Genomic DNA, 57,671 nt, shown 5'->3' with positions numbered 1-57,671 from the left:
GAAGCGGCTGCCCCACTCGGAGCGCTCGTCAACCATGCGCCCGATACGCCAGTACATGCAGATGAGCTCGCGGTTTACCGCAAGCACCGACCGCGCGCGGGCCTGCGAGACCTCCCGCTTGACCCCCTCCAGAACCTCCGCATACCCCGCATCGTTGCACAGCAGCTCGTCCATAGCGCCCCCTCGCTCCCGGCATCCCCGTGCGAAGAGACTACCTCACCGACCGGACAACAATTACCGCCCGCCTCACAACCAAACGCCCTAGGGGTCGAGGACCTTCAAGGTCTGAAAACGAGAAGGCGCCCCGACCTTCCGTAGAGAAGTTCCGCGAAGCGCACTTCTCGAAGGAAGGTCGGGGCGCCGTCAAGCGCGTGTTAGGCCTTGAGCCTAGTACATTCCGCCCTGGCCGCCCTGGGCAGCCGCCGCGGAGATGGCCTCCTCAATGGTGGTGTTCTTGGGCTCGTCGGAGACGGTGGCCTCGGTGATGAGGATGAGCGACGCCACGGAGGCGGCGTTCTGCAGCGTGACGCGGCAGACCTTGACCGGGTCGAGCACGCCCATCTCGATCATGTCGCCGTACTCGCCGGTGGCGGAGTCGAGGCCCTGGCCAGCGGGCAGGCCCTTGATCTTCTCGGCCACGACGGAGCCCTCGAAGCCAGCGTTGTTGGCGATGGTCTTCACGGGCGCCTCGAGGGCCTTGCGGACGATCTCCACGCCGATCTTCTCGTCGGAGTCGACGGTCTCGACGGTATCGAGGACCTTGGAGGCCTCGAGGAACGCCACGCCGCCGCCGGCGACGATGCCCTCCTCAACGGCCGCGCGGGTCGCCTGCAGGGCGTCCTCGATGCGGTGCTTGATCTCCTTGAGCTCGACCTCGGTGGCAGCGCCGACCTTGATGACGGCAACGCCGCCGGCGAGCTTGGCGAGACGCTCCTGGAGCTTCTCCTTGTCGAAGTCGGAGGTGGTTACGTCGTACTCGGCCTTGATCTGGGCGATGCGCTCGTCGATGGCCTCCTTGGAGCCGGCGCCGCCGACGATGGTGGTGTCGTCCTTGGAGATCTTGACGGACTTGGCGCGGCCGAGCATCTCGGCGGTGACGTCGGTGAGCTGGACGCCGAGCTCCTTCATGGCGACCTGGCCGCCGGTCAGGATGGCGATGTCCTCGAGCATGCGCTTGCGGCGGTCGCCGTAGCCGGGGGCCTTGACGGCGCAGACGTTGAGGACGCCGCGGAGCTTGTTGAGGATCAGCGTGGCCAGGGCCTCGCCGTCGACGTCCTCGGCGATGATGAGCAGCGGCGCGCCCTGCTTCTGGACGGCCTCGAGGATCGGCAGGATGTCCTGGATGTTGGAGACCTTCTGGTCGGTCATGAGGATGTACGGGGAGTCGAGCTCGGCCGTCATGGTCTCGTTGTTGGTGGAGAAGTACGGGGAGATGTAGCCCTTGTCGAACTGCATGCCCTCGACGGTGTCGATGTCGATGCCGAAGGTCTGGGACTCCTCGACGGTGATGACGCCGTCCTTGCCCACGACCTCCATGGCGTCAGAGATCTTGGCGCCGATCTCGGGGTCGGAGGCGGAGATGGTGCCGACGGAGGCAATCTGCTTCTTGGTGGAGACCTCCTGCGCGGTGCTGCGCATCTGGTCGACGACGGCGTTCACGGCCTTGTCGACGCCGCGGCGGATGGCGATCGGGTTGGCGCCGGCGGCCACGTTGCGCAGGCCCTCGTTGACGATGACCTGGGCGAGGAGCGTGGCGGTGGTGGTGCCGTCACCCACGGCGTCGTTGGTCTTGGTGGCGACCTCCTTCACGAGCTGCGCGCCCATGTTCTCGATGGGGTCCTTGAGCTCGATCTCCTTGGCCACGGAGACGCCGTCGTTGGTGATGGTGGGGGCGCCGTAGGAGCGCTGCAGGGCCACGTAGCGGCCCTTGGGACCCATGGTGGTGGTCACGGCGTCAGCGAGGGTGTTCACGCCCTTGGCGAGCTTGGCACGAGCGTCGGTGCCGAAAAGAATGTCCTTAGCCATTTCTTCTGATCCTTTCCGAAAGTGCAAAAGTGACAGTCACTTTTGCACGCTTTTGCACGGTTTCTAGTCCTCGATGACGGCGTAGATGTCGTCGGCGCGCAGGAGCAGGAAGTCCTCGCCGTCGATCTTCACCTCGTTGCCGCCGAACTTGCCGTAGTAGACCTCGTCGCCGACTTTGACGTCGATGGCGATGCGCTCGCCCTTGTCGTTCATCTTGCCGGCGCCCACGGCGACGACCTGCCCGCGCTGCGGCTTCTCCTGCGCGCCGCTGGAGATGTAGAGGCCGGTAGAGGTCTTCTCCTCCTTGGGGGCGGGCTTCACGAGAACGCGGTCACCAAGCGGCTTGAGAGTCATAGTAAGGAACCTCCTTCTTGCGCCCGAGCGGGCGTGCTTCTGCGGTGCGGGTGACGTCGTGCACCGCCCTGTCCAACGTTCAGAATAATACCCAGCCGCGCGGACTTATACCACCTCGCGTAAAAAAATCTTCCAACTCGCACTTAGATTTTCTGAGGCGTCAGCGCGCACGGCGAGAAGGGCGTGGTCACGCGGCGTAAGCGGCCAAATGGGTATGATGACCTTACGACACCGAGCCACGGAGGGCAGACCCATGACGAGTCGTTCCGCTCGATTTTCACGCCGCCTCCCCCACGTCCTTCTCGTCTGCGCATGCGTCCTTGCATGCGCCTCGGTGATGGTCGGCTGCTCAAAGAGCGAGCCGCCCGCAGGCACCGTGCGCTACGAGACCGAGGGCGCCGTCGTGAACATGGGGCTTCTGCTTCACGGCTACACCTGGGACGGTACTGCCGCGGACCCCGTGGCCCCGGCGGAGCTCGACGATGACGACGTGCCCGACCTCGAGGTCTCGGGGGCAGTCGAGGTGCGTGCGTCCTTCTCGCAGCCCGCGACCGAGGTCGAGGTCGTGCGCTACGCCGAAGACGGGAGCCTCGAGGGCGTCGGATGCTCGCTCGAGGACGGCACCGCGACCTTTGGCGTCGAGCCCGGCTGGCGCTACTACGTGGGCGCCTGGTTCGAGGGCGGCGACGCGGGATATCTCTTTGACGTCAAGGCCGTCGAAGGCGGGGAGGCCAAAATGGACGAGTTCGTGAGCACCGCGATGGTCGTCACGTTTGGCGACGGGGAGGTCCTCTTCGTGGACCAGGAGACCGGGACCCCCTACTACCCCACCAACCTGCCATCAGACGCGCCCGAGCTCGCGGCTGGCAACATCGTGCGCGTGACCGGCAACGGCATCATGCTGGAGAGCTACCCCGCTCAGTACCCGGGAATCACGGACGTTGAGGTGATCGAGGAGGGAACGCCCGCGGACGCCGAGAAGTACGACGAGCTGGTGGCGCAGATCTGGCAGCCCAAGGACCCGTCCGAGCCGCCGTACGCGTCCGTCGAGTACACGACCGAGCTTGCGGCAGTCTCGCTCATGCCCACGACCTGCGGTTACACCTGGACCTATGAGGAGAACGGCGAGGAGCAGACCGTGACCGTGGACGCCCCGCACCCCACCCAGCTGGAGGCGGCCGATCTGCCCGACGCGCGCGTCGACGGCCCCACCGAGGTCACCGTGAGCTTTGACGTGAAGATGACGGGGCTTGTGGTCTCACGCTGGAGCGAGGGCGCGCTTGATGTCGAGGGTGAGCCGGTCGAGGTGGAGGGCGGCACGTTCATCGTCGAGCCGGGGTATCGCTACGCTTTTTTCGCCACCTTCGACGCCGGCCACGCCACCTACGCCTTCACCGTCCGATAGACCCGGCGCGCAAGGGGGCCGTGCAAAGGGGACAGTCACTTTTGCACGGTATTTGCGTGCAAAAGTGACTGTCCCCTTTGCACGGCATTTTTGGCGGAGATCGAGGCGCGTATGAAACCCAAGACATCTCGCGGCATCGCAGTCGCAGCGATCGTGGTCATCCTTGCCGTCACCTTTGTGTCATGCGTGACGCTCCCGCGCAATGACGCGCACGGCCCCGTGGCAGACGTCCCCGGGGCGCAGGCCCTGGTATCCGGTGAGGACGATGCCGTCGCGCTGACGCTGGGCAACTACACTTGGAGCTTCATGAACGGCAGCGAGCGGCGCATCGAGGAGCTGCGCCAGATAGACCCCCAGAAGTGGCACGTCGACGAGCTGGCCCAGGTGTCGGCAGCGGCAGGGTCAACCATCGCCGTGTGCTTTGACGAGGAGCCGCTCTGGGCGTACGCGCGGAGCTGGGACGAGGAGGAGCTCGCCGACGGCTCGATAGCTGACTCACCCCTCTTCTGGCGCGTGCGAACGCTTATCGACACGGCCGAATCGGTGGGAGATGAGGTCATCTCGACCTTTGAGGACGGTGTCCTCACGTTTGAGGTCGAGCCCGGACGCCGCTACGCAATCAGCGCGACCTACGAGAAGGGCTTCTCGGGCAACGACCACATCGAGTACGTCTTCACCGTGCGATAACCCAAAGGGGCCGTGCAAAGGGGACAGTCACTTTTGCACGGTGTTCGCGTGCAAAAGTGACTGTCCCCTTTGCACGGTCCCCTCGCGCGCTACAGGCTCTCGAGCTCGGCGAGCCAGAGCGCGGAGCAGGCGTCGGACGGCATGCGCAGGTCGCCGCGCGGGCTCACGGCCGCCGAGCCCACCTTGGGGCCGTCGGGCAGGCAGCTGCGCTTGAACTGCTGCGCAAAGTAGCGGCGGTAGAAGACCTTGAGCCAGGAGAGGATCGTGGCGTCGTCGTACTTCTCGCCCAGGGCGTAGCGGGCGAGGCGGTAGACCTTGGACGGGTTGGTCCCGCGGCGCAGGACCTCGTAGAGGAAGAAGTCGTGCAGCTCGTAGGGACCAACGAGGTCCTCCGTCTTCTGCGCGATCTTGCCGTCACCCGTGGCAGGCAGGAGCTCCGGCGAGACCGGCGTGTCCAAGACGTCGAGAAGAACCTCGGACTCGGCGGCGTCTCCGCAGGTGTCGGCCACGTAGCGCACGAGGTGACGCACCAGCGTCTTGGGCACGCTCGCGTTGACGGCGTACATGGACATGTGGTCGCCGTTGTAGGTGGCCCAGCCGAGCGCCAGCTCGGAGAGGTCACCGGTACCGATGACAAGGCCGCCCTCCTGGTTTGCCACGTCCATGAGGATCTGCGTGCGCTCGCGCGCCTGGGCGTTCTCGTAGGTGACGTCGTGGACGGACTCATCGTGCCCGATGTCCGAGAAGTGCTGTCGCACGGAGGCGGCGATGCCGATCTCGCGCAGCTCGGCACCCACGGTGCGGGCGAGCTCGCAGGCGTTGTTGTAGGTGCGGTCCGTGGTGCCGAAGCCGGGCATGGTCACCGCGATGACGCCGTCGCGCGGAAGTCCCAGCAGGTCGAAGGCGCGCACGGTCACGAGCAGGGCGAGCGTGGAGTCCAGGCCGCCCGAGAGGCCGATCACCGCGCGGCGCGAATGCGTGTGCGCGAGGCGCTTGGCAAGCCCGTGCGCCTGGATGGCAAAGACGTCCTCGCAGCGCTCGGCGCGGCGGGCGGCGTCGGAGGGAACGAAGGGGTGCGGGTCCACCCAGCGCGTGAGCGGGGTCTCGCGGGAGGCGGCTTCCGCACCCAGCGAGAAGGGCACGGTCACGTAGCCGTACTCCTCGGCCGCGGCCGCGCACTCGAAGGTGGACATGCGCGTGCGCTCGGCCGCGAGGAAGCGGACGTCCACCTCGGAGACCGCGCGACCGTCGCCGAAGGGTCTTCCCTCCGCGAGCAGGCGGCCATTCTCGGCCACGAGGTCGTGCCCGGAGAAGACGAGGTCCTGCGTGGACTCGCCGGTGCCGGCGCTCGCGTAGACGTAGCCGCAGACGAGGCGCGCGCTCTGGCCAGTGACGAGGGTGCGGCGGTAGTCCGCCTTGCCGACGACGGCGTTGGAGGCGCTGAGGTTGCAAATGAGCGTGGCACCGGCCTGGGCGTGCGCGATCGAGGGCGGCGCGGCCACCCAGAGGTCCTCGCAAATCTCGGCAGCCACCACGAGCTCGGGGAGCTCCAGGCACGAGAAGAGCAGGTTGGTGCCAAAGAGCACGTCCTTCTCGCCACCCACGGAAACGGTGACGGGGTCTGCCGGGCCGGGGACGAAGTGACGCCCCTCGTAGAACTCGTTGTAGGTGGGGATGTGGGTCTTGGGAACGACGCCGAGGACCATGCCGCGCGAGACGGCCGCCGCGCAGTTGTAGAGCTTGCCGTTGGCGCGCACGGGCACGCCCACGAGCAGAAGGGCGTCGAGATCCGCCGTAGCCGCGGCAAAGCCGGCGAGACCGGCGTCGGCGGCGCGGACGAGCGCGTCCTGCCAGAAGAGGTCCTCGCAGGTGTAGCCCGTGAGCGCGAGCTCAGGCAGCACGATGACGGCGGCGCCGTCCTGGGCGGCCGCCTCGCGCGCCGCGGCCACGCAGGCCTCCACGTTGAAGGCCACGTCCGCAACGCGAACCCCCGGCGTCACCGCCGCGACCTTGACGAACCCGTCCCTCATCCCAACCTCCTCCGTGCAAAAGGGACAGTCACTTTTGCACGCTACGTCGTTGCCCTCGTGATGGTGCCGCGGCCAATGCCCGTGAGCCTCTCGATCTGCCTCACGGACAACCCCGCCTCCCGCAACTCACAGAGTAGCGCATTGCGCCGAGCCTTCTCCTTGCTCTTAAGCTCCGATGCCGTCAGCGGTCCCAAAACCTCGCGCGCAACCTCCTCCGCTGCGGCGTCAGCGAGCCTTGGCCGCGCTGGCGGACGGTAGCGAACGCGCTCGGAAGAGCTCGAGAACCTGACGAACGCCTCGCGGCTGCCGAGCATCTCAAGCAGCAGCCCGGTGTCGGCGTACTCGGGAGCTCCAACGTACTCATGGTAGCTACTCCACGGATAGTCCTCCGCCGCGCACACGCCAGCCTTCGCCGGGTTGTTGTGGATGTAGCGCATGGCCTCAAGAAGATAGGACTCGCCCTCGATGGGGCTGCTGTAGAACCGCCCCTGAAACACGTGCCCCACGTGACCCCCTCGCCTGTTGAAGCGCTGGGCGTAGCGCGTGGCAAGGGAGCGCATAAGCTCGCTGAGGCAATCGCCTGGATCTTCGAGCAGCAGGTGAACGTGGTTTGCCATGAGGCACCATGCCAGGATGCTGACGCGATGCTTGCGCGCAGCTGCCACGAACATGTCAAGAAACGCCAAACGGTCGGCGTCGTCCTCAAAGAGGTTCTGCCGACCGTTTGCATAGAGAACTACGTGGTAAAAGCCAGATTCTGCGACACGTCTCGGTAATCTGGGCATAGCCCCTCCCCTCACCTTGTTGGTGAGAGATGTTATACCCCTTCAGCCCTCTGGGAAGCGTGCAAAAGTGCCTGTCCCTTTTGCACGCTACCCCTCGAGGTAGCGGGCGAGGAACTCGCGGGTGCGCGGATGCTCGGGAGACGAGAAGAGCTTAGAGGGCGCGCCCTTCTCGGCAATGACGCCCTTGTCCATGAAGACGACCTCGTCGGAGACGTTCTTGGCAAAGGCCATCTCGTGCGTGACCACGACCATCGTCATGCCATCGGCGGCGAGGCGACGCATGACCTCGAGGACCTCGCCCACGATCTCCGGATCGAGCGCCGAGGTGGGCTCGTCGAAGAGCATGAGGTCGGGCTGCATGCAGAGGGCGCGCGCGATGGCGACGCGCTGCTTCTGGCCGCCGGAGAGGTTGTTGACGTCCGCACGCGCAAAGTCAGCGAGGCCCACCGACTCGAGGTGGCGCATCGCGACCTCCTGCGCCTCGGCCTTGTCCATCTTCTTGAGGGTCACGGGCGCGAGGGTGCAGTTGTCGAGCACGTTCATGTTGTTGAACAGGTTGAAGCCCTGGAAGACCATGCCGATCTTCTCGCGCAGGCGGTTCACGTCCACGTGCTCGGCCGCGAGGTCGGCTCCGTGGAACCAGACATGCCCGGCGTCGGGCGTCTCGAGCAGGTTGATGCAGCGCAGAAGCGTCGACTTGCCGGAGCCGGAGGCGCCGATGATCGTGACTACCTGGCCGGGCATGACGTCGAGGTTGATGTCACGCAGGACCTCGAGGTCGCCGAAGCTCTTGCGCAGGCCCTCGATGCGGACCATCGGCTCGCTGACGGCTGAGCCGGTTCCGGTGGCGCCAGCGGCACGCACGTTCTTCTCGCTCATTGCTTACCCCTCCACCTTCACGGGCGTGTCGGACGTGCTGCCCACGGCCTCGGTCTTCACGTTGAAACGACGCGCAAAGCGGCCGAGCAGCCAGGTTGCCACCATCGTGAGCACGAGGTAGATGGCCGCGGCGATCAGGAACGCTGGGAAGTACTCGTAGTAGTTTCCTCCGATGGTGCGCGCCGCGAAGGTCAGGTCAAAGACGCTGATGATCGAGAGGACCGACGAGTCCTTGATGTTGATGACGAGCTCGTTGGAGAGGCCGGGGATGGAGTTCTTGATGCCCTGGGGGAAGACCACCTTGAGCATCGCCTGCCACTGGGAGAGGCCGAGCGAGCGCGCGGCCTCCATCTGCCCCTTGTCCACGGCCGCGATGCCGCCGCGCAGGACCTCCATCATGTAGGCGGTGGAGTTGAGCGACACGGTCACCAGGCCCGCGTTGAAGGGGGACCAGATCTGGTTGAGCTCCGCCCCGCTGAAGTCGCCCGTCGCGCGAATGATGCCCAGGATGCCGTAGTAGACGATCATCGCCTGGACCATCATCGGCGTGCCGCGCACCACGGTGGAGTAGACCTTGGCAAAGCCGGCGCCCACGACCTTCCAGAAGCGGACGAAGTCGTTGTCGGGCCGGTCGACCGCCTGGATGCGGCAGAAGACGAGCAGCAGAGCCAGGAAGAAAGCGATGACGGTGCCAAAGACGGCGAGCGCGATCGTGGTGCCGATGCCGGTGGCATAAGTGCTGCGGCTCACCCAGAACATCCAGATGATGTTCTGGAGGAAGTCGTCCGCCGGACGGTCGGGCGTGGCGGTGGCGACCGCCCAGGCGGAGGCAAAGCCCATGACCAGGCGGTCGACGACGAGCACGAGCGCCATCGCCCAGATGACGTATGACGCGTAGCGCAGCGCGCGACGGGCGGCCGGGCGCGCGAACGGCGAGGTCTCCGCGTAGTTCTTCCAGTGCGTGAGCTTGAACACGAGCGCGACGGCGCTCACGACGAGCCAGGCGGCGAGCACGTAGTACATCACCAGCTCGACGGTGAACGCCTGCGCGAGAAAGCTCATCGGCGGGCGCGGGGAGCTCGAGAGCAGCATGCCGACAAGCGCCACGGCGCTCGTGCCGAGAAGGACGTAGCGGTGATCGTCAAGGAAGAAGGATGCCACGCGGCCGCGCGGCCTTCTTGCCGTCTGGTCTCCGGAGGGGGCGGAGCTCATCTTTCTTCTCCTTCGCATTTCATGCGTGCGGGCGCGCGCCGAATCTCGCGGCGCGCGCCCCTATCTTACGCGATGTGCAAAAGTGACTGTCCCTTTTGCACGCTACGCCGGCTGACGATCCATGCAGGCGTTCCACATCTCCTGGCGCTCGTCCTCGGGGATGCCGGCGATGATCTCGTTGATCTTCTCGAGCGCGGCGTCCTGGCCCTTGGCGATGGCGGCGTTGTCGGGCATGAGGGAGCCCTCGAACTTCTCGTCCATCTCGAGCTCGACGAACTCGGGGTGGGTCTCCAGCAGCTTGGGCACGGAGAGCATCGAGTAGGTGATGATGTCCGCGGCGCCGCTGTTGAGGTTCTCGACGACCATGGGGACGGTCTCGGCGGGCGTGAGGTGCGTGACGCTCGGCTCGGCCTCGACGATCTGCTCGATGACGTCGTCGTACATCGTGGCGGCCTGGCCCATGATGGCCGCGTCCGCCAGGTCGGCGAAGGTCTTGGCGCCGGCCCACTGGGAGTCGGACTTGGTGATCATGACGATGTCGTCGTCAATGTAGGAGTCAGAGAAGGACGCGGAGTCCTCGCGCTCGGGCGTGACGGACATGCCGGCGCAGACGATGTCGATCTGCCCGTTGTTGAGGGCGTCGATCAGGCCGTCGAAGGAGAGCTTCACCGCGACGGCGTCCATGCCCAGGCCCTCGGCGATGATCTTGGCGGCCTGGACGTCATAGCCGTCGGCAAAGGCGCCGTCGACGTTGTCGATGGGGATGGTGAACTCGGACTCCTCCTGGACCTGCCAGTTGTACGGAGGGTAGGCGGCCTCCATGCCAACGCGGAGGGTCTTGCCGTCGCCGAGGGTCGCCTCGGCGGTGTCGGCGGCGTCATCGGCCGCGTCTGCTTCATCGGTGGTGGCGTCCTGCGCGGCGGGACCGCAGCCGGAAAGGACCATCACGCCTCCCATGCCCGCCACGAGGCTCGAGAGCTTGAGGAAGTCGCGGCGAGAGACTCTGTCAGATACGTACACGTGCGGGGTGGCCTTCATGGTGGTTCCCTTCCTTTTGTGGTAATCCCCTTCCGCGCGACGCAACCGGAGGGGACCCATTCCCCTCCCCCTTGCAAGCGGGCGCACCCGATGCGAGAAAGTTACGCGCACGTCGGCAGGATACCGCGAGGCGAGAAGAACCCCGAGCTGATAGACTTCTGGGAAACATCGCCGTAACGGGCAGCCGCGCGGGGGGCGTGCAAAGGGGACAGTCGTGCAAAGGGGACAGTCACTTTTGCACGCGAACACCGTGCAAAAGTGACTGTCCCCTTTGCACGACTGTCCCCTTTGCACGCCTTGCACGGGAGGAACGCCATGGACCAGGAGACCTACGACGCCTACGTCGCCATCCTCGAGGAGGAGCTCGTCTGCGCGATGGGCTGCACCGAGCCCATCGCCGTAGCCTACTGCGCCGCGCTCGCGCGCCAGACGCTCGGCGCCCTTCCGGAGCGCGTGGACGTGACGGCGTCCGCCAACATCATCAAGAACGTGAAGAGCGTCGTCGTGCCCAACACGGGCGGAGCTCGCGGCATCGAGGCCGCCGCCGCGGCGGGCGTGGTCGCGGGAGACGCGGAGGCCAAGCTCGAGGTCCTGGCCGGCGTGACCGGCGAGCAGATCGCCGAGATGCGCGACTTTCTCGCCACGCGCGAGGTCACCGTGGCGCCGAGCGAGCGCCCGTGGATCTTTGACATCCAGGCGCGCGTCTCGGGCGACGGCCACGAGGCGTTCTGCGAGATTGCCGGCTCGCACACCAACGTCATCCGCGTGGAGCGCGACGGCGAGGTTCTTCTCAGCGAGCCCTTCGAGGAGGCCGCGGGCGAGAAGGACGCCGGGACGGACCGCAGCTGCCTCTCCATCGAGAAGATCGTCGAGTTTGCCGGCGCGGTGGAGCTGGACGACGTCAAGCAGCTGCTCGGCCGCCAGATTGCCTGCAACATGGCCATCGCTCGCGAGGGGCTAGAAAGCGAGTGGGGCGCCAACATCGGCAGCGTGCTGCTCTCCGCCTACGGCGACGGCGTGGCCAACCGCGCCAAGGCGTGGGCGGCCGCCGGCTCCGACGCCCGCATGGGCGGCTGCGAGCTGCCCGTGGTCATCAACTCCGGCAGCGGCAACCAGGGCCTCACGGCGAGCGTCCCCGTGATCGTCTACGCACAGGAGCTGGGCGTCTCCCACGAGGAGCTGCTTCGCGCGCTCGTGGTGTCCAACCTCGTGACCATCCACCTCAAGACCGGCATCGGCCGGCTCTCCGCCTACTGCGGCGCCACGAGCGCCGGCGCGGGCGCGGCGGCCGGCATCACCTACCTCTACGGCGGACGCGCGCACGAGATCTCCCACACCGTGGTCAACGCCATCGCCATCGACTCCGGCATGGTCTGCGACGGTGCCAAGGCGAGCTGCGCGGCCAAGATCGCGAGCGCGGTGGAGGCCGGCCTGCTGGGCATGCAGATGCAGCAACAGGGCAAGCAGTTCTACGGCGGCGACGGCATCGTGGTCAAGGGCGTGGAGAACACGATCCGCAACGTGGGCGTGCTCGCGGCGCAAGGCATGCGCGAGACCGACCGCACAATCATCGAGCTCATGTGCGGGTCCGGCTCGTGCTAGGCGTGCAAAAGGGACAGGCACTTTTGCACGGTTTAGGGAACGCGCGCTCTCGGATTTTCGGAAATCGCGAGTTACGCGTGACTTGGTTTGAGGTTTTTCATGCGCAAACTGGGATCTCCGGTCAAACCGCACCGTTTTTCTCGTTTACGCATCCAAATCCGCGGCTCCAAGGACGCGTAAATCCGCTTTTCTTGAAATGCGAGTTTACGCATGCGCACGCTCAAGCGCGAGAAGCGCCCGCTTGCGCTCGAGGCCGCCAGCGTAGCCGGTGAGGGAGCCGTCGGTGCCCAGCACGCGGTGGCATGGGATAATCACGCTGATGGGGTTCCCGCCCACGGCGGCGCCGACGGCGCGGGGCGACGACCCCAGCTCGGCTGCGAGCTCGCCATACGTGCGCGTCTCCCCGTACGGGATGGCGATGAGCGCGTCCCACACGCGGCGCTGGAACGCTGTGCCGCGCGGCGCCAGCGGGAGGCCGGCCGCGCCCGGGCGCTCCCCCGCGAAGTACGCATCCAGCCAGCAACGGGCGGCGAGAAGAACCGGCGAGTCGGCAGACGCCCCATGCCCCACGTTCTTCTCGGCATCCTCCAGCCCGCGGGCAAAGTAGCGCTGCCCGTAGAACCACGCGCCGACGAGACCGTTATCTGAAGCCGCGAGCAGCATCCTCCCGAGCGGGGACTCGTAGTCGCGTGCAAAAGTGCCTGTCACTTTTGCACGGTCCAGGTGGGAGGGACGGGGGCGTCGGGGGTAGCCCAGGTGCCCAGGGCGGCGTTGGGGTCGGCGTCCAACGTGAGGGGCGAGAAGGACCCGGCGTTGTAGCTCCTCAGGGCCGCGATACCGATCATCGCCGCGTTGTCGCCGCAGGCGCGCATGGGAGGCACGGTCACGCGCACGCCGCGCTGGGTCAGCGCCGCCTTGTACGCCGCACGCAGGCCCGGGTTGGCCGCCACGCCGCCCCCGACGCAGAAGTCGGCAACGCCGGTCTCCTCCACGGCCGTCACGGCCTTGGCCACCTGCACGTCAATCACCGCGGCCTCGAAGCTCGCCGCCAGGTCGGGCAGGTTGATTGCGCGGCCGGCGCGGTTCTCGCCCTCGATGTAGGTGATGACGGCGGTCTTGAGGCCGGAGAGGCTGAAGCTGTAGTCCCCGCTGTGCATCATCGCGCGCGGGAAGTGGATGGCCTTGGGGTTGCCCTGAGCGGAGAGCTTGGAGATCACGGGGCCGCCGGGGTATCCCAGGCCCAGAGCCTTGGCCACCTTGTCGAAGGCCTCGCCCACCGCGTCGTCGATCGTGGCGCCCAGAAGCACATAGTCGCCCCAGGCGCGCACGTGCACGAGCATGGTGTTGCCGCCGGAGACGATGCTCGCCACGAAGGGCGGCTCGAGGTCCGGCGCCTCGAAGAGGTTGGCCATGAGGTGGCCCTCGAGGTGGTGCACGGCAATGAGCGGCAGGTCAGCGGCCGCGCAGAGACCCTTGGCAAAGGCGACGCCCACCACGAGCGCGCCCACGAGGCCCGGCCCCGCCGTCACGCCCACGGCCGCGAGGTCAGCGGGCGCCAGCGTGTCCACGCCGAAGTGCTCGCCGGCACGGGCGAGCGTCTCCTCGAAGACGCCCACGATGGCCTCGGTGTGCTTGCGGGAGGCAATCTCGGGCACCACGCCGCCAAAGCGCGCGTGGAAGTCGATCTGCGTGGCCACGACGCTCGCGCATACGACGCCGTGGGAGTCGGTCACGGCCATGGCGGTCTCGTCGCAGGAGGACTCGATCGTGAGGATGAGCGGGCCGGCGGCGGCAAGCACGGCCGCGGCCTCGGGCGTGCGCTCGCCGGGCACGATAGGCCACGGCCGGATGGAGGGCGCAGGCTCCGGGCGCCCGGTCGCGATCACGGCGTCCGCCGCGAGCGGCAGCGGGGCGCGCAGGATGAGCGCGTCGTGCGCGGGCTCGCCGGCAGCCGCCGGGTAGTAGCCCGGGCGACGGCCATCCTCCGTAAGGCCGAGCGCGCCGTAGAGCGCCCGGGCGGGCTCGTTCTGGTCGTCAACCTCAAGGGAGACCGTCTGCGCGCCAAGCATCTGCGCGTCGTAGGCGACACGGGCCACGAGGCGCGTGGCAATGCCCTCGCGGCGGCGCGCCGCGTCCACCACAACTTCCTCGATCTCAAAGTCGGCGCCGGCAAGCACGCCGCCCGCAAAGCCGATGACGGTCCCCTGGTCGTGCGCGACCCACCAGCTGCGACCGGGCTGGGAGAGCTCCTCGTAGAACATCTTCTCGGTCCACGGCGTGTGCGCGGCGTCCTCGTAGGCGGCGGCCTCGAGCGCGGCCACGGCGGCGGTGTCGTTCACCGTCATGGGACGCAGCTGCAGGTGAATGCCTGCGAGCGCGTCGTCGACGCCGGTGAGCTCCACGGACGCCGGCTTCTTGAGGCCAAGGCGCGTGCGCTCGGCCTCCTCGGCGTCCGAGAGGCGCGTGTAGATGGGCAGGACCAGCGCCGGATCGCCGGGCTGAGCGTCGAAGACCCCGGCCTCGACGGCCGCACGCAGAAGTCCCTCTCCCGTGGGGTACCACGCCTCCTCGGGCGAGAAGGACGCGAGGCCCGCAGCCTCAAAGCGCGCACGGTATTTGACCAGGCCGTTGCCCGTGAGCGTGAGCTCGGCCGCGTCCGCGCGACCGGCCCACGCGTCCACGCAGGCATCGGCCTTAGACACGGTCTCAGCCGGGAAGGTGCGGTGCGCGCCGGACTCGTCGAGCTCGTAGATGCCGGGGTACACCTCGCCGCGCATGGCGTCGCCCGCCACGGCGAGCGTGCCGCGGGCGCCGGCGCCCCACGCCGACCACGCCATCGCATCGAGCGCCGAGGTTCCGTACAGTGGCAGCCCCGCGCCGCACGCGAGACCCTTGGCCGTGGCGATGCCGATGCGCACGCCCGTGAACGAGCCGGGGCCGCGACCCACGAGCACGGCGTCGAGGTCGCCCATCGAAAGGCCGGCCTCCGTGAGCGCCCTCTGCGCCGTGGTCACCAGCTCCACGTTGGCCTGGCGGCGGCACATGTGGTCGCGCGCTGCCAGCACCGTCACGGAGCCGTCCGCGCCCACGCGCCCGATGGCGCAGGCCAGCATGTCCGTGGACGTGTCCAGCGCAAGGACGGTCTTCTCGGCAGGGATCGCGGCTCCGGGGTTCTTCTCGCTCATTGCGGCTCTTCTCGCTCGGTGGTTCAACCCATCCAGTGTAGCCACTCCGACCGGCACGCGCATGACCCGGAGTTTGCTCGTGCAAATCTCCGGACAAAATCGCCCTATTCCATTGTTTTCCCAGTTGGGGCGAGAAGAACCCGCGGAGCTTGCTCATGCAAACGCGAGAGGCGCAAAACGGGGCGGCGACCCATGCGAGCCGCCGCCCCGTCACGCCAGGCAGGCGTGCCAAATAAACCTGACGTCAGTGGCGCGTCTTGCGGGACTTGAGGATGCCGCGGACGGTGAGGCCCGCGATCACCACGAGGCCCACGGCGGCAACGCCGGTGATGCCCCAGCGAATCTGGTCGGCCTTCTGCATGCCGCCCACACCGGAGGTGTAGTGGCTGCCGGGCATGGCGCCGTTCATGCAGTGCGTGTTGGCCATCACGTAGAGCAGGTGGTGCACGGCGTCGCGCGCGTAGCGGTACTGCGTGGCGTCGTTCTCGTCAAAGGTCCAGGTGTCGGTGGGGTCGCTCGCGGTGAGCTTGGAGTCCGCGCCGGCCTCGATCATCTGGCCCGCGTTCATGAATACGCCCGTGTCCGCGTTGTCCGTGATGATCCAGCCGTCGAAGCCCCACTCGGTGCGGACGATGCCGGTGATGAGGTCGTAGTCGCCGCCGACCCACGTGGCGCCGATGCGGTTGAAGGCGGTCATGAGGCCCTGGCACGCGGCGATCTCGGTCGTGGCCATCTCGTAGGTGCCGTCGCCGCTGTCCTTGACGTAGCTGACCTCGATGTCACCGACCTTCATGCACATCTCGAAGGTGCGCAGGTAGATCTCGCGCGCGGACTGCTCGTTGAGCCAGGTCGCCATCGAGAACTGGCCGGTGCGGTCGCCGCGGTGGTTCTCCTGGTCGTTGAAGGCAAAGTGCTTGATGAGCGTGTAGACGCCCTTCTCGGCAGCGCCCTTGACCTCCTGGGAGGCCAGCGCGCCCGCGAGGAACCCATCCTCGGAGAAGTACTCGCCGGCACGGCCGGAGAAGGCGGTGCGGTTGATGTTCATGGCCGGAGCGTACCAGCCAGTGGCACCGCCGTAGAGGCTCTCATCACCGATGCAGATGCCCAGCTCGTAGGCGAGCTCGACATTCCAGGTCTGCGCGACCATCGCGGGGTTGCAGAAGGTCATGCCGATGCCGCCCCAGCTCCAGCCGGAGGTCGAGTCGGCGTCGGTGCCGGCCGGCTTCTCCACGGAGGCGATGTAGTCGGTGCCATAGCCCGCCTGCGTGATCAGGATGTCGTAGTCCTCGGGGGTGAGCTGGTCGAGCAGGTCGTCCCAGGCCGGGTCGTCATACTCGAGGCCGCGCATCTGAATGAGCGTGAGGCCGTTCTTGGCACCGTAGACGAGGTCGCCCTCCCATTCCTGGACGTCGGGGTTTCCCGAGTCGGTGGAGTCGAGCTGCGCGATGAGCTCCGCGGAGGCGGCCTTGCCGTAGGTATAGCTCACGCCGTCATCGCCGTTGATCTCGTTGCCCCAGGTGGAGACCTGCGAGGTGGGCTCGCCGTCGTGCGTGGGGAAGGTGCCCATCCAGTCGGAGCGGGTGAGGTAGGTGAGGTCGCCCGCGGCGTCATCGAGGCGGTTGGTGACCTCCTCGCCCGTGAGCGTGTCCGTGGCGTAGGTGGTGGTGTCCACCTCGGCGTTGTCGGGCACGTAGGTGGCCGTCATGGCAACGTTGCCCTCGACGGCCGCGCCCTTGGCGGCGAGCACGTTGTTCACGGCCTCGTGGGAGTCGCCGGCGGCGGTCACGTAGTAGGTGCCCGCGTCGAGGATCCAGGTCTTGGCGCCCAGGTAGTCATAGGAGGCGAGCTGGGACTCGTCGAAGACGATCTCCACGGTCTGGGACTCGCCGGGCTCGAGGAGCTGCGTCTTGGCAAAGCCCACGAGCGTGACGGCGGCCTTCTCCACGCCGTTGGCGCGGTCGTAGTCCGTGTACGGGCTCTGCGCGTAGAGCTCCACGACGTCCTTGCCGGCAACGCTGCCGGTGTTGGTGACGGTCACCGTGGCAGTGCACTCATCGCCCGACCAGCTGGTCTGGAAGCCCGACCACTCGAAGGTGGTGTAGGAGAGGCCATAGCCGAAGGGATAGCAGACCTCGGCATCGTAGTTGAAGTCGCCGGCGTTGCCCTGGCCGAGCACGGCGTCCTCGTAGCGGGTCTCGTAGTAGCGGTACCCGACGTAGATGCCCTCCTCGTAGGAGACGTAGTTGTACTTGGTGAGCTCGCCCGACTCGTCGAGGTACTGGTAGTCGCCGAAGTTCTGCGCCGCGGGGGCGGAGAGCGGGTTGGCGGCGAAGGTGTCCTTGGTGCGGCCGGAGGGGTTCACGTCACCGGCGAGCACGCTCGCGAGGGAGTCGATGCCGTAGGTCCCGAGGGACGGGGCATAGAGGACCGACTTGATGTTGGGGAACTGCTCGAGCCAGTCGAGCTCCAGCGCGTTGTTGGACGTGATGAGCAGGACGGTGTTATCGAAGTTGTCGTTCAGGTACTGCAGGATCTCCAGCTCCGTGGAGTCGGGCTCCAGGTAGGTGCGCGCCTGGTCCTCAGCGTTCGAGGCGTGGTTGTACATGGAGCGCGGCATGTCGCGGCCCTCGCCGGCCACGCGCTTGAGCACGAAGACGGGCGTGGTGCCCTCGAGCGAGTCGAGCACGCCGGCATCCTGCATCACGGAGAGCGGGCACTCGTTGATCGAGAAGTCCTCGTCGTCGCCGTAGCTCACCGAGCCGGAGCCCATCACGTACTTAGAGCCCTCGCCGGAGGCGTAGAACTCGACGAGCGTCTGGTTGACCTTGAGGCCGGCCGCCTCCATCGCGGGGGTCACGGCGTCCACGGTCTCGCCCTCGACGCCCATCGTGGACGCGAGGATGCCGGCGTTGCCGGCTCCGAGCGAGCGGGAGTTGCCGCCCACGAAGGAGAGCGTGGTCCCCTCGGCCAGCGGCAGGGAGGAGTCGTTGTTCTCGAGAAGGACGATGCCCTCGGCAGCGATCTGCTTGTCGAGCTCCTCCTCGTAGGCCGCGAGGTCCTCGCGGGACGTGTGGTCGGCCTTGTTGTACTCGAGGTCGAGGCCCTCCGTGTTGACGCCGGAGTTGTCCCAGCCCTGCTCGACGCCGAGGTACGAGTTGATGACCTGCGTGTAGTTGGGAAGGATGGCGTTGGCCGCCACGATGAGGGCAATAAACACCACGGCGAGCACCGCGCCCACGACGCGCGCCACGATGCGGCCTGCCCCGCCCTTCTTCTTTGGTTGCTTATCTGACATGAGGTAATGCTCCGTTCATGACACGTGAGGCCGGGCCAGGGCGAGAAGAACCTCTCGCCCCGGCCCGACCGAAAGTTCGGGCTGACTAGAACGTGGACTTGGCCTCGCCCGTCTCCTCAAGGGCAAACGAGGCAGATCCGGTCTCCACGCTCACGGAGTCATAGCTCGTACCAAACTCCTCGTTATACGCCTCGACAAAGGCGGTGAGGTCAACGGAGTGGTCGAGCGACGTCATGAACACCCCCGAGCCATAGCCCTGATCAGGCTGGTTCCAGTCATAGATGAGGCCGTCCTGCGAGTAGGTCGCCGTGGTGCCGTCCTGCTCGATCGCAATCGTCTCGCCCTTCTCGTTCTTGATGACGAGCGTGCCTTCGCCGGAGCCGGAGCCCTCGAGTTCCCAGGTGCCCATGCAGGCATAGCCCTTGTAGTGGTCGACCTCAACGGTCCCGTCGGCCAGAATGACCATCGGGATGCCCGCGTCCTGGACACTCGAGAAGAAGTAGCCGTCTCGCGTGGTTGCGGTGGCGAGCGCGGTCACCGACCAGGACCCCTCGGCGGCAGCGTCACCATAGGCATCCGGCACATACTCAGAGCCGGCGGGGTAGGTGGTGCCACCGATGGTCCAACCATCAAAGGTCATGCGCTCGACCTCATAGGGGCAGTCAGGCATCGTCACCGCCTCGCCACGCTTAATCTCCATCGCGCTCGGGTCATCGCCGGTCGCCGCATCATTTCCGGCGGCAAACGTAAGCTGGAAGGTCGGCTGCTCGCCCGCGTCGAAGCTCTGGTCAAAGTAGGCGTTATACGCGCTTACGAGCTCATACTGCGAGATGGCGTTCGGAGCCTCCTGACCGGCAACCGTCACACTCCAAGTGATGATGCCGCCCTCGTTGGAGACGGTGACAGAGCTGCCGTCGTCAGGAGTAATGACGAGGCCGTCCTCGGTGTAGTCCCACGTACCCTTGACGGTCGTGGCGCTCGGCCAGCCAGACTTGACGGCAGTGTAGGTCTTGTCTCCGTAGAAGCTCGTCGGAGCCGTGGCACCATCCTTGCCGCCGTCGGAGACGGACGTGACAAGCGGCGTGTTGCCCACGAAGGCGTAGTCATGAGTGAGGCCGTTCATCGCAAGCGAGTGCGCATAATTGTAGAGCGCACGGTGCACGGCCTCGAAGGCGGCATTCTGAATCAGCGGGTCATTCTTGTAGTCATCCTGGAGAAGAACCGCGTTGCAGACGTCGTTTTTGGGGATGCGCTCTGCGCCGAGCCAGACATGGCTGCCATTGAGCAGGCCATCGGGGCCGTCCATGCAGGACGACTCAAACTGGTCGGTGATCGTGGTTCCCCTGTAGCCAAGCTCTCCCTCGAGCCATCCGAGCAGAAACGCCTTGTTCTCGCCGGTCCAGTTGATGCCCAGGCGGTTGAAGCCGCTCATCACGCCGTTGGCACCGCCCTCGAGAACCGCCTTCTCGAACTGGCGGAAGTAGACCTCGCGCCAGGCCTGCTCGTTACCCCAGGACGGTACGCCGTGACGATACTCCTCCTGGTCGTTGCCGGCGCAGTGCTTGGTGTAGACAAGACCGCCCTTTTCGATAATGCCGCGAGTCTCCTCGGCGCAGGAGCGACCGCCCAGATACGGGTCCTCGGAGAAGTACTCAAAGTTGCGGCCAGAGTACGGCGCACGGTGGGTGTTGCAGCTCCAGCCATAAAGGGAGACGTTCTTGCTCTCAGCGGTGGCGGAGTGCAGCAGGCCCTCGCCAGTAAGACGACCGACCTCCTCGTTAATCTCGGTGCTAAAAGTGCAGGCGACAGTCTCCTTGGACGGCCACTGGGTGGCGGAGAGGCCGGAGACGGTCAACTGCGTGCCCCAGCCCTGGGAACCGTTGCCAGCGACGGTGGCGGGCTTGCCAATCTTGGCGAACGCCTGCTCCGGGTTGATGATGAACGAGACCATTTCCTCGTAGGAGAGCTTGGACACGAGCGTCTCCCAGTCGGGGTCGTCATAGTCCTTCTCGCGCATGTCAACGAGCACGAGGTCGGAGTCCTTGCCAAACTCGTGCGTCGGGACAGAGCTTGCATCGCCCGAGCCCGCCTGATAGGTGATGGGCTTGGCAAGCTCAACCAGCTCGTCGGTGTAGACCAGCTGAATGGGCGTGGTCGGGAAGGTCCCCTCCCAGTCGGAACGAGAGAGCCACGTAATGTGGTTCTTCTCGCTCATGAGCGGGTTCTTGTTGGGATCGACGTCGTCAAAGAGGTTGGTGATGGAGACGCCGGTAGCAGCGGAGACGGAATAGGTGACATCATCGAAGGCGCCATTGCTCCAAACCCAGACGAGGGAGTCATCACCGTCTTCGGTCATGCCGTCCGCCGTCGTCTTGCCCTTGGCGGCCAGCACGTTGTTGATGGCCTCATGCGAGGAGCCCGCGACGGTGAAGTAGTACTCACCGTCCTCGAGGATATAGGTCTTGGCCTTGTTGGCGTCGTAGGAGGTCAGCTCGTGCTTGGAGACGGAGATGGTCAGCGTCTCAGACGCGCCGGGGTCGAGCATCTGGGTCTTCTCGTAGCCCTTGAGCTCGATGGAGGCCTTCTCCACGCCATTCTCGACATCGTAGTCGGTGTAGGGGACCTGCACGAAGACGAGTGCAGCATGCTTGCCCGCAACCTGGCCATTGTTGGTCACGGTCACGGTAACGGCAAAGGAGTCGTCAGCCTCCTCGACGGCAAAATCGGAGTAAGAGAAGTCAGTGTAGGAGAGGCCAGAGCCAAACGGATAGGCTACGTAGGAGCTGTAATCAAAGTCGCCGGCATTGCCCTGGCCAAGGACCTTATCCTCGTAGCGGGTCTCGGGATAGCGATAGCCCACGTAGATGCCCTCGGCATAGACGTAGTTGTGACGCCAGTGGTTGCCGTAGAACTGCCCGGGCTGCCACTTATCGGACTCCGCCTGGACCTCGTCGAGCTTCTCGGGAGAGACCTGAGAGAGGTCGGCGTCAATACGGCCGAAGTTTGCCATGACGGGGTTGGCCTGGTTGTCCTTGTAGATGGTGTCGGCAAGGCGGCCGGAGGGGTTGGCGGTACCGTCAAGCACCTGAACGAGGGCGGCGCAGCCGTAGGGCAGCGGCGAGCTGTAGCCCGTAGCGGTGATGTTGCCGAACCACAGGAGCGAGTCGATGGCATCGGACCACGGACCGTCCTCCCAGCTGATGGTGTTGGAGGTCGTGATCGCAACGATCATCTTGGAGAATGTGCCGCCGCGGCGCATGCTCGCCACATTGGTAAGCATGTCCTTCTCCTCGGCGGAGAGGGCGAGATAATCGTGATCGGCATACCACTGGGCATCGCAGCCCTCATGGTCGCGGCGGCCGAGAAAGACGATCGCCACGCCGGAGGCATCGGCAAGGAAGCCTGCCGCCTCGACGTCGGACCAGGGGTTTTCGTTGACCTGCCAGCTGTTGGAGAAGGTGGAGCCGTTGGTATAGAACTCCCACGCAGCGTCGTCGAAGTCGAAGCCAGCATCCTTGGCCGCGGCGTCAAAGCCCGTCATCATGGACGGGCCGGCGTTGCCAAAGGCAACGATCTTACCGTCGGCAGGGGAAAGCGGAAGCGCGGAGCCCTCATTCCTGAGCAGGACCACGCCCTCGTTAACGATGCGCGTGCCTAGGGCAAGACCATCTTCGACAAACTTCTGCTCACCCTCGACGGTGAAGTCGTAGTCGCTCTCGTAATAGATGTTGTCCGTGACGGGCGCCGGAGAGACGGACTCGCTCGCCTCCTTGGTCTGCCCACCGCCAGACGTCTGGCAGCCCGCCAGCCCCGCCATGACGGCGGCCGCCGCGGTGCCCAGGACAAAGCTCCTGCGCGAGATTCCCTTCCTCGTTCTTCTCATCTTGCTTCCCTTCCTATGGCCCTTTCGGGCGCCCTTCACCCGCCCTGCGGCGGGACGTGACCCCATCCCCTCTCCCAGGGGCCGGCCGGGGGACCGGCCAAGGAAGGGAGGGAGAGGCCCGAAGCCTCCGAGCTCTACGATAGGAAGCTGAAAAGCGGCCAAGCGGGGCGTACGCCAGACTGCGAATCGCGCCGCACCAAAGTCCCCTCACGTCACCAATGGCGCGATTTGCGTCACTAACTGCAATGAAGCGCTGCTCACGAGCGGTGCGGAATCGCCGGCGAACGGCGCCTGCAAATGGGGGCTGTCTCCAATTCACGATCGTTACGAAGTGGCAAGCATACCCTCTGACGAGATGAGCGCCCTTATGTCCCGAGCCGTCGAGGCGGCGGCTGATCGGACAATTCCCGCCTCCACCCCAACGGAGACGAGGTCATCAAGGGAGATGTCCCTGCCCTTTCCGTTCACTGTCGTGGCATGCTCCCCATACGCCCCCGAGTTCTGGGTCAGGTCATAGGCGGGCGAGAGATGCCATGCCCCCTCCTCCTCATCGTAGACATAGGAGAAGTTCTTGGAGTGGTCGTCACGGTTGCCAATAAAAACGTTGAAGCACATGAGCCTGTAGAGACGCTCCACGTCCTTCTCGCTGTCCGTCATCCGCCACGTCAGGCGCATGAGCGTCTCATAGTCGAGATTGGGGATTCTGTGCGAGGTCTCAAGCAGGGCGCCGGCGGATACCATGTGAACCCTTCGCATCCTCGCACCATCACGGACACGATCAAACCTCCTAATCCCAAAGTACCCCTCGCAGCGCTTTGACGGGAAGAGCCTTGTCTCAGGGATGTCAATCCCGCACCTACCCGCCAGCTGCGCAATCCGATACTCGTCCGCACCGATGGACTGTGTGTCCATCGAAGACGCAAACTTGATAATCCATTCATCGCCGTCGACGCTCGTAAGAATCTTCGGACGCGCGCCTCCTGACGAGCCTCCCAGCGTAAAAAGCGCATCAAGATCACCGGTATATTCGCTCTCCAGCAGTCTGGCGCACTCCTCGGCGATGCTGTCGAGGTTAGCCGCGGCAGAAGACGGGGCAAGGCGGGTCTCCGGCTCATATTCAAGCGCCCCCATGCCACTCGACCCCACAATTGAAAGTCGGGCGAGAGGGCCGATTGAACGGGGGTCAATATGGTGCGCCTTGAGTGTCCTATCCACTAGCAGCCGTCCCCAACCATCGGGAAGACTGTCGTCAAACACGCCAAAGACTCCGTCCAGCGGATCCGGATCGGCGACAAACACCTCTCCGCTGAGGGGCAGGCTGAGGGGGCTGATGCTGAAGCCATCACGTAGCCATTCCGGACAATACTGAAACGCAAGCACGCGCGTTGCGGTCATAGCGAGCGTCCCAACTTGTTGTCCGCCCATGAGAACCCGCACTCTGTCGATATGGCTCAGCTTCTCCACGCAGTCCTCCTAACGCCTCGGCACGCCCCCTCTGCCTTCCCTCACAACTTCCTCTATGGATGCATAGCCCTTCCTGGCAAACAGAGCGGCGAAGTCATCCTCGCAGCCAAGAGCAAACGAAATCTTGACGAGCGAGGCCAGGGAGATCTGATGACTCCTCTCGAAACGCCTGAGAGATCCAAGGCTGACGCCAGACTTCTCGGCAAGCTGGGCCTGGGTAAGCCCTTTCTCCCTGCGGCGACAGACCATGCGCTCAGCAATATCGCGCATGACATCTCCCGGAAGCTGTTGATCAAGCAGTGTATTCATAGCTCATATATTAGCATTTTGGTGGTCTATGCCATAATAATCACTCATATATGAGTATTTCTCGAGAATTGCCGGCAATGCCTAAAAGGGGCCTGTCCCCTTTTAGGCATCAGAGCATGATCGAGTTCTTGTTGTTCAGGTAGTCCATGTAGGCGCGGCGGGCGTCGGCCACCTTGGAGCGGCCGATGGGCACGAGGTCGCACCCCACCACGAAGCCCTGCGACGTGAGCTGCCGCACGTGCGCAAAGTTGACGAGATAGCCCTTGTGGACGCGATAGAACCCGAACGGCGCGAGCTTCTCCCCCATCTCGTCGAGGGTCGTCAGGACCTCCTCGGTGCGCCCGTTGGCAAGGTGCACGATCTTCTCGCGCCGGTGCGCCTCGACATAGGCGATGTCGTCGACGGAGAACGTCCCCATGGCGTGCGCCATCTTGAGGGTGATTGTGCGGTTGGTGCTCGTCTTGCGGCGCTCGCGGACGAAGGTCTCTATGGCCTCCGCCATGTCCTGGTTGAAGCGGCTCTTTCGCACAAAGCCAATCGGCCGCAGGGAGAGGGACTCGAAGACCCGGTCCTCGCTGTTGGACACGTAGATGATGTCCGTCCCAAAGCCGATCTCGCGCAGGGCGCGCCCAAACTGGATGCCGTCGATGCCCGGCATCTCGATGTCAAGAAGGACGAGGTCAAAGCCCACCGAGTCCATTCGCTTGGCCAGATCCTCGAGCACGGTGTAGACCTCGACGTCCGCCTGCGCCCCGCGGAGGGAGAGCTCTCGCTCGGCGGCCGTGGCTATGGCGTCCGCGGCGAAGCGCTCGTCGTCGCAGACGGCAACGTGATACTGAAGCATGTCCCTCCCGTCCCCGGGGCATCCCGCCCCACGCGCTGCCTATGCGGGCAGCGCGAGCATTACCCTAGCCACAAACTCCCCGTCGTAGTACGAGAAGTCGGCGGCGCCGTCGTACTTCTCGGCGACCGCCCTCACGATCGAGGTCCCGTACCCGTGCCCCTCCGGGTCCTTCTTCGTGGTCACCAGCGTCCCGGCCTCGCTGCGCCTGGGCTCGCGCGAGGAGGGGTTCACCACCGTCACCGCGAGCGCCCCCTGGTCGGCGACGATCCCCAGGCGCACGTTCTTCTCGCCGCCCTCCGCACAGGCTTCGATCGCGTTGTCGAGCAGGTTCATGAGCAGGCTGCAGAGGTCGATCTCCTCGTAGGGCAGCTCGGGCGGCACCGCGATGCGCGCGCTGATCTCCACGCCGGCCGCCCGGGCCTTGGCGATCTCTATGTTCACGATGTCGTCCACGAGGTCGTTTCCGCTGGCCACCATGGAGAACGTGGGGTTGGCGCGCAGCGACATCTCTCCGAAGAACTCCTCCGCGCGGGCGTAGTCCTTCTGCTCGAGCAGCATGCGGATGTAGGCGTACTGGTTCTTCACCTCGTGGCGGAGGCGCCTCAGGCTCTCCCCGCTCTCGCGGTAGGCAAGGAGCGCCTGGTAGCGCCCCTCCATGAGGTGACGCTCCGCCTGGATGCGCTCCTTCTCCCGCAGCTCGCGCGCGAGGCGCAGGACGGCCCAGTACACCACGAGCTCCGCGAGCTGGCCGTTGAGGCAGGTGAGGAAGCTCTCGAGCGTGCTTGCCGAGTAGTAGACGAGGCCGAAGTCCGAGCGGAGGTAGAGGATGGCGCGCTCGGCGAGGCCCGAGGCGCAGACGATGAGCACGGGGATCACAAAGGAGAGCGAGACGTTGTCCTCGTCGAGCGAGTTGTGGCGCTCCAGCACGACGAGGATCGTGCGCAGCAGGAGCATGTACGCGAGCGAGGTGACGGAGGCGAGCTCTATCCCGCCCTGAAGCTCCGCGTTGAGCATGTCGGCAACGGAGAGCGAGTAGAGCCACGCGCAGATGACGAGCCCTATGCGCACGAGCTGCGCTGGCGTCTTGCGGTCCCAGAAGATGGCGCCGCAGACCACGGCCGGCGCGACGGTCCACGTGATCGAGTTGGGGAAGATGAGGTCGCTCACGGTGCCGAGCAGCCACACCACCGGGAGCGCGATCGCGAGGCGCAGCGGCAGGAGCCAGAGCAGCCGCCTGCCCGCGCCATGGAACTTGGTGAGGAGCAGCACCAGGGAGAGCGCCCAAGCGAGGTTGTAGAGCGACTCGACGCTCGCCGTGAGCGTGGTCATGAAGTTCTGCAGCAGCTCTCCCATGGTCCTCCCGATGCGCCCGCCTTACAGACAGCTTGACGGCAGCTTAAGTGTACCGAGGGAGCGCCCGCTCAACCAGGAGCTGCACAACCGGCTCGTTTTACGCCACAACGGACGCCCCGGCCGAGGCGATGGGCATGCCTGCGGGCGCGCACGGGGGCAGGCCTCTTCGGCAGGGCTCGCGCCCCCGAGGTCCTTCTCGCCTGGCGACCCTGCTCATCCAGCGCGGCCATTCCGAACGGCGCGCGCGGCCCGGAGTTTGCTCGTGCAAACCTCCGGACAAAACCGCCCGATTCCATTGTTTTCCCAGTTGGGGGAGAAGAACTCGCGGAGTTTGCTCATGCAAACGCGAGGGGCGCAAAACCTGGCAAAGGCAATCGGGCCGCGTCAGGAGGCGTTGGCGGCGTGCTCGGCGCAGACGGCGTCGATCAGGCGCACGAGCGGCCACGCGCGGTTGGTCTTGGTGAGCAGGGCCTTGGGGCCCACGACGCACCCGGTCTCGCGCGATCGGGCGAGAAACTCGTCCACCTGCGCGTCGGTGAGGCCGCACAGGAGCACGAACTCCTCCGCCGCCGGGGTCGGGCCCGCATAGGGCGGCGGCGCCGGACGGAACCCCGGCATCCGCGCGAACGCGCCCGCCGGGTCGCCCAGGCGCTCCGGAAGTGCCGTGCGCGCGACCACGCCCATCTCCTTCAGCACCGCCCGGACCGCCGCGCCCTTCTCGACAGAGGGGTCAAGCCCCCAGAGCACCGCGCACGGCGCGGGCCCCGAGGGCTTGACCTTCTTCGATCCGGCGGCCTTCTTCCTCGGCCTGCCAGCCATTAGCCGAAGTAGCGCTCGAGCAGGCCCTTGAGAGCCTTGCCGTGACGGGCCTCGTCGCGCGCCATCTCGTGGACGGTGTCGTGGATGGCGTCGAGGTTGTTCTTCTTGGCGCAGGTGGCGAGCTCCGTCTTGCCCTGCGTGGCGCCGAACTCGCAGTCGACGCGCCAGGCGAGGTTGGCCTTGGTGGAGGCCTTCATGTTGGGCTCGAGCTCCTCGCCGAGCAGCTCGGCGAACTTGGAGGCGTGCTCGGCCTCCTCGTAGGCGGCCTTCTCCCAGTAGAGGCCGATCTCGGGGTAGCCCTCGCGGTGGGCGATGCGGGCCATGCAGAGGTACATGCCGACCTCGGAGCACTCGCCGGTGAAGTTGGCCTTGAGCTGCTCGAGGATGTAGGCCTTGTCCTCGTCGGAGATGTCGGGGTTGTCCTTCACGGTCTTGCCGTAGATGCCGTACTCGTGCTCGGCGGCGAGCTTGAGCTCACCCTCGACCTTCTCGAACTGGCTGGCCGGAGCGTGGCAGACCGGGCACTCCGCCGGCGGCTCGGCGCCCTCGTAGATGTAACCGCAGACCTTGCAGACCCACTTGTCCATCGTGAAACCTCCTCGTTGTCTCGTAGGTGGCGAGGCCCCCTCGGCCTCGCCGTCCTCTCCTATGCACACGTCCCGAGAGACTCTCGGTCCGTAGGTACCGCCTCTTGCTGGCACGCGGGGCAGATGCCGTCAAACTGCAGGCTGTGCCCGCAGATCCGATAGCCGGACACCTTGGCCGCCGCCTCGTTCACGTCCTCCCCGATGGGGTCGATCATGACGTCGTCCACCCTGCCGCAGCGCACGCAGCGCACGTGGTAGTGCGGGAACGAGCGATGGTCAAAGCGGTCCGCCCCGTTGTTGATGCGCACCCGCCCGATCTTCCCCTCGTCGGAGAGCCTGTTGAGCGTACGGTAGACCGTCGCCCGGCTGATCGTGGGATGCTCCTCGTGAACGGACTCATAGACCTCGTCGGCGGTAGGGTGGTCCGCCAGGCGAACGAGCTCGTCCGCGATGATTGCACGCTGCACGGTGTTTCTCGTCGGCATGTCCACCTCCCTCGTGTCGGTCTCAGGATAGCATATTGATACTCAGTATCAATTGGGAATTTTTACTATCTTGTGCCAATGGCGTCAGGTTTGTTTGGCGCGCGGTTTCACGCGCGCCAAACAAACCTGACGCCATTGGCATGACGGAGCTGACGCGCTACAGCGTGGCGAGAAGTGCCTCTCCTCGCCCATCGTGCGCAACGAGCCGCACCTCGCGCGGCGGCTCCTCGCCGGGAGCCGCCTCGTCGTCGAGACGGGTCACGAAGACGTCCACGCGCGCGTCGCCGATCTCGTCCGCAAACTGCTCGCCCCACTCGATCGAGCACACGCCGTCGGCGCCGAGCACGTCGAAGATGCCCGTGTCCTCCAGCTGGTCCGGATCGTCCAGACGATAGAGGTCGAAGTGGTAGAGCGGCATCTCCGCGCCCTGGTAGACCATCTCGATGGTGAACGTGGGGCTCGTGACGTCGTCCGTCACGCCCATGCCGGCGGCGATGCCCTTGGTGAGCTGGGTCTTCCCCGCCCCCAGGTCGCCCGTCAGCACGAGCACGTCGCCGGCGGCGAGGGCGCGACCGAGCCGCTCGCCAAGCGCGATCGTCTCGTCGCGCGAGCACGTGCGGAAGCTCTTCTCGCTCATCGTGCCTCCCCCGCGGGGTGAGCGGCGAGCCACTCCCCCACCATCGTGAGATCCGCCTCGAGCAGCGGCTGCCACTCGACATGGTAGATGCACGCCGCCGGATGGAACGTGGGGCACACCACGAAGTGCCCCGTCTGGTGAAGCCTTCCGCGCAGCGTGGTCACGCCCGCGTTGGTTCTCAGCACGAACTGGGAGGCGAAGTTGCCCAGGCACACGATAACGTCCGGCCAGATCGAGCGGATCTGCTCGCGCAGAAAGGGCGCGCAGGCCTCGATCTCCTCGGGCCTGGGATTGCGGTTTCCGGGCGGGCGGCACTTCACCACGTTGGCGATGTAGATCTCGTCGCGCGTGAGACCCGCGCAGCTGAGAAGGGCGTCCAGCTTGTGGCCGGCAGCGCCCACGAAGGGCTCGCCCTGCAGGTCCTCGTTGCGGCCGGGGCCCTCGCCGATGAACATCACGCGGGCGTGCGGGTTGCCCACGCCGAAGACGAGGTTCGTGCGCGTGGCGCCGAGCGGGCAGAGCTGGCAGTTGCCCATGAGGTCGCGGATCTCCTGGAGCGTGACCTCGCGCGGCTTCTGATGCTCGTGCCCGGGAATGTGCATGACGGCCATGAGGTCGAGCCCCCTTCTCTCGGCTGCGGGACGCCTAGGCATAGACCTTCTCCAGGCGCATGCCAAAGTCGCAGACCACCTCGTAGTTGATGGTGTTGCGCAGGCCGGCCATCTCGTCGGCGGTGATGCGCTCGTCGCCGTCCGCGCCGATGATGGTGACCACGTCGCCGTACTCGACCGGTCGCGTCGGGCGATACGAGCGCGCGCCGTTGACGTCCACCGCGAACATGAACTGGTCCATGCAGATGTTTCCGACCTGACGGCAGCGGCACCCGCCCACGAGGACGTCCATGTTGTTGGAGAGCTCGCGCGCGAGGCCGTCGGCATAGCCGATGGGGACGGTCGCGATCTGGATGTTCTGCTTGGGGACGCGATACGTGAGGCCGTAGCCCACGCCGTCGCCCACGTTGGGATAGAGGACCCGGACGATGCGGCCGCGCACGCTCATGACCGGCTCGAGGTCGATCTGCCCGAGCGTGGTATCGGCGGGATGCAGGCCGTAGAGGCCCACGCCCACGCGGCACATGTCGAAGCGGCACTCCGGGTGGAGGATCGTCCCCGGGGTGTTGTCACAGTGGACGAGCCCGGTGTCGAGCCCCGCGCCACGCAGGGCCTCGACCGCCTCGCGGAAGCGGTTGAGCTGCAGGGCGAAGTCCCAGTCGTCGAGCACGTCGGCGGTGGCGAAGTGGGTGAAGGTGCCCGCGCACTCCAGCCCGCGGTGGAAGTCGATCGTGCGGCGAAGCTCCACCACGTCCGCGCGGCGCACGCCGATGCGCGTCATGCCCGTGTCGATGGCGAGGTGGTAGCGCGCCACGCGGTTCTCGGCGGCGGCCGCCTCGCCGAGGGCGAGCGCGAAGTCGGCCGTGTAGACGGCCGGCATGAGGTCGTACTCCACGAGCGTCCGGACGCAGTCGACGGGAGGCTCGGAGAGGATGAGGATGGGCCACTCGATGCCGGCCTCGCGCAGCGCGATGCCCTCTCGCACCGTGGCGACGGCAAACTGGTTGGCGCCCGCGGCGTGCATGGTCCGCGCGCACGGCACGGCCCCGTGCCCGTAGGCGTCCGCCTTGACGACGCACATCATCTGCGTGCCGCGCCCCAGAAGGCGCCTGAACGCCGTGACGTTGCGACGCAGCGCCGCGAGGTTCACCTCGACCCAGGACCACCTGGTGTCCGGGCTCTTCACGGAATCCCTGCCCATGGCCATCTCCCCTCGCGCCGCGGCCTACTCGGCCAGTCCGTCAGGATAGGAGGCGTGCTCCTCCACGGCGTCGGAGGCAAGGCCCACCACGTCGATGAGGTCGCACGCCATCACCGCGTGCGAGCCGACGCGCTCAGCCGCGAGAGACCCGGCGTAGCCGTGAATCTCGCATACGTACGCGGCGAGAAGGGCAAGGTCGACGTCCTCGCCGGCGCGCTGTGCAAGGGCGGAGGCCATCATGCCGGCAAGCACGTCCCCCGAGCCCGCCGTGGCGAGCGCCGCCGGACCGGGCTTGGGCAGAACGGCCTGCTCGACGCTCACGCACCCCGTCGCGCAACCCTTCGCCACCACCACGAGCTCGGAGCCGCCGTCCGCCCAGATGATCTTGCGCGCGGCGTCGAGCTGCCCCACGAGGGAGTCCGGCGGATTGGAGGCCTGCCCGACGAGCCGGCCGAGCTCGGCGCGGTGCGGGGTGAGCACGAGCGGCGCACGGCGCCTCGTGATCTCGGGAAAGTCCGGAAGCGCCCCGTTGGTGAGGCGGGAGAGGCAGTTGAGGCCGTCGGCGTCGATGACGAGGGGCACGTCGATGCCGAGAAGGGCGGAGACGATCGACGACGTCCCTCCCGAGACGCGCATGCCCGGGCCCACGAGCACGGCCGAGGCCCCCTCCGCCAGCTTGCGCACGACGTCCTTGGCGTCCGCGGAGATCGTCCCCTCGGCATCCTCCGGCAGCGGAACGACGGGGATCTCGAGCAGATGGGCCTGAGCGGCGAGCGCGGCGGAGGCGGGGACGGCGAGCGTCACGTACCCCGCGCCCATGCGGGCCGCGGCGCGTGCGGCCATGACCGCCGCGCCCGGGAAGCGACGCGAGCCGCCCACGACGAGCACGGAGCCGCGCGAGAACTTGTCGACGGAGAGCGTCTGCGGCGCGAGGACACCGAGGTAGTCGGCAAGGTCGGTACGCCATGCGACCGGATCGGCCTCGATAACCAGGCGCTCGGTCTGCTCGGCGAGCGGCGCCACGACGATCGCGCCGCACACGTCGCGCCCGTCGTCGGAGAGAAGGCCGGGCTTGAGGGCGAGCATCGTGACCGTCATGTCCGCGATCACGCAGGAGCGCGCGGCGTGGCCCGTCTGGCCGGAGAGGCCGCTCGGCACGTCGACCGAGACCACGCGCGCCGGGCAAGCGTTCACGCAGTCGATCCAGATGTCGAAGGGGGGACGAACCTCCCCGTGGAAGCCCGTCCCAAGCATGCAGTCAAGCGCGACGTCGGCGGTCTCCAGCAGGCCCTCGAGCTCGTCGCGAGAGGGGCCGACCACCGGCTCGATGCCGGACTTCACAGCGCTCTGGGCAACCTGCCTCGCAAGGTCGCCGGCAAGCTCATTCGGCTCGATCGGGGTGACCACCTTGACGTTGATGCCGCGCGAGTGCAGCGCCTCGGCGGCGACCCAGCCGTCTCCGCCGTTGTTGCCCAGTCCCACGAGCACCACGACGTTGTCGACGTCCCCCAGCTCAATGACCTCCTGCGCCGCGGCAAAGCCGGCGCGGTGCATGAGCTCCGAGACGCTCACGCCCTCCCGCGTGAGGGCGACCTCGACGCGCTTCACGTCCTCGATGTTAAGCACAGGCTGCATGTGAATCACTCCTCGAGAGAAGGTTGTCCGCCTAGGTCGACCTGGTCGCCAGGAACGGAGCCGTGCGGCTCGTCGGTCCTCGCCATGTCGTCGAGCAGGCCCTCCTGGATGCGCTCAAGCTCGTCGAGCACCGCCCGGGCCTCCTTAAAGGAGGCGGCCAGCTGACGCGCGGAATCGTCGCGCTCGGGCGGGGCGGGACGAACCTCGTCGGTCACCGCAAGCGCGTTCGCCACCGCGACGTCACGCGTGTGCGAAATCGAGAGCGCGATCTCCCGCACGCCCTTCTCGCGGGCGACCTCGGCCGCCCGGCCGGCGAGAAGGACGCGGGGCCGACCCGCCTCATCGCGCGTCACCGAGACGTCGCGCAGGCCGATCCCCCCGGAAAAGCCCGTGCCCAAGGCCTTGAGCACGGCCTCGCGCGCGGCGAAGCGCGCGGCATAGTGCTCGGCGGGCCGCGCGCTCTTCTCGCAGTACGCGCGCTCCTCGTCCGTGAAGACGCGGCGCGCGAAGCTGGGGCGGCGCGCGAGCACGCGCTCCATGCGCGAGATCTCGAGCATGTCGACCCCTATGCCTGCCGTCGCCACTCGCACCACCTACTCGACGGTCACGGACTTCGCGAGGTTGCGAGGCTTGTCGACGTCACAGCCGCGCGTCCTTGCCACGTAGCGGGCGAGAATCTGCAGGTGCACCACCGCGACGATGGGCACGAGCAGCTCGTCGGGCACCGGCGGAATCCACAGGACGTGCTCGACGAGCGAGGCCACGGCCTCGTCGCCGTCCGTGGCGACGGCCACGCACGTGGCGCCGCGCGCAATGACCTCCTGGATGTTGGATACGGTCTTGTCGTGGACGCGGTCGGCCGGGACGATGGCAACCACCGGGAAGCCCGGCTCGAGCAGGGCGATGGGGCCGTGCTTCATCTCCCCCGCCGGATATGCCTCGGCGTGCAGGTAGCTGATCTCCTTGAGCTTGAGCGACCCCTCATAGGCGGTCGTCGCGTTGACGCCGCGGCCGAGGAAGAGCGCCGAGTGCGCGCGGCGGAAGACCGCGGCGGCACGCTTATCCTGCCAGGAGCGCGAGAGGACCTCGCGGATGAGGTCGGGGATGGCGCAGATGTCGCGATAGTGGCGCCCGACCTCAGGCAGGTCCATCTGCCGCTTGGCCTGGGCCAGCCGCAGGGCGAGAAGCGCGCTCGCCACCATCTGCGCGGTATAGGCCTTCGTGGACGCCACGCAGACCTCCGGGCCCGCCTGCACGTAGAGAACGCCGTCGGCCTCGCGCGCGGCCGTTGAGCCGAGCACGTTTGTCACCGCGAAGACCTTGCAGCCCATCCCCTTCATGCGGCGCGCGGCGGTGAGGGTGTCCGCCGTCTCGCCCGACTGCGTGATGATCACGCAGAGGGTGTGCGGCGTCACCAGCACGTCCTGCTCGTAGTTGAACTCGGAGGCGTAGTCGCACACGACGGGAACCTTGGCCCAGGTCTGGATGAGGGTCCGCGCGATGAGGCTCACGTGGTAAGACGTGCCGCAGGCAATGAGGTAGACGCGGTCGATCGCCGCGAGGTCGCGCTCGCTCATGGAGAGCTCGTCGAGCACGATGCCCTTCTCGCCAAGGCGGCCGGAGAGCAGGCGCTCGATGGCCTCGGGCTGCTCGGCGATCTCCTTGGCCATAAAGTCGGCATAGCCGCCGAGCGTCGCCGCCGAGGCATCCCAGTCGATGTCCATCGTCGCGGGGCTGTCCACGACGAGCCCCTCCTCGTCGTAGACGGTCACGGCACCGCTCTGCTCGAGGCGGGCGAACTGGCCGTTCTCGAGCTGGATGACGTGAGAGCTGACGCCCGCGAGCGGGGTGACGTCGGAGGCGGCGTAGGCGCCCCCTTCCGTCGAGGCGGCCACGAGCGGCGAGCCGTTGCGGGCGCACACGATCTCCCCGGGCGCGTCGGCGCACACGACGGCGAGGGCCCACGATCCCCTGAGCCGACGGCACGCGTGCCGCACCGCGGTCACGAGGTCACCCCTGCAGGGCCCCGCCCACGCGTCCTCGATGAGGTGCGCGATCACCTCGGAGTCGGTCTCGGAGACGAGGGTGTGGCCAATGCGTTGCAGGTAGCCGCGGAGCTCGCGGAAGTTCTCGATGATGCCGTTGTGCACGACGGCGATGCGACCGGTGCAGTCACGGTGCGGATGGGAGTTCTTGTCGGTGGGGGCTCCGTGCGTGGCCCAGCGCGTGTGGGCGATGCCGCAGGTGCCCACGAGGTTCGCGGTCTCGCACCGCTCGACGAGGGTCGCCACGCGCCCCGCGCACTTGACCCCATGAAGCTCGCCGTCCGTCCCGACGACCTCGACGCCGGCAGAGTCGTAGCCGCGATACTCGAGGGTCGAGAGGCCCTCGAGCAGGTAGCCAACCGCCTGGTCTCTACCGGTGTAGCCTACGATTCCACACATGAGGGCCTCCTCAGGGGATTGGGTGCGTTTGAGTCACGTGCCCAGATTGTACCAGTGACGGCACGCCCAGCCCGCAGCAGAGCCGGAAACCACGACATGCCGTAACATCCGTCCGCCACCGCGCGCGGGCGCGCTCTTCTCGCCGCGCTGATGCGCCGTCGCTCATCCACGCCGCGCCCCCGCATGGCCCGCACGCCATCTTGCGCGCGCAAACGGCGCGAGTCCCCCGCATGCCGGATCAGCGGGGGACTTGCGATGCCGTTGGCGACATGAGGCCAGGGCGCCTACGCGCGGAACTTCTCCAGCGCATCGAGCACGAAGGCGTTGGCCCGCTTGCAGAGCTCGTCGGTAGGCGCCTCGGCGAGGGTGCGCACCAGCGGCTCGGTGCCCGAGGCGCGCACAAGCACGCGGCCCTGGCCCTCGAGAAACTCCTCGGCCTTCTTGACGGCGGCGAGCACGCCCTCGTCGGACATGGCGGCGTCCTTGTCGGTCACGCGAACGTTCACGAGCTCCTGGGGATAGAGCTTCACCGGCGCGACGAGCTGCGAGAGCTTCTCGCGCTCCGCACGATAGACCTCCATCACGCGCAGCGACGTCATGATGCCGTCGCCCGTGCACTCGATGTCGCCGAAGATGATGTGCCCGGACTGCTCGCCGCCCAGGCTGTAGCCGTTCTCGCGCATGCAGGCGTAGACGTTCTTGTCGCCCACGGCGGTGGTCTCATAGGAGAGGCTCGCCTCGTCGAACGCCTTGAACAGGCCGTAGTTACTCATGACAGTGGGGACCACGGTGCCGGCCGTGAGGCGACCGTGCTTGTTGAGGTAGACGCCGCAGATGTAGAGGATGAGGTCGCCGTCGACCACGTTGCCGCGCTCGTCCACGGCAAGGCAGCGGTCGGCGTCACCGTCATAGGCGAAGCCCACGTCGAGCCCCTGCTCCACGACGTGGCGACGCAGGCGGTCAATGTGGGTGGAGCCACAGTCCACGTTGATGTTGAAGCCATCGGGGCTGTTGTTGATCACGCGAACGTCGGCGCCGAGGGCGTCGAAGACGGGCTTGGCGACGGAGGACGCCGCGCCGTTGGCGCAGTCGAGGCCGACCTTCACGCCCTGGAGCGAGAAGTTCGCGCTTGCGATGAGGTGGGCGATGTAGCGGTTGCGCCCCTGCATGTAGTCGACGGTGCAGCCGATGGCGTCACCGGTGGCGAGCGGCACTTCGACCTTGCCGTCGATGTAGGACTCGATCATCTCGAGGACGTCCTCGTCCATCTTGTAGCCCTCGCCGTTCACGAGCTTGATGCCGTTGTCGGTATAGGGGTTGTGGGAGGCCGAGACCATGATGCCGCAGTCAAAGCGGCCGTCCACCGTCTCGTAGGCGACGCCCGGGGTGGGGATGACGTGCAGCATGTAGGCGTCGGCTCCGGAGGCAACAAGGCCGGCGACGAGCGCGGACTCAAACATGTAGCTCGAGCGGCGCGTGTCCTTGCCGAGCACCACGCGGGCCTTCTTCCCCTGCCGCGCGCCGTAGTACCAGCCCACGAAGCGGCCGATCTTGAACGCGTGCTCAACGTTGAGACCCTCGTTTGCGCGGCCGCGGAAGCCGTCGGTGCCAAAGTACTTCATGCTGTTCCCTCCAACGAGAGACGGGGGCGGGTACGTTTTGCTTCGCTCATTCTCGCACTCACGCAAAGCGCGGGGCAAGTGCCGTCGCAGGACATGTGGGGGATTTGTACTAAAAAACGGGCCTGCCGGCAACGTGCCGACAGGCCCGAAAGGACGAGGAAACGCCTTAGCGCTTGGAGAACTGCGGGCGCTTGCGGGCCTTCTTGAGGCCGTACTTCTTGCGCTCGACGGCGCGGGCGTCACGGGTGAGGAAGCCAGCCTTCTTGAGGTCCTCGCGGTACTCGCCAGCGTCGAGAAGGGCGCGGGCGATGCCAAGGCGCAGGGCGCCGGCCTGGCCAGTAATGCCGCCGCCGTCGCAGTTGGCGAGGACGTCAAAGCGCTCGGCGGTCTCGGTCAGACGCAGCGGGGCAATGGCGTTGTCCACGAGCTGCTGACGGCCGAAGTACTGGGCGGCCTCGCGGCCGTTGACGACGACCTTGCCGGTGCCGGGGACGAGACGAACGCGGGCGACAGCCTCCTTGCGGCGGCCGGTGCCGGAGTAGACTACGGTGTTCTCAGCCATCGGTTAGGCCCTCCAATCGATCTGGACGGGGTTCTGGGCCGTGTGCGGGTGCTCGGGGCCGGCGTAGACCTTGAGCTTGGTGCCCTGCTTGCGGCCGAGGGTGGTCTTGGGGAGCATGCCCTTGATGGCGTGCTCGACGACGCGCTCGGGGTGCTTCTCCATGGCCTCGCGGAAGCTCTCGAGCTTGAGGCCGCCGAGATAGCCGGAGTAGCGCCAGTACTGCTTGTGGTCGGCCTTGACGCCCGTGAGGACGACCTTGTCGGCGTTGATCACGACGACGAAGTCACCGGTGTCGGCGTTGGGGGTGTACTGCGGCTTGTTCTTGCCACGAAGAATCATGGCGGCGGTGGTGGCCAGACGGCCGAGCGTCGCGCCCTCGGCGTCGATGAGCACCCACTTGCGCTCGACTTCGCCAGCCTTGGCGAACTGAGTCGACTTCTTCACTTGACTCCTCCTACGTACCTGCTGAGATGACGGCTTCTGGACAAACCGTCGTGCTTTTTTGTCAGAGATTACGGGGCTCTGTGGAAAAGCTGTAAGAGTATAGCGCAAGACGCAACCGCTGAGCTGGTGAATTTTTCTTCCACAAGCCATTCAAATGCGGCCGCGCCTCTCGCCCGCCCCGCATGCCCCGCCCGCAAATTAACGCGCACAATTTGCCTTTGTCCCAAAAGCCAACTGATGATATATCAAACGAAAGCAAACTGTGCGCGTTAATTGCCCCGCCGGGCCGACAGAGAAGGGCGTCAGACCCACAGGGTCACCTCCTGCGCGCCCTCCCCCACGTCCGCGCGCGCAAAGCGGACGCTCACGCGCGGAGCGCCGTGGACGCCGGCGACCATGGCGGCCAGCGCGCGCTCCTCGGGCGGGGCAAAGGTCTCGATCGCGGGCGCCTCCTCGAAGAGCCACACCGCCTCGCCCTCCGCCGGCTCCTCGGCGAGAAACGCCACGCGGTCCGCCACCTCGCGCACCGCAAGCTCGCGCCCGGCGCAGCGCGCCCCCACGGCAGCGGGGCGCGCCTCCACCCGCGCGCGCATGGTCGTCACCCTGAATGCGTCGTAGCCCTCGTAGCCACCCGTCGACGCCTCGGCGAGAAGGACCAGCCGCCCCGGCTCCTGGCGCATGCGGAAGGTGGTCTCCACGTGGCCACCGTAGGAGACGTCGTCCATGAGGCCGTAGCCCTCGACCCACCTTGCGCGGTTCTCGATCGAGGACCCGCCGTCCTCGTAGAGCACGTAGCGGCTCTCGCGGGCGCCGCCGTCCGGGGCAGGGCCCTCCGGCCAGAAGTCGATCACGCGACGCGTCCTGTCAAGCCCGCGCGGGTTCTTCTCGCCGGGCGGCATGGGGTTGTTGTGCGCCTCGTAGCGCGGGACGATCGAGCCGCCGCGCACGAAGAGGGGCAGCTTCCAGAGCGGCGCGTCAAAGCCCTCGAGCGTCTGCCCGCCCGCGTGGCGCTCCCCGGTGAAGTAGTCGAACCAGACGTCCCTCTCGCCGCCGGGCAGGTAGATGCCGTCGCGGACGTCGTTGCCGCACTCATCTGCGCGCGCGTTGCGCCACACCGGCGCCACGAGCAGGGCATCGCCGAGCAGGAACTCGTAGTTTGCCGCCTCGGGCGCCAGGCACTCGCAGCCCGCGAGCGCGAGCGGCCGCACCATGGGCAGCCACGCGTCGCCATTTGCGTCCGTGAGGCCCGCCGCCGCGACCGCGCAGGTGTAGGCGTAGGGCATGAGCTCGCTCTTGAGCTTGAGGTACATGCGGCAGATGCCCGTGTGGGGGTCTCCGTTTGCGTAGGGCAGCTTGGCGTAGGCGCCCCAGCCGTCCATGTCCAGGATGATGGGCGTGAGCGCCTTCCACTGGAAGTCGCGCGTGGCCACCACCGGGTCCCCGCCGAAGATGCCGTCCAGATCAGACGCCACGTTGGGGTTGCCCGACATCCCCTGCCCCAGGTAGGTGGGGATGTGCATGCGGACGTACTCCCAGTCCGTGCCGTCCTGGTCGCCCGACCACACGGCGCCAAAGCGCTGCGTGGCGGCCCAGCCGTCGAGCGTGAGGACGAAGGGGCGCCGGCGCGCGTCCAGGCTCAGGATGTCGTACGCCTGCTTGGTGCCGGAGAGGGCGAAGGAGTAGCCCTGGCCCACCCACTCCTCGTCGGTCTTGAGGGCGGCCGCGCCGCCGCGCGTGGTCTCGGCGGCGAAGTCGCGCAGGTTGTGCCAGGTCACGTCCGGGCTTGCGTCCGGCGTGATCTTGGACTGGGCCCACAGGCCCGTGGCCACGCCGCGCTCCGCCGCGTAGGCGGAGAAGGCGGCGAGGTTGTCGACGTTTGCCGCCACCGCCGCGAGGCGCTCCGGCGAGCTGGCGCCGTCCGCCCCCACGCCGCCCGTCATCTCGTAGCCGTTGTGGCCGTAGCCCGACCCGTAGCCGTCGTTGGGCAGAAACCAGCCGAGCGGCATGTCGTGGGCAGCATGCTCGTCGATCACCGCACGCGCCGAGAACTCATACGGCGTCTCGCAGGAGAACCCGCCCGCAGACTCGCGGAGCACCTCGTCCGGACCATTGAGGGACTCGGCGGCGCCGCGCCCCGGCAGCACGTAGCCGCGCACGCGCCCGTACTCGTAGCGAACGCGGCCCGCGCCGCCCGCGTGCCCGGAGCCGTGGACGACCCAGGCCTTGCCCTCGGTCGCGGGAGCCCCCGCCACGGTGCCGCGCGCTTCTGCGGGAAGCGGCTCGGCAGACCACGCGTCACGGTTGTAGGCGTTGAGGTGTCCCAGGTAGAAGGCATACTCGGGGAGAAGGACCGGCGCGCCCGTCACGCGGTAGTACGCACGCAGCACGGCGCGCGCCGTCTCCGCGAGACCGGCCGCGGACTCGCCGGCACAGCCCGCCACGAGGAGATACGCGTCGAAGAGCCCGTCCTCGTGGGCGGCGCGCACGTCCGCGCCCGTGGCGGCAAAGTCGTAGGCCCCGCGCGCGAAGGTGTTTCTCAGCACGCCGTAGCCCGCGCTCGACCAGAAGAAGGGGCTCGGCGAGGCCACGTCGCCGTCCTGCCACTCGTTGCCGTTGACCGGCGCGCTCACGATGTTGATGACGGTCCCCGCGTGCTCGGCTCGGCCGTTCTGCGTGCCGCCGCCAAAGAACTTCTCGTCGGGGGCGCACGCCAGGACCTGCGTGGTTGAGTCCGCGCCCATCTGCAGGGGCGCCGTCTCCCGCACCACCACGCGACCGTTGCGGCGCACGCTCAGCAGCGCGTCCGATCTGCCGAGAAGGACCTCGGTGCCGCCGGCGGCCACCACGAAGGCGCCGCCCTCCTCGCGCACGCGCACCGCGGGGTGCGCGTAGCGCTCCGAGTCGTCCGGCTGGGCCGGGATGCGCGCCGCGTGCTCCGGGCAGACGGGCTTCGCGTACGGCGCAAACGCGCCGGCGGGATCAACCGTGTAGCGCACGACGTCCTCGTCGAGAAACGCGATGCGCCCCTCCACCGCACGCGGGGCTGCGGGCGCGCCGTCATTCTCGCCAGACGAGGTGCCCTCGGCGGCGGCAAACGCGACGACGGCCACGTTGGGCCGCAGCGGGTCCGGCGCGACCGAGGTCACGCCCGTCAGGGTGATGCTGCTCATGGGTGTCCCCTATTCTGCGCAGAGAAACGCGTCGATCTCCGCCAGGCGCGCCTCGGCCTGGCGGCGGCCGGCGACGTAGAGCCTGAGGAGCGGCTCGCCCGAGCGCTCCGAGCTGCCGATGGTCACCGGCTCCTCCGGGGCGATGACGAGGCAGCGCCCCTCGGCCTCGAGCTCCCAGAGGAGCTCGCGCTGGGCGTTGTAGCGCTCGCCGCGCGTGGCAAGCGCCTCGAGGTAGTACGGGTAGGCGTCGTAGAGGTGGGACTTCAGCGCGATGGCCTCGCTGCCGGCACCGCGCACGAAGCCGCGGTCCTGCGTGAGCACCACGAGGGCGCGCTCTGCCGGGACGTGCCCCTCAATCTCGCGCGCCCCGGGCAGGCCCATCGCCGTCTCGAAGGGTATGGAGTCGGTGGTGCCGCCGTCGAGGTAGCGCTTGCCGTCAATCTCCACGATGCGCGAGACCATGGGCAGGGAGGCCGACGCGCGGACGCGGTCGATGTCGTCGGGGAAGCGGCGCACAGGCAGGTAGTCCGCTGTGCCAAAGGTCACGTCGGACACCACGGCGTACATGGGCAGGTCGCTCGCGTTGAAGGTCTCCACGTCGCAGGGGTCGATGTGGTTCTGGACCTCGTCGTACATGAAGTCCGCGCCCGCCATGTTGCCCGTCGTGGCGAGCGACCAGAGGGACATGAAGCGCTTGTCGTCGCGGAAGGCGAGCATGTCGCGCATGGTGCGGCCGATCTGGCGCGAGCGGAAGTTGGACGCGTTGATGGCGCCGGCCGAGACGCCCCACACGCTGGAGAAGTCGTACAGCCCGCGCTCCTGGAGCACGTCGAGCACGCCCGCCGTGAACAGGCCCCTGAACCCGCCGCCCTCGAGCACGAGCGCCGGCACGTTAGTCTTCTCGGTTGGCATGGTGGCTCCCCTCGTCCGCGTTTTTCCCGGCACATTGTCGCACGACCGGAGCGTGCGGAGCGAGGTGTGGCGCCCTTCGCCTCGTTTTCATGCAGAATCCGATTGCACTTCATTTAAGCAGGGAGGCAAAGCGGGGCTTTTCGGTTTTTGCACGTTAGTCACCGGCGGCGCGCCCGGCGGAGCCCCCTCACGTATCGGACGAGAGAGATTGCCGAAAGGGCGGTGGAGCTAGCCATCAGCCCCGCCCCTCCAAAAAACCACCCGTTCACAGTATCAAGGATTGATGAGATGTCCACTCGGGTATTCGACCACAGGATGAAGAGGAAGCAGAGGGACGAGAGGAAGAAGCTCAGGGCAACAAGCAACATGGAGCGCTCTGACGGCCTCATCACGGCGGCGGCCAAGGCAAAGGCTATCGAGGCGATCCCCAGATACAGGGCAAGAACCATTGTCCGACCTCCGCTTCTCCGGCCGACCCACTTCTCACTCGCTGACGTTCTTCCGCCTAGGCAATCCTCTCGTACGCGCAGCTTAGCTCGTACATCTTCTCCGGAGATAGATCGATCTCCCCGTCCGCCCAGCACACGACTTCGTGAACAATCTCAAAGCACGAAAAGGTCTCGCCCTCTTCCAAGGGGGCAAAGACGGGCATCTCCAGAAGGGGCGACGCATCAAAGAGACGCGTCTTACCCATAGAGAAGGTCACCAGCATTGAGAGGTCATTGACCACCCGGGCCGAAGCAACCCCCATGTCCTCCTACGGCTCCCCCGCATAGGCAACGCCATCAACCACAAACATGGGAACCTCCAAGGAAAGCTAAGGAGCCAGTCAAAAAAGCCGGGGCCCATTCGGACCCCGGCACAGGCGTGCAGGTGGAGGTGCGGAGAATCGAACTCCGGTCCAAAGCAGATCCCTGACAGGTGTCTCCAGGCTCAGTCGCCGGTTGGATCTCGGAGGCCGCGCACCCGGTGACCCGCGCTTGGCCTCCCAGCCGGTTCGGTCTTAGCGCGCGGCATACCGACTACGTCCGCGCGCGCATCTCCCTGAAATGACGTCGCCCCGGGAACGGGAGCAATCCCCGGTTTGACGCGCCGCTATCTAATTAAGCAGCGAGAGCCAGCTGAGGCTCGTAAGAGTTGTTGTCGTCAATTCAATTTGACGGTACCCCTGTTTAGCGTGGCGAGGAGACCACGGCCTGCTGCCCATCTCAGACCCACCCTGTCGAAACCAGTCACCCCCGGGTGGAATGGGAAGACTGCCACCATGCGGCTGTCAACGTACGGGCCGCTCGCGCGACCGTGGGGTCATTCTACCCGTTTTTCTCGATGCATAGCCACGGCGGCCCGCGCACATCGCCGACGAGAAGAGCGTACGGGCCGCAGTCGCCCTTCTCGCCCACGCAAAAGGGGCGGCCTCCCACGGGAGGCCGCCCCACGCACCGCTCCTGGCGAGAAGGACTACTCCTCGACGAGCTCAAACAGGTCGGGGCCGACGCCGCAGACCTCGCAGACAAAGTCCTCAGGCAGCTCGGGAGTGTCAACGGTGACCTCCCAGCCGCAGACGGTGCAGCGGAACGTGTACTTCTTCTCATCTGCCATGGTGCTCTCCTCTCACTTGGTCCAACGTGCCCTTTCGAAATGCTATCACAACGGTGGCGTTTCTCGCCCCGCGTTGCGCCAGATGGGATGCCTAGCTCAGGCCCTCCACGTAGGAGGAGGCCTTCGCCGGGGTCTTGCCCTTCAGCGTGCCGTGGTAGTACGCGTACGTCATGGGCGGCTCGCCCGAGAGGTTTCCGGCGTCGACGACCCGACCGACGAAGGTGAGGTGCGTCCCCACGTCCGTGGTCTGCACAACCTCGCACGCGACGTAGGAGCAGGCATGCTCGGCGGGGTACGGGTCCCCGGTCGATGCCACGGCGCTCTGGATGCCCTCGAACTTGTCGAAGTCCACCGAGCTCCTGAAGCCGAAGCGCCCGACGAAGGGCATGTCGGCCGACTCGTCGAGCACGGCGAGCGCGAAGTGCCCCGCGCGCTCGATGGCGCCGCAGGTGAAGTTTTCCTTGTTCACCGTCACCGAGACCTGAAGCGGCTCGGCGGTCACCTGCAGCCCCGTGTTCACGAGGCATGCGCCCGCCCGCTCGCCGTCGTCCGCCGAGACCACATAGAGACCCGACGAGAACTTGAACAGTGCCGATGCGTCCATTCCCACTCCTCTCCGATGAGCCAGGGAGGCGGCCCCCTCCTGGCCCGCTACCGGTTGAGCTCCTTGAGTGCGCGGGCTATCTCGCGGTCGGAGTCGCGTCGCGCCATGTCTGCCCGCTTGTCGTAGAGCTTCTTTCCGCGCGCAAGGCCGATGGCCAGCTTCACGCGGTTGTGCTCGTCAAAATAGATCTCAAGCGGCACCAGCGCAAGCCCCTTCTGACGGAGCTTCGCGTCAAGGTAGTCGATCTGACGGCGATGCAGGAGCAGCCGCCGCTTGCGGTCCGGGTCAACGTTCCACACGCCGCCGTTGGAGTAGGGATGGACGTGCACGCCATGCAGCCACGCCTCGCGTCCGCGAATGAGACAGAAGGCGTCCGTGAGCTGGCACGCGCGCTCGCGCAGGCTCTTCACCTCAGTGCCCGTAAGCTCGATGCCGGCCTCGAAGGTCTCGTCGATAAAGTACTCGTGGTGGGCGGAGCGGTTCTTGGCGATGGTCTTCTTGCCCGGCTTGGCCTGACGCTCCGCCTTCGCCGCCTGGCGCAGCACCTTACTCTTCGCCATCGGCATCCCCCTCGACGGCGTCGCTCTCGCGGATGAGCTCGAGGAGGGCCTTCGCGGCGGCCTCTCCCACGAGGTCGCGCGCCCGCAGCGTGAGGTTCGCCGCCACGTCTCGCGCGCCCGCGGCGGCGGCATCGCTCGCGCACATGAGCAGGCAGACCGCGATGTCCGCGTTGGCCCCGTCAGGCAGTCCCTCCTCGGCGAGAAGCGCCTCGACCTCGTCGTCGGAGACGAGGTCGGGGTCGCGCTCGGTGCCGGCGGCCTGGTCGAGGGCCGCATCGACGGACGAGTCGCGCACGTCCAGGGCGCGGGCGGCGCGCAGGGCCGCGGCCGCGGTGCGAGGCTTCTCGGACGCCTGGAACCAGCCGGAGAAGTTCACGAAGGCGCGCGCGAGGTGGCGCGCGTCGCTCGCCCGCTCGAAGACGCTATAGGTGAGCGCCAGGTACTCCTGCATGTCCCCCGCCACGCGATAGAGGTCGGCGAGGTTCAGGCGCGACCCGCAGTCCATGGGATTCCAGCGGATGGCGCTCTTGAGGGCGGACATCGCGGCATCGTAGTCCCCCGCGTGCACGTTGGCGAGGGCAAGGTCCCCGTAGAGGCGGTCGAGCGGCTCGCCCACGTCGCGCAGCTCGCGCGGGTCCTTCTCGACGCGCCGGTATGCGAGGCGCTCGAAGAGCGTGGGAAAGCTGAACCACTGGACCTCGTCGGTGGTGGGGCAGTTCTTGTCGACGTACTCCTCGGCATCCTCGGCGAGGCGGGCGAGAAGCTCGGCCGCCCGCTCGGGCTGGCCCTGGAGCATGAGGCCCTCCGCCCGCTCGAGCTCGTCCGTCATCTCTGTCTGGATCATATGACCTCCTCACGGCCGTGGCCGCGCACGCATGCTAGGTAGTTAGTCTTCCCATTATCGCCCACCGCCAACGCGGGGACGCCGAGGGTCCCGCGGGCGGTCCCCATCCTGGGCGAGCACGAAGTCAATCTGCCCGCGCGCCACGTTGACGCCCGCAACCTCCACCGTCACGGGACGGCCGAGGCGCCACACCTCCCCCGTCTCCTCCCCCGTAAGCGTGAGGCGGGCCTCATCGTAGGCAAACCACTCCTGGCCGAGCGCCCGGACGGGGAGAAGCCCCTCGGCACGCGTGTCGTCCAGGGTCACGAACACGCCGTAGCGCTCGCATCCCGAGACGGAGCCGCGCGCGACCTCGCCCACGCGCCCAGAGAAGAGCTCGGCCGTCTTTACCTTCTGCGACGCCCGCTCGGCCGCGTCGGCCGCCCGCTCGCGCTCGGAGCAGGCCTGGCAGAGCTGCGGGAGCGCCGCGGCCTGATCGCGCATCTCAGCCCCCCTCGCCCGCCCCGCGAGGAGGGCCTTGAGCGCGCGGTGCACGAGCACGTCGGGATAGCGCCTGATCGGCGACGTGAAGTGGCAGTACGCCGCGGCGCCGAGCGCGTAGTGCCCGTCGTTGTGGGGAAGGTAGACGGCCTTTCGCTGGGCCCTCAGCAGGAGGGCGCTCGTCGCCGCCTCCGCCTCGGTCCCCGACGCCCGCCCGAGCGCCTCCTGAAGCGCGCGCGGCTCTCCCGCGAGCAGGCCGGCCGCAAGCCCTCCGTCAAGGACGCCGAGCTCGCGCAGGGGCTGTACGCAGGCCTTGAGGTCGTCGGGCGCGGGCGGCTCGTGCACGCGGAACGCGGCGGGCATGTCCTTCTCGGCGAGCATCCTGGCCACGCACTCGTTTGCCACGAGCATGGCCTCCTCGATAAGGCCCGTCGCGCGCGTGCGCCGTCGAACGCGGACCCCCGTGGGGCGTCCCCGGTCATCCAGGTCCACCTTCGCCTCGACCGTGGGGAAGTCGATGGCGCCGCGCTCCCGCCGCACGCGCTCGCGCAGCGCGCGGATCTCGTCGAGCGTGCCGAGAAGCACGTCGACCTCAGGGGCGCGCTCGGGCGCGCAGGGAAGCGCGTCCGCCGCGGCGCGGCCGTCGAGGAGGGCGTCGACCTCGTCATAGCTCAGCCGCGCCGCCGACCTGATGGCGGACGCCATCGCCTTGGCGGAGACGACCTTGCCCCGGCCGTCCAGGCGGACGACGACGGAAACGGCGAGACGGTCCTCCCCGGGCCGCAGCGAGCACACGTCGTTGGAGAGGCGCTCCGGCAGCATGGGTATGACGCGGTCCGCGAGATACGCCGAGCAGCCGCGCGCGCGTGCCTCGTTGTCAACCGAGTCGCCCGCGCGCACGTAGTGCGTGACGTCGGCGATGTGCACCTCGAGCTCGTAGCCTCCTCCCGGGAGGCGCCGGGCGCCCACGGCGTCGTCGAAGTCGCGTGCGTCGGCGGGGTCGACGGTCACGCAGAGCTCTCCGCGCAGGTCGCGGCGGCGTGGGTTGCGGGCCATCTCCTCGTCAACGTGCGCCTCGATCTTCTCGGCGGCGGCGAGGGCGGACGGAGGGAAGTCCCCGGGCAGGCCGAAGGAGGCGATTACCGATTCCATGTTGAGGTCAACCGCGTCGGACGGGCCCACGCGACGCTCGACGGTCACCACGGCCGCGCTCTTCCGCGTGGGGTACTCGGTGATTCTCGCCACCACCACATCGCCGGGGGCGACGCCCAGCCGGCTCGGGCTCGGGTCCTCGGGAACCACGAAGAAGTCGTGGCCCAGCCGCGCGTCGAGCGGAACCACCGCGCCGAGCGGCCCGGCGATGTCGAAGCGCCCGAGAAAGGTCTGCGTCGCACGGACCACCACCGAGCGAACGACGGCGCGCGGGGCGCGGTTGCGGGCACTCACGATCGCGACCTCGACCTCATCCCCGTTCATGGCCTCGCGCTGGCCATGGCGCACGAGCTCGAAGGCGCCCTCCTGGGTCTCGACCCGCGCCACGCCCGGCCTTGATACCACGAGCCTGCCCGTAAGCGTCTGATGCCGCTCGCGCGGCCCGCCCGAGCGCCCCCGGCGCCTGCTCCCGCGATGCACTCTCTTACGGCTCATGCCCCTCCTCCAAACGATCTCGCGCCCCAGCATGCCCAACAGCCATCCCTCTGTCGGCTGGGTCCCGACGGCCCGAACGCGGGGAGCCCCCGCTCTCCGCGCAGAGGTTTCGCACAGCGCACCTCGGCACGGAGAGCGGGGGCTCCCCCACCCCGCGAATGGTTGCCCTAGACCTTCAGATAGCGTCCCATCGCGATGGCAGATCCAAACAGTCCGATCAGCACGCCGATGCCCAGCAGGCTGGCGTACGTGAGGTAGAGCGTCATCGGCGGAATCTCGAACGAGAGGAACGAGAGGTTCTCGGCAAGCGCGGGCAGAAGGGTGTGGACGCCCGCGGCGAGCGCCGCGATGGCGAGAAGCGCGCCGAGAATGGCCTCGATCGTGCCCTCCATGATGAACGGCCCGCGAATGAAGCCGTTGGAGGCGCCGACGAGACGCATGATGCCGATCTCGCGGCGACGCGCCGTGATGGCGAGGCGAATCGTGTTGTTGATGAACACGAAGGCCACGAAGGTGAGCAGCGCCACGAGCGCGGCGGCGGCTATGCGGATGTACACCGAGACGCTGAAGAGGCGCTCGACGGTCCCCTGGCCGTACTGGACGTCGCCCGCGGGATTCTCGGGGTCGTCGCAGATGGACGCGAAGTCCGGGTCGCTCATAATGCGCTCGGCCGTAGACTGGACCTGCGAGGGATCCACCATCCTGATGACGAGGGAGGCGGGAAGCGGGTTCTCGCCGTCAAGGGCGGTCACCGCATCGGCGGCGTTGCGGTTGGACATGGAGGTGCGGAACTCCTCGAGCGCCTGGTCCTTCGTCTTGTACTCGACGGACTCGACGTTGTCCCATCCCTCGATGGTCTCGCGATACGCGTCGACGGCCGACTGGTCGGCGTCGTCGGAGATGAACGCCTGAATCGTGACCTGGTCCTCGACGCCGCCGAGCATGCTGTCGACAAGCACGGTGGCGACGACGAACAGGCCTATGATGAACAGGGACAGGAAGATGGTGACGACAGCGCCGAGCACCGTGGTCCAGTTGCGCCGGAAGTGGTGGCCGCACTCGCGCAGCGAGTAGCCAAAGTTAGAGGGCACCATAGTAGCCGTAGCCTCCCCTCTCCTGGTCGCGGACGATGTGGCCGGCCTCCAGGGCGATGACGCGCTTGCGCATGGAGTCGACCATCTCGCGGTCGTGGGTCGCCATGACAACGGTGGTGCCGGCACGGTTGATGCGGTCGAGCAGCTTCATGATGCCAAGCGAGATCGCCGGGTCGAGGTTGCCGGTCGGCTCGTCGCAGACGAGCAGTGGCGGGCGGTTAACCATGGCCCGGGCAACGGACACGCGCTGCTGCTCGCCGCCGGAGAGCTGGTCGGGGAAGTGCTTCATGCGCTCGCCGAGGCCAACAAGGCGAAGCACCTCGGGGACCTGCGCCCTGATGACGGACTTGGGCTTGCCGATGCACTCGAGGGCGAAGGCGACGTTCTCGTAGACCGTCTTGTCGGGAAGCAGCTTGAAGTCCTGGTAGACGGTGCCGATCTGACGACGAAGATACGGGACCTTGCGGTTGCGCATCTTGGTGAGGTCCTGGCCGGCAACGATCACCTGCCCCTTGGAGGCGCGCAGCTCGCGCGTGATGAGGCGCAGGAGGGATGACTTGCCTGACCCCGAGTGGCCGACAACGAAGACGAACTCTCCCGGGTAGATATCGAGGCTCACATCGTCGAGTGCGGGCTTGTTGGGCTGGGCCGGGTAGATGAGTGTGACGTTTTTGAACGACACGGTGGGGGTGCCGGTGCGGGAGACCGCCGGCGCGTCGTCGCTCGCGAGAGGGGCGAACACGCTGGTGAACCCGGGCTGCTCGGTGGGGTCCGCGGGCTCCGCCGCGGTGACCACGTGAACGGCCTCGAGCGACTGGCCATCGGACTCGGGCGCCTCGACGCCCTCCCCCTGGCTGACGCCGCCCGCCGCAAGGAAGGCGCCGGTGTCCTCCGGCGACGCAGCCGTCGCCTGAGAAGCCCCGTCCGGAACGCTCGCGAAGTCGAGCGGCGCGCCCTCCGACCCCTGTCGCTCAGTGCTGCGAAAGTGACTGGCCACAGAAGCTCCTTTTCTTGTGCTCTCAACGGACAAATACGCCCATAGTCTAGCAAAGGGGCAGCTCGGTTCCGAGATTCAACGAGAAGCCCCGACATAAAGCAGAACCTCCCCACACGCAGTCAACGCTGCGTTGTCGGGGTCAGCCCTCGATCCTCTTGAAGCCCTCCCCAAAGACCTCGTGCACCTCGGAGATGATCACGATGGCCTCCGGGTCGATCTCGGCGACGATCTGCTTGAGGCGCATGCTCTCGGAGCGACCGAGCACGCAGAGAAGGACGGGCCGGCTGTTCCCGCTCCACACCCCTCGGGCCTGAAGCTCGGTACACCCGCGGTTGAGCGTGTAGAGGATTTCGTTGGCGATCTCGGCGTGCTCGGTCGAGATGATGTAGGCCGCGCGGGCGCTGCGCGGGCCGTCGACGACGGCATCGATGACCTTGCCGCAGATGAACATCGCCACCGCCGCGTAGAGCGCCTGCTCCACCGAGAACACCGTCGCGGAGAAGGCGATGATGACGCCGTCCACGATGATGACGGCGGTGCCCATCGGCATCCCCGTCTTTCTCGCCAGGATCTGGGAGACGATGTCGGTGCCCCCGGTGTTGCCCCCGCTCCTGAAGACGAGGCCGAGCCCGGCGCCGGTGATGACCCCGCCCCAGAGGGCGCAGAGGAGCAGGTCGCTCTCGCCGACGCTCGCCGGCAGGAAGGGGACGAGCGCGTCGGTGAGGACGCCGCACGCAATGATCCCCGCCACGGTACGCACGATGTAGCCCCTATCGCCCGAGCGGACAACGAGCGTCATGAGCAGGACGTTCATGACGATGGTCTGAAGGCCGACGGGAAGGTAGAAGCCGAACGAGTCGGCGATGGCGGAAAACACCGTCGCAAGGCCGGTCACGCCGCCCGCGGCGAGCCCGTGGGGGATCTCGAAGATGTCAACGCCAACGGCGAACACAAACGAGCCCGTGATGATGAGCGCCGCGTCACGCAGCGCCACGCGCCAGGGGATGCGGCTCACGACGCGTCACCCTCGCCGCCCACCACCCACCGGTGGTAGCCGACGACGAAGTCGTCGAGGTCCCCGTCATCGAGCACGGACTCGACGTTGCCCGTCTCCACTCCGGTCCGCAGGTCCTTGACGAGCTGGTACGGATAGAGGACATAGCTCCTGATCTGGTTGCCAAAGCCGATGTCGCGCTTGGGGCCGCGCAGCTCGTCGAGCTCCTCGGCTCGGCGAGCGAGCTCCATCTCATAGAGGCGGCTCCTGAGAACGCTCATGGCAAACGCCTTGTTCTGGAGCTGGCTGCGCTCGTTCTGGCAGGTGACCACGATGCCCGTGGGGAGGTGCGTGATGCGCACGGCCGAGTCGGTGGTGTTGACGCCCTGGCCTCCATGGCCGGACGCATGGTATACGTCAACGCGCAGGTCGTTGGGGTCAATCTCGACCTCGATGTCATCGGGCAGGACAGGAAGCACCTCAACGCCAGCGAAGGTGGTCTGACGGCGCTTCTTCGCGTCGGTGGGCGAGATGCGAACGAGGCGGTGGACGCCCTGCTCGGCGCGGAGCATCCCGTAGGCGTTCTTTCCGCTCACGGTGAACGTCGCGCGGTCGAGCCCGATGGCCTCGCCGGGCACGGCATCATTGACGGTCACCTTCCAGCCTCGGCGGTCGCAGTAGCGCTGGTACATGCGGAAGAGCATCTCGCACCAGTCCTGCGCCTCGAGGCCGCCCTGCCCCGGCGTGATGGTCACGATCGCGTCGCCGTGGTCGAGCTCGTCGGTGAACCAGCTCGAGAGCTCGAGCTCCGAAAGGTCCTGCTCCAGGGAGGAGGCGAGCTCGGCGGACTCGGCGAGAAGGTCGCCGTCCCCGGTCTCGTTGCCCAGCTCGTACGCGGCGATGGCGTCATCGAGCTTCTCCCTGGCCGCCTCCATGCCGGAGACGTCGTCTCGGGCGGAGGAGAGCTGCCCCATCACCGCTCGGGCGCTCTCGGCGTCATCCCAGAAGCCAGGCTCGGCGCTTCTCGCCTCGAGTTCGGCAATCTTGTTCTTCTTCTCGTCGAGACGCAGGTAGCCCTCGACCTCCTCGAGCCTCGCGGCGAGGGCCTCGAAGTTCGACTTGGCGACGTCGGCCACTAGCGGTTCCTCCCGTGGCAGTTCTTGAACTTCTTCCCGCTGCCGCACGGGCAGGGGTCGTTGCGGCCCACGCCCACGTAGGGATCGGGGTCATCGGACTTGCGGTATGTTCGAGGCTTCGACGCGGCAGGGGCAGCCGGGCGTGCCGGGGCGGCATGGCGGGGCGCGGGGGCGCGGCGCGCGCCCTGGTCGCCGTCAACCTCGCTCGGGCCGGAATAGTGAGCGCCACGCAGCTCGGCGGGCTCCTCGTCCGCAGGGGCGGCCTGCGGGGCGGCGGGCTGGCGCACGACGACCTCGATGCGCAGGATGGTGCGCAGGAAGTCCTCGTACATAGTGTTGACGAGCTCCGCGAAGGCGGCGTAGGCCTCGCTCTTGTACTCGACGAGCGGGTCTCGCTGGCCAAAGCCGCGAAGCCCGATGCCCGTCTTGAGGTAGTCCATCTCCTGGAGGTACGCCATCCAGCGCGTGTCGATCACGCGGAGCATGACCTGCGCCGAGAGCGCGTGCATCGCCTCGCTGCCGAGCCGCTCGGCCTTCTCGGCAAAGCATCCGTCCACGAACTGGTCGACGAGCTCGATAACCTCCCCCTCGCCCTCACACGCGGACGCGTCGGGGACGTCCTTCCTGCCGGTGAGCTCACTCAGCCACGAGCCGAGCCCCTCCAGGTCCCACTCCTCGCGCTTGGCGCTCTCGGGGCAGTAGGTCGCGACCTCGCGCTGGACGGTGTCGTAGGTGACCTCGTCGATGTGCTCCATCAGGTCCTTTCCGTCGAGGATCTTGTTGCGCTCCTCGTAGATGACCTGACGCTGGGTGTTCATGACGTTGTCGTAGTCAAGGACGTTCTTGCGCATCGCAAAGTTGACTTCCTCGACCTTGCGCTGGGCGCTCTCGACGGCCTTCGTGACCATCTTCGCCTGGATGGGCATGTCATCAGGCATGTCGTAGCGCTGCATCATCGCGGAGATCTTGTCCATGCGGTCCCCGCCGAACAGGCGCATGAGGTCATCCTCGAGAGAGAGGTAGAACTGCGTCTCGCCGGGGTCGCCCTGACGGCCGGAACGGCCGCGCAGCTGGTTGTCGATGCGGCGGCTCTCGTGACGCTCGGTTCCGATGACGCACAGTCCGCCGGCGGCGCGAACGTGCTCCTTCTCCACCTCGCAGCGCTCCTTGGCGGCTTTGAGGGCCTTCTCGTACTCCTCGGAGATGGCGAGAAGAACCTCGCGCTCAACCTCGATCCCCTGCTTGGCAAGCCCCTCCACGGTCAGCCGGCGCGGGTCGCCGGCGGCGAGGACCCTCTTCACGACGTCCTGCTCGACGTCGAAATCGAGCGCGAGCACGGCCTCCTCGGCAAGCTCGTCAGGATTGCCGCCAAGCAGGATGTCCGTGCCACGGCCCGCCATGTTCGTCGCGATGGTGACGGCCCCCTCGCGGCCCGCCTGGGCGACGATCTGCGCCTCGCGCTCGTGGTACTTCGCGTTGAGCACGTTGTGCTTGATTCCGCGCTTGTCGAGGATGCGGGAGAGCTTCTCGGAATTCTCGATTGAGACCGTGCCGACGAGGCAGGGCTGGCCGTTCGCATGACGCTCAGCAACGTCGTCCGCAACCGCCTTGAACTTGGCCTCGACCGTGCGGTAGACGAGGTCGTCGTGGTCTTTTCTGATGACCGGCCTGTTGGGCGGAATGACCTGGACGGGGATATGGTAGACCTCGCGGAACTCCGCGTCCTCGGTCATGGCCGTTCCCGTCATGCCCGAGAGCTTGTCGTACATGAGGAAGTAGTTCTGGAGGGTGATGGTGGCGAGCGTCTGGTTCTCCTCGCGGACGATGACGCCTTCCTTCGCCTCGATGGCCTGGTGAAGGCCCTCGGAGTAGCGCCTGCCCTCCATGATGCGGCCCGTGAACTCGTCGACGATCTTGACCTCGCCGTCCACGACCACGTACTGCTGGTCGCGATGGAACATGTACTCCGCCTTGAGGGCCTGCTGCAGGTGGTTGACAAGCTGGCCGGAGACGTCGGCGTAGATGTCGTCCACGCCAAGGGCGCGCTCGACCTTCTTGAGGCCATCGTCGGTCGTGGCGATGGTGTGCTTCGCCTCGTCCATCGTGAAGTCGACGTCGGGAATGAGCCCGCGGACCGCGCGGGCGAAGTCCTTGTAGGTGCTCGCCGACTTGGTCCCCGCCCCCGAGATGATGAGCGGGGTACGCGCCTCGTCGATGAGGATGGAGTCGGCCTCATCGACGATTGCGTAGTGATGCCCGCGCTGAACCCTCATGCCCGGGCGCGTGACCATGTTGTCGCGCAGGTAGTCGAAGCCGAACTCAGAGTTCGTGCCGTATGTCACGTCCGCGGCGTACGCGGGCTTCTTGAGGTTGAGGCGCATGCCGTTCTGCAGGAGGCCGACGCTCATGCCGAGATAGCGATAGATCTGGCCCATCCACTCGCTGTCTCGGCGAGCGAGGTAGTCGTTCACGGTCACGATGTGAACGCCCTTGCCGGGGATGGCGTTGAGGTAGCCGGCGAGCGTCGAGACGAGGGTCTTTCCCTCGCCCGTCTTCATCTCGGCAATGGTGCCGCGATGCAGGGCTATGCCGCCGATGATCTGGACGTCGAAATGCCTGAGTCCGGTCGTGCGGCGGGACGCCTCGCGGACCGCCGCGAACGCCTCGGGGAGCAAGTCGTCAAGCGACTCTCCCTGATCGTAGCGCTCGCGGAAGGCGGCGGTACACCCGCGGAGCTCCTCCTCGCTCATTGCCTCGAACCTGGACTCCAGGTCATTGACGCGGCCCGTGATGCGCTCGAACTCCTTCAGCTCTCGGTCGGAGCCGATGGAGAGCAGCTTTGTGAGAAAGTTAGGCATGAGACTCCCTGCTAGTTCCGGGGGACAATCCCCCCTGCACACTCACCCTCAACACTTTACCCATCGGCATGCGGGCCGACGTCCACGGCACGACCCTCTCACCAAAAGCGCACCTCATGATGCGCAACTTCGCTCCTTGAAGGTCACCTCCACGCTGCTCTCATCGCTGAGGCGCCTCCCTCGCTCCTCGCCAATTCCCGCAGCCCTCCTCAGCAGGCGAGAAGGGGGTCGATTGGCGGACTGCATGAGCCTGCGGGCGTAGCGTTGGTACTGCCGATTCGCCTCAACGTTTCTCCCGCTCGCCCTCAGTGCCCGGACCATGGACACGACGGCGTCCTCGCGCATGTCGTCGGACGCCAGGGCATTCATCGCAAGGCGCGTGGCGGTGCGCTTCTTGCCCAGGCGCAGCGCGGCGTCCGAGCCCGCCACCATCGCATCCCCATACAGCCGTCTCAGCTCGTCTCTCGTTGTCATGACGTAGCCGGTCGCGTCCACGGGCGGCACATAGAGGTCCCCCACATAGAGCCGCTCGGCGCGCCGGGCCATCGCAACCGCACGGGCGTCGTCGCCCGTGTCCGCCGCCTCCCGCGCGCAAGCCCGAAACTCGTCGACGTCGCATCTGATGATTCCCATGTCCAGAGACACTGCCTTCGTCGCACGGCTCAGCACAAAGGGGTCAAGGTCGCTGTCAATCTTTGCGATTGCCGCTCGCAACGTGCTCGTTGCCTGGTAGGCACGGTTAAAGCCCATGCCATAGTCGGCCTCGGGCCACACCTGCTCAACGATCTGATAGCGCTTCGCCGTCGCCCCGCGCCGCAAGAGAAGGTACTCGAGCATGGACTTCGCGTTTCTGTGCTCGAGCTCGCCGTCGGGGACCCTCTGTCCGCGCACCGTCACGGAGAAGCCTCCCAGAAGCCGTATCTCAATCGGGGCCTCGTACTCGTGCCGAGACGTCCCCGCATCAGACCTCGCGTTGACGCCCGACACCTCTCGACCCCCGAGCGCCTCAGCTCTCCACCTTGGCCGCGCGACGAGCAGGGCGTGCCTCCAGGCGAGCGGCAGCATCTCGTCGAGACGGGCAGACAGCGCCCCCATTCCCTCGCTTAGGACAAGGAGCAGCCAGACGGCATCTCGCGGGGGCTCCATGTCCTCCCCCTCGTCGAAGAGCACCACGTCCTCCTCAACGAGCATGGCCGCGCGCACAAGGGCGCTCGCCCTCCCCAGGTCGTCTTGCAGGCCGTCGTCCCGCCCCGCACGCGGCGGCTCGCCCAGCAGAAAGCGGGCCACCTCGCCAAGCAGGGTTGCAACGCGGGCGATATATCCCAGGCCCGCTCCGCTTGCAACCGCCGCGGCCAGCTCGGCCCTGACGCTCGCGCGCGCAAGGGCCCTCCTGCGCAGATCTATCACCGTGCCGCCGACCAACGAAAGCACTTGCACCAGCCGGTCACCCGCCCGCTCGGCGCGGGAAACGAGCTGCTCGACCTCCGGATAGGAGGCCTCATCCGACAAGACGACGGCCTTGATCACCTCGAGGCAGCTCGTATAGCCCTCGAGCCCCGCAAGCTCCGGGGCTGACAGAACGTCAATCGCGCTCTCGACTGAGTGTCCGCTCGCAGCAGACGCGTCGCAGAGAAGAACCCGCGCGATCTCGGCGTCAATCGTCAGCAGCGCCTCGGATACGCTGTGCCCCCTGTCGTCGCACGGGTTTGCGATGAGCAGTCGTGTCGCTGCCGATAATCTCCCCTCGGCCATGAGGTCGCACACCTCACGATGAACGAGAAGCCGTCTTCCAAGGGCATCGAGCCCGTCAAGCGAGAAGGACGCGCCGGAGCGCCTCGCCCCAAGGGCCCTTCGCGCCTCCGCAAAGAGCGAGAGGTCAAGAAGCTCTGCGGAAGCGTCGTCCGCTACGGCGACGCCGGCAGCCTCGGCCGGCATAGTCCGCTCCCCCAGAGCACTTACGGCAGCGTCCAGCAGATGGATGTGCCCCTCGGCAAGCTCCAGATCGGGATAGGGGGCGAGCTCGCATGCTGCCGACCTCACGGCATCGACCGCACCAGCATCGAGAAACGAGGATGCGTGAAGGAGTAGAAGGCCCTTTCTTCTGTGAGCGCCCGGCAGCTCAAGCAGGCTTGCGACACGGCCATATCTGCCGTAAGCGGCAAGGATCCCAATGGCGGCATCACAGATGTCCGGGAAGAGGGCACAGGCCGCGTTCAGATGAGGCCGGCAGACCTCGAGAAGTTTGTAATCAGCGTCGAGCGGGCAGGAGAAGGACCCCGTTGATACACCAATCTCAAAGAAGGGGGCATTGCTTCTCAGCCCCTCGAGAATCTCTTTGGGAACGCAGCCTGCCGCGCTTTCAAGATCAGCATTTGAGCCATGACCCAAAAGCAGCATCGCGAGCCTCATCCTAAGCTCATCGTCACTCAGGGTAAGGCGGAGCGACTTTCCCACAAGTTCCTGAAGCGCATCAAGGTAGGAAGTGCATTTAAGCGGGTTTGGTCTCACTGGCCCCGAATTCAGGGGAAGGGCGCTGACAAGCGACGGAACTCCCCTCGTGTATCGTCTCAGCCAATATGAGAAGTCTCCGGACTCGACTTCAGTGACGGTCCTGACCACAAGATCAGAGGCAGTGACGCAAGAGCACTCCGGAAGGGCGTCAAGCAGCTGAGACCCCTCAGGGGGAAGCGAGAAAACCGTGTGGACTCCTGCCTCCCACATTCTTTTCAGCGCACGCGCCTGACGTCGCACGCACGACTCGTCAGAGGGCGGAAGCTCGTCAAATGCGACCAGACTCGGCTCGGGACGACGAGAGGACTCGCGGGCCACCCGGACGATGAGCGCAGAGGCGGACTCTGAGTCCCTTGTTGAAAGATCGTGACGAGAGATCCTTAGGCCATCTTTCGAGGCGGTGCGAATCAGTCGCGTGATGAGGTTGCGCCGCCCCATTCCAGGCTCGGCGCATATGCCGATCATCCGCGTTCTCCTGCCGCCATCAAATAGCAGGCTCGCCAGACAATCGAGTGCGTCACCGGATTCTGCGTCGCGATTCTGAGTCGTCTCCAGACCAGGGTCTTTAGGCAAAGAAATCATTGGCCCTCCAGCAAGCTCGATAACGGATAGTCGTTAACATCGCATGCTGAAAATACCATTAAAGGTAGTTGCCGTAATCTAATAATTGTCGTCAATAAATGAAAACGCAGAAAGCAAGCCGTCAGCTAAGTGTCAGAGAGCGCCCCGCGCCGCCGCGAGACGCAAAATGCCCCTTGTTGGTCAGCGACGTCCTGCTCTCCCACGGACTACTCCGCAGTACCATCGGCGCTCGGGGGCTTAACTTCCGGGTTCGGAATGGGACCGGGTGTGCCTCCCCTGCCATGGT

General features: G+C 66.7%; 45 protein-coding genes, 1 rRNA gene, 1 other RNA gene and 1 pseudogene (1 of these 48 running past the window's edge). 3 read left to right on the top strand and 45 right to left on the bottom strand.

Going from position 1 to position 57,671, the window contains the following annotated elements; translation table 11 throughout:
• From ACULPM_RS05705 to groES, 3 genes and pseudogenes are all read right to left on the bottom strand, one after another.
• A pseudogene (locus ACULPM_RS05705) lies at positions 1-174 on the bottom strand (DUF1016 N-terminal domain-containing protein); its annotated part reaches 444 nt to the left of the window's first position; the annotation flags it as partial.
• A gap of 213 nt (positions 175-387) precedes the next feature.
• A complete protein-coding gene (groL, locus tag ACULPM_RS05700) occupies positions 388-2,025 on the bottom strand; it encodes a chaperonin GroEL (RefSeq protein ID WP_075278908.1) in 1,638 nt (545 codons plus the stop codon).
• Positions 2,026-2,088: 63 nt separating this feature from the next.
• On the bottom strand, positions 2,089-2,379 hold the full coding sequence (groES, locus tag ACULPM_RS05695) for a co-chaperone GroES (protein WP_075278909.1): 291 nt from the start codon (positions 2,377-2,379) through the stop codon (positions 2,089-2,091).
• Positions 2,380-2,632: 253 nt separating this feature from the next.
• On the opposite strand from groES, the gene ACULPM_RS05690 reads away from it, so the two are divergent.
• Positions 2,633-3,784, top strand: a complete 1,152-nt coding sequence (locus ACULPM_RS05690; RefSeq protein ID WP_445331503.1) for a hypothetical protein — start codon at positions 2,633-2,635, stop codon at positions 3,782-3,784.
• A gap of 111 nt (positions 3,785-3,895) precedes the next feature.
• Positions 3,896-4,471, top strand: coding sequence for a hypothetical protein (locus tag ACULPM_RS05685; RefSeq protein WP_445331504.1), 576 nt, complete (start codon positions 3,896-3,898; stop codon positions 4,469-4,471).
• Positions 4,472-4,560: 89 nt separating this feature from the next.
• Here the strand turns inward: ACULPM_RS05685 and ACULPM_RS05680 are convergent, their stop codons facing one another.
• The 5 genes from ACULPM_RS05680 to ACULPM_RS05660 form a co-directional block, all read right to left on the bottom strand.
• Positions 4,561-6,501, bottom strand: coding sequence for an NAD(+) synthase (locus tag ACULPM_RS05680; RefSeq protein ID WP_445331505.1), 1,941 nt, complete (start codon positions 6,499-6,501; stop codon positions 4,561-4,563).
• Positions 6,502-6,542: 41 nt separating this feature from the next.
• Positions 6,543-7,286: an REP-associated tyrosine transposase gene (locus ACULPM_RS05675; protein ID WP_445331506.1), complete on the bottom strand. Its 744-nt coding sequence runs from the start codon at positions 7,284-7,286 to the stop codon at positions 6,543-6,545.
• Between the two features lie 87 nt (positions 7,287-7,373).
• Positions 7,374-8,102 (bottom strand): amino acid ABC transporter ATP-binding protein, encoded by a 729-nt coding sequence (locus ACULPM_RS05670; protein WP_445331531.1) that lies wholly within the window; start codon positions 8,100-8,102, stop codon positions 7,374-7,376.
• A 66-nt stretch (positions 8,103-8,168) separates the two neighbouring features.
• A complete protein-coding gene (locus ACULPM_RS05665) occupies positions 8,169-9,377 on the bottom strand; it encodes an amino acid ABC transporter permease (RefSeq protein WP_445331507.1) in 1,209 nt (402 codons plus the stop codon).
• Positions 9,378-9,479: 102 nt separating this feature from the next.
• Positions 9,480-10,415 carry a transporter substrate-binding domain-containing protein gene (locus ACULPM_RS05660; protein WP_167931191.1) on the bottom strand — a complete coding sequence of 312 codons (936 nt, stop codon included), beginning with the start codon at positions 10,413-10,415 and terminating at the stop codon, positions 9,480-9,482.
• Between the two features lie 315 nt (positions 10,416-10,730).
• Here ACULPM_RS05660 and ACULPM_RS05655 point away from each other — a divergent pair, with 315 nt between their 5' ends.
• Positions 10,731-12,017, top strand: a complete 1,287-nt coding sequence (locus ACULPM_RS05655; RefSeq protein ID WP_445331508.1) for an L-cysteine desulfidase family protein — start codon at positions 10,731-10,733, stop codon at positions 12,015-12,017.
• Positions 12,018-12,221: 204 nt separating this feature from the next.
• On the opposite strand, the gene ACULPM_RS05650 is transcribed toward ACULPM_RS05655, so the two are convergent.
• The 37 genes from ACULPM_RS05650 to rrf all read right to left on the bottom strand — a co-directional run.
• Positions 12,222-12,725 (bottom strand): methylated-DNA--[protein]-cysteine S-methyltransferase, encoded by a 504-nt coding sequence (locus ACULPM_RS05650; RefSeq protein ID WP_445331509.1) that lies wholly within the window; start codon positions 12,723-12,725, stop codon positions 12,222-12,224.
• Positions 12,722-15,202, bottom strand: a complete 2,481-nt coding sequence (tsaD, locus tag ACULPM_RS05645) for a tRNA (adenosine(37)-N6)-threonylcarbamoyltransferase complex transferase subunit TsaD (RefSeq protein WP_445331510.1) — start codon at positions 15,200-15,202, stop codon at positions 12,722-12,724. The genes ACULPM_RS05650 and tsaD overlap by 4 nt, the downstream gene beginning before the upstream one ends.
• 244 nt (positions 15,203-15,446) lie before the next feature.
• On the bottom strand, positions 15,447-18,497 hold the full coding sequence (locus ACULPM_RS05640) for a glycoside hydrolase family 3 C-terminal domain-containing protein (protein ID WP_445331511.1): 3,051 nt from the start codon (positions 18,495-18,497) through the stop codon (positions 15,447-15,449).
• Positions 18,498-18,582: 85 nt separating this feature from the next.
• Positions 18,583-22,380 carry a glycoside hydrolase family 3 C-terminal domain-containing protein gene (locus tag ACULPM_RS05635; protein ID WP_445331512.1) on the bottom strand — a complete coding sequence of 1,266 codons (3,798 nt, stop codon included), beginning with the start codon at positions 22,378-22,380 and terminating at the stop codon, positions 18,583-18,585.
• Positions 22,381-22,704: 324 nt separating this feature from the next.
• The gene (locus ACULPM_RS05630; protein WP_445331513.1) at positions 22,705-23,844 is read right to left on the bottom strand and encodes a type II toxin-antitoxin system HipA family toxin; all 1,140 of its coding nucleotides are present in this window, start codon (positions 23,842-23,844) and stop codon (positions 22,705-22,707) included.
• A gap of 9 nt (positions 23,845-23,853) precedes the next feature.
• Positions 23,854-24,114, bottom strand: a complete 261-nt coding sequence (locus ACULPM_RS05625) for a helix-turn-helix domain-containing protein (protein WP_445331514.1) — start codon at positions 24,112-24,114, stop codon at positions 23,854-23,856.
• Between the two features lie 148 nt (positions 24,115-24,262).
• The gene (locus ACULPM_RS05620) at positions 24,263-24,997 is read right to left on the bottom strand and encodes a LytR/AlgR family response regulator transcription factor (protein ID WP_445331515.1); all 735 of its coding nucleotides are present in this window, start codon (positions 24,995-24,997) and stop codon (positions 24,263-24,265) included.
• Positions 24,998-25,036: 39 nt separating this feature from the next.
• Positions 25,037-26,350 (bottom strand): GHKL domain-containing protein, encoded by a 1,314-nt coding sequence (locus ACULPM_RS05615; RefSeq protein ID WP_445331516.1) that lies wholly within the window; start codon positions 26,348-26,350, stop codon positions 25,037-25,039.
• Between the two features lie 384 nt (positions 26,351-26,734).
• On the bottom strand, positions 26,735-27,169 hold the full coding sequence (locus tag ACULPM_RS05610; protein ID WP_445331517.1) for a DUF3783 domain-containing protein: 435 nt from the start codon (positions 27,167-27,169) through the stop codon (positions 26,735-26,737).
• Entirely contained in the window at positions 27,169-27,756 is a 588-nt protein-coding gene (locus tag ACULPM_RS05605) for a rubredoxin-like domain-containing protein (RefSeq protein WP_075278922.1), read from the bottom strand. Before ACULPM_RS05605 ends, ACULPM_RS05610 begins: the two co-directional genes overlap by 1 nt.
• A gap of 59 nt (positions 27,757-27,815) precedes the next feature.
• Positions 27,816-28,241, bottom strand: a complete 426-nt coding sequence (locus ACULPM_RS05600) for a Fur family transcriptional regulator (RefSeq protein ID WP_445331518.1) — start codon at positions 28,239-28,241, stop codon at positions 27,816-27,818.
• A 157-nt stretch (positions 28,242-28,398) separates the two neighbouring features.
• Positions 28,399-28,878, bottom strand: coding sequence for a tRNA (adenosine(37)-N6)-threonylcarbamoyltransferase complex ATPase subunit type 1 TsaE (gene tsaE / locus ACULPM_RS05595; RefSeq protein WP_167931170.1), 480 nt, complete (start codon positions 28,876-28,878; stop codon positions 28,399-28,401).
• Positions 28,875-29,489 carry a uracil-DNA glycosylase gene (locus ACULPM_RS05590; protein ID WP_445331532.1) on the bottom strand — a complete coding sequence of 205 codons (615 nt, stop codon included), beginning with the start codon at positions 29,487-29,489 and terminating at the stop codon, positions 28,875-28,877. The genes tsaE and ACULPM_RS05590 overlap by 4 nt, the downstream gene beginning before the upstream one ends.
• 34 nt (positions 29,490-29,523) lie before the next feature.
• Entirely contained in the window at positions 29,524-30,690 is a 1,167-nt protein-coding gene (gene alr, locus ACULPM_RS05585; protein WP_445331519.1) for an alanine racemase, read from the bottom strand.
• A 24-nt stretch (positions 30,691-30,714) separates the two neighbouring features.
• Complete coding sequence (locus tag ACULPM_RS05580; RefSeq protein WP_317416196.1) at positions 30,715-32,325, bottom strand: NAD(P)H-hydrate dehydratase; 1,611 nt, start codon at positions 32,323-32,325, stop codon at positions 30,715-30,717.
• A gap of 5 nt (positions 32,326-32,330) precedes the next feature.
• Positions 32,331-32,909: a holo-ACP synthase gene (gene acpS / locus ACULPM_RS05575; protein WP_445331520.1), complete on the bottom strand. Its 579-nt coding sequence runs from the start codon at positions 32,907-32,909 to the stop codon at positions 32,331-32,333.
• Positions 32,910-32,918: 9 nt separating this feature from the next.
• Complete coding sequence (glmS, locus tag ACULPM_RS05570) at positions 32,919-34,769, bottom strand: glutamine--fructose-6-phosphate transaminase (isomerizing) (protein WP_445331521.1); 1,851 nt, start codon at positions 34,767-34,769, stop codon at positions 32,919-32,921.
• Positions 34,770-35,053: 284 nt separating this feature from the next.
• Complete coding sequence (glmM, locus tag ACULPM_RS05565) at positions 35,054-36,391, bottom strand: phosphoglucosamine mutase (protein WP_445331522.1); 1,338 nt, start codon at positions 36,389-36,391, stop codon at positions 35,054-35,056.
• A gap of 166 nt (positions 36,392-36,557) precedes the next feature.
• Positions 36,558-36,953 carry a 30S ribosomal protein S9 gene (gene rpsI, locus ACULPM_RS05560; RefSeq protein ID WP_075278930.1) on the bottom strand — a complete coding sequence of 132 codons (396 nt, stop codon included), beginning with the start codon at positions 36,951-36,953 and terminating at the stop codon, positions 36,558-36,560.
• A 3-nt stretch (positions 36,954-36,956) separates the two neighbouring features.
• Complete coding sequence (gene rplM / locus ACULPM_RS05555) at positions 36,957-37,397, bottom strand: 50S ribosomal protein L13 (RefSeq protein WP_075278931.1); 441 nt, start codon at positions 37,395-37,397, stop codon at positions 36,957-36,959.
• A 302-nt stretch (positions 37,398-37,699) separates the two neighbouring features.
• Positions 37,700-40,567, bottom strand: a complete 2,868-nt coding sequence (locus ACULPM_RS05550; RefSeq protein ID WP_445331523.1) for a TIM-barrel domain-containing protein — start codon at positions 40,565-40,567, stop codon at positions 37,700-37,702.
• A 9-nt stretch (positions 40,568-40,576) separates the two neighbouring features.
• Complete coding sequence (locus tag ACULPM_RS05545; protein WP_417801698.1) at positions 40,577-41,479, bottom strand: patatin-like phospholipase family protein; 903 nt, start codon at positions 41,477-41,479, stop codon at positions 40,577-40,579.
• 158 nt (positions 41,480-41,637) lie between these two features.
• The gene (locus tag ACULPM_RS05540; protein ID WP_445331524.1) at positions 41,638-41,928 is read right to left on the bottom strand and encodes a hypothetical protein; all 291 of its coding nucleotides are present in this window, start codon (positions 41,926-41,928) and stop codon (positions 41,638-41,640) included.
• A gap of 56 nt (positions 41,929-41,984) precedes the next feature.
• Entirely contained in the window at positions 41,985-42,230 is a 246-nt protein-coding gene (locus ACULPM_RS05535) for a DUF2442 domain-containing protein (RefSeq protein WP_445331525.1), read from the bottom strand.
• A gap of 120 nt (positions 42,231-42,350) precedes the next feature.
• Positions 42,351-42,719: a transfer-messenger RNA gene (ssrA, locus tag ACULPM_RS05530) on the bottom strand.
• Positions 42,720-42,937: 218 nt separating this feature from the next.
• Positions 42,938-43,078, bottom strand: a complete 141-nt coding sequence (locus ACULPM_RS05525; RefSeq protein WP_075278935.1) for a rubredoxin — start codon at positions 43,076-43,078, stop codon at positions 42,938-42,940.
• A 91-nt stretch (positions 43,079-43,169) separates the two neighbouring features.
• Positions 43,170-43,682 (bottom strand): flavin reductase family protein, encoded by a 513-nt coding sequence (locus tag ACULPM_RS05520; RefSeq protein WP_075278936.1) that lies wholly within the window; start codon positions 43,680-43,682, stop codon positions 43,170-43,172.
• A gap of 47 nt (positions 43,683-43,729) precedes the next feature.
• The gene (gene smpB / locus ACULPM_RS05515) at positions 43,730-44,242 is read right to left on the bottom strand and encodes an SsrA-binding protein SmpB (protein ID WP_445331526.1); all 513 of its coding nucleotides are present in this window, start codon (positions 44,240-44,242) and stop codon (positions 43,730-43,732) included.
• Entirely contained in the window at positions 44,229-45,086 is an 858-nt protein-coding gene (locus ACULPM_RS05510) for a tetratricopeptide repeat protein (protein ID WP_445331527.1), read from the bottom strand. Before ACULPM_RS05510 ends, smpB begins: the two co-directional genes overlap by 14 nt.
• A gap of 54 nt (positions 45,087-45,140) precedes the next feature.
• Positions 45,141-47,213: a ribonuclease R gene (gene rnr / locus ACULPM_RS05505; protein ID WP_445331528.1), complete on the bottom strand. Its 2,073-nt coding sequence runs from the start codon at positions 47,211-47,213 to the stop codon at positions 45,141-45,143.
• Between the two features lie 167 nt (positions 47,214-47,380).
• On the bottom strand, positions 47,381-48,307 hold the full coding sequence (gene ftsX / locus ACULPM_RS05500) for a permease-like cell division protein FtsX (RefSeq protein WP_417802449.1): 927 nt from the start codon (positions 48,305-48,307) through the stop codon (positions 47,381-47,383).
• Positions 48,294-49,304: a cell division ATP-binding protein FtsE gene (ftsE, locus tag ACULPM_RS05495; protein WP_417802450.1), complete on the bottom strand. Its 1,011-nt coding sequence runs from the start codon at positions 49,302-49,304 to the stop codon at positions 48,294-48,296. Before ftsE ends, ftsX begins: the two co-directional genes overlap by 14 nt.
• Before the next feature lie 139 nt (positions 49,305-49,443).
• Positions 49,444-50,319 carry a YitT family protein gene (locus ACULPM_RS05490; RefSeq protein ID WP_445331529.1) on the bottom strand — a complete coding sequence of 292 codons (876 nt, stop codon included), beginning with the start codon at positions 50,317-50,319 and terminating at the stop codon, positions 49,444-49,446.
• Positions 50,316-51,434 (bottom strand): peptide chain release factor 2, encoded by a 1,119-nt coding sequence (prfB, locus tag ACULPM_RS05485; RefSeq protein ID WP_075278943.1) that lies wholly within the window; start codon positions 51,432-51,434, stop codon positions 50,316-50,318. The genes ACULPM_RS05490 and prfB overlap by 4 nt, the downstream gene beginning before the upstream one ends.
• Positions 51,434-54,292: a preprotein translocase subunit SecA gene (secA, locus tag ACULPM_RS05480; RefSeq protein WP_317416190.1), complete on the bottom strand. Its 2,859-nt coding sequence runs from the start codon at positions 54,290-54,292 to the stop codon at positions 51,434-51,436. Before secA ends, prfB begins: the two co-directional genes overlap by 1 nt.
• A 114-nt stretch (positions 54,293-54,406) precedes the next feature.
• Positions 54,407-57,268: an AfsR/SARP family transcriptional regulator gene (locus ACULPM_RS05475; protein WP_445331530.1), complete on the bottom strand. Its 2,862-nt coding sequence runs from the start codon at positions 57,266-57,268 to the stop codon at positions 54,407-54,409.
• 295 nt (positions 57,269-57,563) lie between these two features.
• Positions 57,564-57,671: ribosomal RNA gene (gene rrf, locus ACULPM_RS05470) — 5S ribosomal RNA — on the bottom strand; the annotation flags it as partial.

This window comes from Thermophilibacter sp. ZX-H3 (genome assembly GCF_052599055.1).
This window is presented reverse-complemented; position numbering and strand designations above follow the sequence as displayed.

Coding starts and splice junctions, on each gene's coding strand:
- groL (WP_075278908.1), bottom strand. CDS start 2,025: ATGGCTAAGGACATTCTTTTCGGCACCGACGCTCGTGCCAAGCTCGCC.
- groES (WP_075278909.1), bottom strand. CDS start 2,379: ATGACTCTCAAGCCGCTTGGTGACCGCGTTCTCGTGAAGCCCGCCCCC.
- ACULPM_RS05690 (WP_445331503.1), top strand. CDS start 2,633: ATGACGAGTCGTTCCGCTCGATTTTCACGCCGCCTCCCCCACGTCCTT.
- ACULPM_RS05685 (WP_445331504.1), top strand. CDS start 3,896: ATGAAACCCAAGACATCTCGCGGCATCGCAGTCGCAGCGATCGTGGTC.
- ACULPM_RS05680 (WP_445331505.1), bottom strand. CDS start 6,501: ATGAGGGACGGGTTCGTCAAGGTCGCGGCGGTGACGCCGGGGGTTCGC.
- ACULPM_RS05675 (WP_445331506.1), bottom strand. CDS start 7,286: ATGCCCAGATTACCGAGACGTGTCGCAGAATCTGGCTTTTACCACGTA.
- ACULPM_RS05670 (WP_445331531.1), bottom strand. CDS start 8,102: ATGGTCCGCATCGAGGGCCTGCGCAAGAGCTTCGGCGACCTCGAGGTC.
- ACULPM_RS05665 (WP_445331507.1), bottom strand. CDS start 9,377: ATGAGCTCCGCCCCCTCCGGAGACCAGACGGCAAGAAGGCCGCGCGGC.
- ACULPM_RS05660 (WP_167931191.1), bottom strand. CDS start 10,415: ATGAAGGCCACCCCGCACGTGTACGTATCTGACAGAGTCTCTCGCCGC.
- ACULPM_RS05655 (WP_445331508.1), top strand. CDS start 10,731: ATGGACCAGGAGACCTACGACGCCTACGTCGCCATCCTCGAGGAGGAG.
- tsaD (WP_445331510.1), bottom strand. CDS start 15,202: ATGAGCGAGAAGAACCCCGGAGCCGCGATCCCTGCCGAGAAGACCGTC.
- ACULPM_RS05640 (WP_445331511.1), bottom strand. CDS start 18,497: ATGTCAGATAAGCAACCAAAGAAGAAGGGCGGGGCAGGCCGCATCGTG.
- ACULPM_RS05635 (WP_445331512.1), bottom strand. CDS start 22,380: ATGAGAAGAACGAGGAAGGGAATCTCGCGCAGGAGCTTTGTCCTGGGC.
- ACULPM_RS05625 (WP_445331514.1), bottom strand. CDS start 24,114: ATGCGCGATATTGCTGAGCGCATGGTCTGTCGCCGCAGGGAGAAAGGG.
- ACULPM_RS05620 (WP_445331515.1), bottom strand. CDS start 24,997: ATGCTTCAGTATCACGTTGCCGTCTGCGACGACGAGCGCTTCGCCGCG.
- ACULPM_RS05615 (WP_445331516.1), bottom strand. CDS start 26,350: ATGGGAGAGCTGCTGCAGAACTTCATGACCACGCTCACGGCGAGCGTC.
- ACULPM_RS05610 (WP_445331517.1), bottom strand. CDS start 27,169: ATGGCTGGCAGGCCGAGGAAGAAGGCCGCCGGATCGAAGAAGGTCAAG.
- ACULPM_RS05605 (WP_075278922.1), bottom strand. CDS start 27,756: ATGGACAAGTGGGTCTGCAAGGTCTGCGGTTACATCTACGAGGGCGCC.
- ACULPM_RS05600 (WP_445331518.1), bottom strand. CDS start 28,241: ATGCCGACGAGAAACACCGTGCAGCGTGCAATCATCGCGGACGAGCTC.
- tsaE (WP_167931170.1), bottom strand. CDS start 28,878: ATGAGCGAGAAGAGCTTCCGCACGTGCTCGCGCGACGAGACGATCGCG.
- ACULPM_RS05590 (WP_445331532.1), bottom strand. CDS start 29,489: ATGGCCGTCATGCACATTCCCGGGCACGAGCATCAGAAGCCGCGCGAG.
- alr (WP_445331519.1), bottom strand. CDS start 30,690: ATGGGCAGGGATTCCGTGAAGAGCCCGGACACCAGGTGGTCCTGGGTC.
- ACULPM_RS05580 (WP_317416196.1), bottom strand. CDS start 32,325: ATGCAGCCTGTGCTTAACATCGAGGACGTGAAGCGCGTCGAGGTCGCC.
- glmS (WP_445331521.1), bottom strand. CDS start 34,769: ATGTGTGGAATCGTAGGCTACACCGGTAGAGACCAGGCGGTTGGCTAC.
- glmM (WP_445331522.1), bottom strand. CDS start 36,391: ATGAAGTACTTTGGCACCGACGGCTTCCGCGGCCGCGCAAACGAGGGT.
- rpsI (WP_075278930.1), bottom strand. CDS start 36,953: ATGGCTGAGAACACCGTAGTCTACTCCGGCACCGGCCGCCGCAAGGAG.
- ACULPM_RS05550 (WP_445331523.1), bottom strand. CDS start 40,567: ATGAGCAGCATCACCCTGACGGGCGTGACCTCGGTCGCGCCGGACCCG.
- ACULPM_RS05545 (WP_417801698.1), bottom strand. CDS start 41,479: ATGCCAACCGAGAAGACTAACGTGCCGGCGCTCGTGCTCGAGGGCGGC.
- ACULPM_RS05540 (WP_445331524.1), bottom strand. CDS start 41,928: ATGGTTCTTGCCCTGTATCTGGGGATCGCCTCGATAGCCTTTGCCTTG.
- ACULPM_RS05535 (WP_445331525.1), bottom strand. CDS start 42,230: ATGGGGGTTGCTTCGGCCCGGGTGGTCAATGACCTCTCAATGCTGGTG.
- ACULPM_RS05525 (WP_075278935.1), bottom strand. CDS start 43,078: ATGGCAGATGAGAAGAAGTACACGTTCCGCTGCACCGTCTGCGGCTGG.
- ACULPM_RS05520 (WP_075278936.1), bottom strand. CDS start 43,682: ATGGACGCATCGGCACTGTTCAAGTTCTCGTCGGGTCTCTATGTGGTC.
- smpB (WP_445331526.1), bottom strand. CDS start 44,242: ATGGCGAAGAGTAAGGTGCTGCGCCAGGCGGCGAAGGCGGAGCGTCAG.
- ACULPM_RS05510 (WP_445331527.1), bottom strand. CDS start 45,086: ATGATCCAGACAGAGATGACGGACGAGCTCGAGCGGGCGGAGGGCCTC.
- rnr (WP_445331528.1), bottom strand. CDS start 47,213: ATGAGCCGTAAGAGAGTGCATCGCGGGAGCAGGCGCCGGGGGCGCTCG.
- ftsX (WP_417802449.1), bottom strand. CDS start 48,307: ATGGTGCCCTCTAACTTTGGCTACTCGCTGCGCGAGTGCGGCCACCAC.
- secA (WP_317416190.1), bottom strand. CDS start 54,292: ATGCCTAACTTTCTCACAAAGCTGCTCTCCATCGGCTCCGACCGAGAG.
- ACULPM_RS05475 (WP_445331530.1), bottom strand. CDS start 57,268: ATGATCGGCATATGCGCCGAGCCTGGAATGGGGCGGCGCAACCTCATC.